The organism is Isoptericola croceus, from assembly GCF_029382255.1.
In the GTDB taxonomy this organism is placed as follows: Bacteria; Actinomycetota; Actinomycetes; order Actinomycetales; family Cellulomonadaceae; genus Isoptericola; species Isoptericola croceus.
Map to the genome: position 1 here is coordinate 341340 of NZ_JARLLG010000003.1, position 56390 is coordinate 397729.

General features: G+C 71.4%; 56 protein-coding genes and 3 pseudogenes (2 of these 59 cut by a window edge). 30 read left to right on the forward strand and 29 right to left on the reverse strand.

Features of this window, described 5'->3' with window-relative positions; all coding sequences use genetic code 11:
* The 10 genes from pglX to PZC42_RS10210 all read left to right on the forward strand — a co-directional run.
* Positions 1-1452: the final stretch of a BREX-2 system adenine-specific DNA-methyltransferase PglX gene (pglX, locus tag PZC42_RS10165; protein ID WP_277210616.1), read on the forward strand. Its footprint begins 2205 nt before the window's first position; the window shows 1452 of its 3657 coding nt (coding positions 2206-3657); its start codon lies off the left edge, out of view; it ends in the stop codon at positions 1450-1452.
* Positions 1453-1456: 4 nt separating this feature from the next.
* Complete coding sequence (locus PZC42_RS10170; RefSeq protein ID WP_277210618.1) at positions 1457-5272, forward strand: DUF6079 family protein; 3816 nt, start codon at positions 1457-1459, stop codon at positions 5270-5272.
* On the forward strand, positions 5263-7941 hold the full coding sequence (gene pglZ / locus PZC42_RS10175; RefSeq protein WP_277210620.1) for a BREX-2 system phosphatase PglZ: 2679 nt from the start codon (positions 5263-5265) through the stop codon (positions 7939-7941). The genes PZC42_RS10170 and pglZ overlap by 10 nt, the downstream gene beginning before the upstream one ends.
* Before the next feature lie 72 nt (positions 7942-8013).
* Positions 8014-8277, forward strand: a complete 264-nt coding sequence (locus tag PZC42_RS10180) for a hypothetical protein (RefSeq protein ID WP_277210623.1) — start codon at positions 8014-8016, stop codon at positions 8275-8277.
* A gap of 2 nt (positions 8278-8279) precedes the next feature.
* Entirely contained in the window at positions 8280-8537 is a 258-nt protein-coding gene (locus tag PZC42_RS10185) for a CopG family transcriptional regulator (RefSeq protein ID WP_277210624.1), read from the forward strand.
* Between the two features lie 77 nt (positions 8538-8614).
* Entirely contained in the window at positions 8615-9103 is a 489-nt protein-coding gene (locus tag PZC42_RS10190) for a hypothetical protein (RefSeq protein ID WP_277210626.1), read from the forward strand.
* Between the two features lie 550 nt (positions 9104-9653).
* Positions 9654-10790: an alcohol dehydrogenase catalytic domain-containing protein gene (locus PZC42_RS10195; protein ID WP_277210628.1), complete on the forward strand. Its 1137-nt coding sequence runs from the start codon at positions 9654-9656 to the stop codon at positions 10788-10790.
* Positions 10787-11548, forward strand: coding sequence for a 3-oxoacyl-ACP reductase FabG (gene fabG / locus PZC42_RS10200; protein WP_277210630.1), 762 nt, complete (start codon positions 10787-10789; stop codon positions 11546-11548). Before PZC42_RS10195 ends, fabG (PZC42_RS10200) begins: the two co-directional genes overlap by 4 nt.
* Positions 11545-12018: a MaoC family dehydratase gene (locus PZC42_RS10205; protein ID WP_277210631.1), complete on the forward strand. Its 474-nt coding sequence runs from the start codon at positions 11545-11547 to the stop codon at positions 12016-12018. The genes fabG (PZC42_RS10200) and PZC42_RS10205 overlap by 4 nt, the downstream gene beginning before the upstream one ends.
* Complete coding sequence (locus tag PZC42_RS10210; protein ID WP_277210633.1) at positions 12015-12539, forward strand: pyridoxamine 5'-phosphate oxidase family protein; 525 nt, start codon at positions 12015-12017, stop codon at positions 12537-12539. The genes PZC42_RS10205 and PZC42_RS10210 overlap by 4 nt, the downstream gene beginning before the upstream one ends.
* Positions 12540-12638: 99 nt before the next feature.
* Here the strand turns inward: PZC42_RS10210 and PZC42_RS10215 are convergent.
* Positions 12639-12845, reverse strand: a pseudogene (locus PZC42_RS10215) (acetyl-CoA C-acyltransferase); the annotation flags it as partial.
* A 183-nt stretch (positions 12846-13028) separates the two neighbouring features.
* Here PZC42_RS10215 and PZC42_RS10220 point away from each other — a divergent pair.
* Positions 13029-13940, forward strand: coding sequence for an alpha/beta fold hydrolase (locus PZC42_RS10220; RefSeq protein WP_277210635.1), 912 nt, complete (start codon positions 13029-13031; stop codon positions 13938-13940).
* A gap of 57 nt (positions 13941-13997) precedes the next feature.
* Here PZC42_RS10220 and PZC42_RS10225 read toward each other — a convergent pair whose 3' ends face one another.
* Both PZC42_RS10225 and PZC42_RS10230 read right to left on the reverse strand, forming a co-directional pair.
* Entirely contained in the window at positions 13998-14582 is a 585-nt protein-coding gene (locus PZC42_RS10225) for a TetR/AcrR family transcriptional regulator (RefSeq protein ID WP_277210637.1), read from the reverse strand.
* Positions 14583-14593: 11 nt separating this feature from the next.
* Positions 14594-15333, reverse strand: a pseudogene (locus tag PZC42_RS10230) (SDR family oxidoreductase).
* Positions 15334-15515: 182 nt separating this feature from the next.
* Between PZC42_RS10230 and PZC42_RS10235 the strand changes: the two are divergent.
* Together PZC42_RS10235 and PZC42_RS10240 are read left to right on the forward strand one after the other, a co-directional pair.
* Positions 15516-16046 carry a YbhB/YbcL family Raf kinase inhibitor-like protein gene (locus tag PZC42_RS10235; protein WP_277210639.1) on the forward strand — a complete coding sequence of 177 codons (531 nt, stop codon included), beginning with the start codon at positions 15516-15518 and terminating at the stop codon, positions 16044-16046.
* Positions 16043-16630: a YbaK/EbsC family protein gene (locus PZC42_RS10240; RefSeq protein ID WP_277210641.1), complete on the forward strand. Its 588-nt coding sequence runs from the start codon at positions 16043-16045 to the stop codon at positions 16628-16630. The genes PZC42_RS10235 and PZC42_RS10240 overlap by 4 nt, the downstream gene beginning before the upstream one ends.
* A gap of 15 nt (positions 16631-16645) precedes the next feature.
* Here PZC42_RS10240 and PZC42_RS10245 read toward each other — a convergent pair whose 3' ends face one another.
* Together PZC42_RS10245 and PZC42_RS10250 are read right to left on the reverse strand one after the other, a co-directional pair.
* Positions 16646-17641, reverse strand: coding sequence for a siderophore-interacting protein (locus PZC42_RS10245; protein WP_438802944.1), 996 nt, complete (start codon positions 17639-17641; stop codon positions 16646-16648).
* An 82-nt stretch (positions 17642-17723) separates the two neighbouring features.
* Positions 17724-18344 (reverse strand): MerR family transcriptional regulator, encoded by a 621-nt coding sequence (locus PZC42_RS10250; RefSeq protein WP_277210643.1) that lies wholly within the window; start codon positions 18342-18344, stop codon positions 17724-17726.
* 75 nt (positions 18345-18419) lie between these two features.
* Between PZC42_RS10250 and PZC42_RS10255 the strand changes: the two genes are divergently transcribed.
* From PZC42_RS10255 to PZC42_RS10265, 3 genes are all read left to right on the forward strand, one after another.
* A complete protein-coding gene (locus PZC42_RS10255; RefSeq protein WP_277210645.1) occupies positions 18420-18905 on the forward strand; it encodes a DUF4188 domain-containing protein in 486 nt (161 codons plus the stop codon).
* Positions 18906-18996: 91 nt separating this feature from the next.
* Complete coding sequence (locus PZC42_RS10260) at positions 18997-19650, forward strand: DsbA family oxidoreductase (protein ID WP_277210647.1); 654 nt, start codon at positions 18997-18999, stop codon at positions 19648-19650.
* Complete coding sequence (locus PZC42_RS10265; RefSeq protein WP_277210649.1) at positions 19647-19820, forward strand: hypothetical protein; 174 nt, start codon at positions 19647-19649, stop codon at positions 19818-19820. Before PZC42_RS10260 ends, PZC42_RS10265 begins: the two co-directional genes overlap by 4 nt.
* Here the strand turns inward: PZC42_RS10265 and PZC42_RS10270 are convergent.
* From PZC42_RS10270 to PZC42_RS10280, 3 genes are read right to left on the reverse strand one after another with little or no spacing between them, the layout of a single operon-like run.
* Complete coding sequence (locus PZC42_RS10270) at positions 19817-20689, reverse strand: TrmH family RNA methyltransferase (RefSeq protein WP_277210651.1); 873 nt, start codon at positions 20687-20689, stop codon at positions 19817-19819. The two genes, PZC42_RS10265 and PZC42_RS10270, sit on opposite strands and share 4 nt — an antisense overlap.
* 12 nt (positions 20690-20701) lie before the next feature.
* Complete coding sequence (locus tag PZC42_RS10275; protein WP_277210653.1) at positions 20702-21973, reverse strand: endo-1,4-beta-xylanase; 1272 nt, start codon at positions 21971-21973, stop codon at positions 20702-20704.
* A 25-nt stretch (positions 21974-21998) separates the two neighbouring features.
* Positions 21999-23231 carry an alpha/beta hydrolase gene (locus PZC42_RS10280; RefSeq protein ID WP_277210655.1) on the reverse strand — a complete coding sequence of 411 codons (1233 nt, stop codon included), beginning with the start codon at positions 23229-23231 and terminating at the stop codon, positions 21999-22001.
* Positions 23232-23297: 66 nt separating this feature from the next.
* Between PZC42_RS10280 and PZC42_RS10285 the strand changes: the two genes are divergently transcribed.
* A complete protein-coding gene (locus tag PZC42_RS10285) occupies positions 23298-23822 on the forward strand; it encodes a GNAT family N-acetyltransferase (protein ID WP_277210657.1) in 525 nt (174 codons plus the stop codon).
* A 131-nt stretch (positions 23823-23953) separates the two neighbouring features.
* On the opposite strand, the gene PZC42_RS10290 is transcribed toward PZC42_RS10285, so the two are convergent.
* From PZC42_RS10290 to PZC42_RS10300, 3 genes are all read right to left on the reverse strand, one after another.
* Complete coding sequence (locus tag PZC42_RS10290; protein ID WP_277210659.1) at positions 23954-25141, reverse strand: SPFH domain-containing protein; 1188 nt, start codon at positions 25139-25141, stop codon at positions 23954-23956.
* Between the two features lie 70 nt (positions 25142-25211).
* Positions 25212-25706 carry an NfeD family protein gene (locus PZC42_RS10295; protein ID WP_277210661.1) on the reverse strand — a complete coding sequence of 165 codons (495 nt, stop codon included), beginning with the start codon at positions 25704-25706 and terminating at the stop codon, positions 25212-25214.
* 105 nt (positions 25707-25811) lie between these two features.
* Positions 25812-26609 carry an ABC transporter ATP-binding protein gene (locus tag PZC42_RS10300; RefSeq protein WP_277210663.1) on the reverse strand — a complete coding sequence of 266 codons (798 nt, stop codon included), beginning with the start codon at positions 26607-26609 and terminating at the stop codon, positions 25812-25814.
* Positions 26610-26729: 120 nt separating this feature from the next.
* On the opposite strand from PZC42_RS10300, the gene PZC42_RS10305 reads away from it, so the two are divergent.
* Complete coding sequence (locus PZC42_RS10305; protein WP_277210665.1) at positions 26730-27497, forward strand: Rv1486c family protein; 768 nt, start codon at positions 26730-26732, stop codon at positions 27495-27497.
* A 4-nt stretch (positions 27498-27501) separates the two neighbouring features.
* On the opposite strand, the gene glgA is transcribed toward PZC42_RS10305, so the two are convergent.
* The gene (glgA, locus tag PZC42_RS10310) at positions 27502-28719 is read right to left on the reverse strand and encodes a glycogen synthase (RefSeq protein WP_277210790.1); all 1218 of its coding nucleotides are present in this window, start codon (positions 28717-28719) and stop codon (positions 27502-27504) included.
* A gap of 80 nt (positions 28720-28799) precedes the next feature.
* Here glgA and glgC point away from each other — a divergent pair, with 80 nt between their 5' ends.
* Complete coding sequence (gene glgC, locus PZC42_RS10315; RefSeq protein ID WP_277210667.1) at positions 28800-30044, forward strand: glucose-1-phosphate adenylyltransferase; 1245 nt, start codon at positions 28800-28802, stop codon at positions 30042-30044.
* Positions 30045-30084: 40 nt separating this feature from the next.
* Positions 30085-30750 carry a phosphoserine phosphatase SerB gene (serB, locus tag PZC42_RS10320; protein WP_277210792.1) on the forward strand — a complete coding sequence of 222 codons (666 nt, stop codon included), beginning with the start codon at positions 30085-30087 and terminating at the stop codon, positions 30748-30750.
* A 50-nt stretch (positions 30751-30800) separates the two neighbouring features.
* Here serB and PZC42_RS10325 read toward each other — a convergent pair whose 3' ends face one another.
* From PZC42_RS10325 to fabG (PZC42_RS10335), 3 genes are read right to left on the reverse strand one after another with little or no spacing between them, the layout of a single operon-like run.
* Positions 30801-31364 carry a SixA phosphatase family protein gene (locus PZC42_RS10325; RefSeq protein ID WP_277210669.1) on the reverse strand — a complete coding sequence of 188 codons (564 nt, stop codon included), beginning with the start codon at positions 31362-31364 and terminating at the stop codon, positions 30801-30803.
* Positions 31365-31374: 10 nt separating this feature from the next.
* Positions 31375-32142, reverse strand: a complete 768-nt coding sequence (gene fabI / locus PZC42_RS10330; RefSeq protein WP_277210671.1) for an enoyl-ACP reductase FabI — start codon at positions 32140-32142, stop codon at positions 31375-31377.
* A gap of 59 nt (positions 32143-32201) precedes the next feature.
* The gene (fabG, locus tag PZC42_RS10335; protein WP_277210673.1) at positions 32202-32924 is read right to left on the reverse strand and encodes a 3-oxoacyl-ACP reductase FabG; all 723 of its coding nucleotides are present in this window, start codon (positions 32922-32924) and stop codon (positions 32202-32204) included.
* Positions 32925-33098: 174 nt separating this feature from the next.
* On the opposite strand from fabG (PZC42_RS10335), the gene PZC42_RS10340 reads away from it, so the two are divergent.
* The 3 genes from PZC42_RS10340 to PZC42_RS10350 are packed head-to-tail and all read left to right on the forward strand — an operon-like array spanning position 33099 to position 34638.
* Positions 33099-33473, forward strand: coding sequence for a DUF3099 domain-containing protein (locus PZC42_RS10340; protein WP_277210675.1), 375 nt, complete (start codon positions 33099-33101; stop codon positions 33471-33473).
* On the forward strand, positions 33473-33712 hold the full coding sequence (locus tag PZC42_RS10345; RefSeq protein ID WP_277210677.1) for a hypothetical protein: 240 nt from the start codon (positions 33473-33475) through the stop codon (positions 33710-33712). The genes PZC42_RS10340 and PZC42_RS10345 overlap by 1 nt, the downstream gene beginning before the upstream one ends.
* The gene (locus PZC42_RS10350; RefSeq protein ID WP_277210679.1) at positions 33709-34638 is read left to right on the forward strand and encodes an SURF1 family cytochrome oxidase biogenesis protein; all 930 of its coding nucleotides are present in this window, start codon (positions 33709-33711) and stop codon (positions 34636-34638) included. The genes PZC42_RS10345 and PZC42_RS10350 overlap by 4 nt, the downstream gene beginning before the upstream one ends.
* Here PZC42_RS10350 and PZC42_RS10355 read toward each other — a convergent pair.
* The gene (locus PZC42_RS10355; RefSeq protein ID WP_277210681.1) at positions 34611-36209 is read right to left on the reverse strand and encodes an ABC-F family ATP-binding cassette domain-containing protein; all 1599 of its coding nucleotides are present in this window, start codon (positions 36207-36209) and stop codon (positions 34611-34613) included. The two genes, PZC42_RS10350 and PZC42_RS10355, sit on opposite strands and share 28 nt — an antisense overlap.
* Before the next feature lie 378 nt (positions 36210-36587).
* On the opposite strand from PZC42_RS10355, the gene PZC42_RS10360 reads away from it, so the two are divergent.
* Both PZC42_RS10360 and PZC42_RS10365 read left to right on the forward strand, forming a co-directional pair.
* Entirely contained in the window at positions 36588-38120 is a 1533-nt protein-coding gene (locus PZC42_RS10360) for an AbfB domain-containing protein (protein WP_277210683.1), read from the forward strand.
* 46 nt (positions 38121-38166) lie between these two features.
* Entirely contained in the window at positions 38167-38709 is a 543-nt protein-coding gene (locus PZC42_RS10365) for a DUF1697 domain-containing protein (RefSeq protein WP_277210685.1), read from the forward strand.
* A gap of 43 nt (positions 38710-38752) precedes the next feature.
* Here PZC42_RS10365 and PZC42_RS10370 read toward each other — a convergent pair whose 3' ends face one another.
* The 3 genes from PZC42_RS10370 to PZC42_RS10380 form a co-directional block, all read right to left on the reverse strand.
* Positions 38753-39391, reverse strand: coding sequence for an AAA family ATPase (locus PZC42_RS10370; protein WP_277210687.1), 639 nt, complete (start codon positions 39389-39391; stop codon positions 38753-38755).
* Between the two features lie 105 nt (positions 39392-39496).
* On the reverse strand, positions 39497-41887 hold the full coding sequence (locus tag PZC42_RS10375; protein ID WP_277210689.1) for a glycoside hydrolase family 65 protein: 2391 nt from the start codon (positions 41885-41887) through the stop codon (positions 39497-39499).
* Positions 41880-42647, reverse strand: coding sequence for an HAD family hydrolase (locus PZC42_RS10380; RefSeq protein WP_277210690.1), 768 nt, complete (start codon positions 42645-42647; stop codon positions 41880-41882). The genes PZC42_RS10375 and PZC42_RS10380 overlap by 8 nt, the downstream gene beginning before the upstream one ends.
* Before the next feature lie 277 nt (positions 42648-42924).
* Here PZC42_RS10380 and PZC42_RS10385 point away from each other — a divergent pair.
* Both PZC42_RS10385 and PZC42_RS10390 read left to right on the forward strand, forming a co-directional pair.
* Positions 42925-43873: pseudogene (locus tag PZC42_RS10385) on the forward strand (ISL3 family transposase); the annotation flags it as partial.
* A gap of 369 nt (positions 43874-44242) precedes the next feature.
* Positions 44243-44737, forward strand: coding sequence for a hypothetical protein (locus PZC42_RS10390; protein ID WP_277210692.1), 495 nt, complete (start codon positions 44243-44245; stop codon positions 44735-44737).
* A gap of 299 nt (positions 44738-45036) precedes the next feature.
* Here the strand turns inward: PZC42_RS10390 and PZC42_RS10395 are convergent, their stop codons facing one another.
* From PZC42_RS10395 to PZC42_RS10440, 10 genes are all read right to left on the reverse strand, one after another.
* Positions 45037-45591 (reverse strand): hypothetical protein, encoded by a 555-nt coding sequence (locus PZC42_RS10395; protein WP_438802945.1) that lies wholly within the window; start codon positions 45589-45591, stop codon positions 45037-45039.
* A gap of 520 nt (positions 45592-46111) precedes the next feature.
* Positions 46112-46462 carry a metal-sulfur cluster assembly factor gene (locus PZC42_RS10400; protein WP_277210694.1) on the reverse strand — a complete coding sequence of 117 codons (351 nt, stop codon included), beginning with the start codon at positions 46460-46462 and terminating at the stop codon, positions 46112-46114.
* Complete coding sequence (gene sufU, locus PZC42_RS10405) at positions 46455-46961, reverse strand: Fe-S cluster assembly sulfur transfer protein SufU (protein ID WP_277210696.1); 507 nt, start codon at positions 46959-46961, stop codon at positions 46455-46457. Before sufU ends, PZC42_RS10400 begins: the two co-directional genes overlap by 8 nt.
* A gap of 13 nt (positions 46962-46974) precedes the next feature.
* The gene (locus PZC42_RS10410) at positions 46975-48285 is read right to left on the reverse strand and encodes a cysteine desulfurase (RefSeq protein WP_277210698.1); all 1311 of its coding nucleotides are present in this window, start codon (positions 48283-48285) and stop codon (positions 46975-46977) included.
* A gap of 20 nt (positions 48286-48305) precedes the next feature.
* Positions 48306-49076, reverse strand: a complete 771-nt coding sequence (sufC, locus tag PZC42_RS10415; RefSeq protein WP_277210700.1) for a Fe-S cluster assembly ATPase SufC — start codon at positions 49074-49076, stop codon at positions 48306-48308.
* 50 nt (positions 49077-49126) lie between these two features.
* Positions 49127-49474, reverse strand: a complete 348-nt coding sequence (locus tag PZC42_RS10420; RefSeq protein ID WP_277210702.1) for a non-heme iron oxygenase ferredoxin subunit — start codon at positions 49472-49474, stop codon at positions 49127-49129.
* Positions 49475-49478: 4 nt separating this feature from the next.
* Positions 49479-50708: a Fe-S cluster assembly protein SufD gene (gene sufD, locus PZC42_RS10425; protein WP_277210703.1), complete on the reverse strand. Its 1230-nt coding sequence runs from the start codon at positions 50706-50708 to the stop codon at positions 49479-49481.
* Position 50709: 1 nt separating this feature from the next.
* Positions 50710-52176 (reverse strand): Fe-S cluster assembly protein SufB, encoded by a 1467-nt coding sequence (gene sufB, locus PZC42_RS10430; protein ID WP_277210705.1) that lies wholly within the window; start codon positions 52174-52176, stop codon positions 50710-50712.
* On the reverse strand, positions 52173-52919 hold the full coding sequence (locus PZC42_RS10435) for a helix-turn-helix transcriptional regulator (RefSeq protein ID WP_277210707.1): 747 nt from the start codon (positions 52917-52919) through the stop codon (positions 52173-52175). The genes sufB and PZC42_RS10435 overlap by 4 nt, the downstream gene beginning before the upstream one ends.
* Positions 52920-53079: 160 nt before the next feature.
* The gene (locus PZC42_RS10440; protein WP_277210709.1) at positions 53080-53700 is read right to left on the reverse strand and encodes an HdeD family acid-resistance protein; all 621 of its coding nucleotides are present in this window, start codon (positions 53698-53700) and stop codon (positions 53080-53082) included.
* 40 nt (positions 53701-53740) lie between these two features.
* Between PZC42_RS10440 and PZC42_RS10445 the strand changes: the two genes are divergently transcribed.
* The 3 genes from PZC42_RS10445 to PZC42_RS10455 all read left to right on the forward strand — a co-directional run.
* Positions 53741-54715, forward strand: coding sequence for an ABC transporter ATP-binding protein (locus tag PZC42_RS10445; protein WP_277210711.1), 975 nt, complete (start codon positions 53741-53743; stop codon positions 54713-54715).
* Positions 54712-55467: an ABC transporter permease gene (locus PZC42_RS10450; RefSeq protein ID WP_277210713.1), complete on the forward strand. Its 756-nt coding sequence runs from the start codon at positions 54712-54714 to the stop codon at positions 55465-55467. Before PZC42_RS10445 ends, PZC42_RS10450 begins: the two co-directional genes overlap by 4 nt.
* 109 nt (positions 55468-55576) lie before the next feature.
* Positions 55577-56390, forward strand: partial view of a COX15/CtaA family protein gene (locus PZC42_RS10455; RefSeq protein WP_277210715.1) — the 5' portion only. Its footprint extends 152 nt past the window's final position; only the first 814 of its 966 coding nucleotides appear in the window; its start codon is at positions 55577-55579; its stop codon lies off the right edge, out of view.

Consider the following 56390-nt stretch of genomic DNA (forward strand, 5'->3'; position numbering starts at 1 on the left):
AAGCTGCCCGAGGGGGCGAGCGAGGACGACCACCTGGAGCTGCTGGGGGTGCTGAACTCGTCGGCGGCGTGCTTCTGGCTCAAGCAGGTCAGCCACGACAAGGGCAACGGCGGAATCGGCGGCGGAATCGCTGACCAGGAGTGGGAACGGTTCTTCGAGTTCACCGGCACCAAGCTGCAGGAGTTCCCCCTCCCGCCGGGGCTGACACCGGACCGCGGCCGGGTGCTGGACTCGCTCGCCCGCGACCTCCAGGCCACCTCCCCGCGCGCCGTCGTCGAACGCTGGGTCGCCGACCCTGGTGGTCGCGCGCTGACCGACGCACTGGCCGAGGCCGAGCAGTCCACCGCACGCCTGCGGGCCCGGATGGTCTACGAGCAAGAAGAGCTCGATTGGCACGTCTACCACCTGTACGGCCTCATCGACGAGCCGCTCACCGACTCTAGGAGCGGAGTCGACTCCCTCGACCTGGGCGAGCGGGCCTTCGAGATCGCGCTCGCCCGCCGCGTCGCCGCCGGCGACGAGGACACCGCGTGGTTCGCCCGGCACGGCTCGGACCCGATCACCGAGATCCCGGCACAGTGGCCCGCCACTTACCGCGACCTGGTCCAGCGGCGCCTGGACCTCATGGCAGATGACCGCAGCATCCGCCTGCTGGAGAGGCCCGAGTTCAAGCGCCGCTGGCTACGCGAGCCCTGGGCCAAGCAGCAGCGCGCCGCCGTACGCGACGCCCTGCTGGACCGCCTGGAGGACCCGGCGCTGTGGCGCGACGCCCAGGGCGTGGTCGTGCGTAGCCTCACCGACCTGGCCCACGCCCTGCGCCACGACCAGGTCGTGGCCGGTCTCGCCGTCGTGCTCTCCGGAACCGGCAACCCCGACCTGGCGGATGTGCTCGCCGTCGCCCTGGACGAGGCCGTGCCGTATCTCGCCGCCCACCGGTACAAGCCCCAGGGGCTGGAGAAGTTCCGCACCTGGCAGCAGACCTGGGACCTGCAGCGGTGCGAGGACGCCGGCGAGGAGGTCACTATCCCCGTCCCCCCGCGGTACGCCACGGCCGACTTCCGCCGCCCCGAGTACTGGCGGGCCCGCGGCAAGCTCGACGTGCCCAAGGAACGGTTCATCGCCTACCCCGACCTGCGCCGCCAGAACGACCCCACGCCCGTGCTCGGATGGGCGGGCTGGGACCACCGCGACCAGGCGCTCGCGCTAGCGCGCGAGCTGCCCGCCCTGCAGGCCGACGGCGACACCGATGCGCTCACTGCCGTGCTCGCCGGGCTGGTCGAGCTCGAACCATGGCTGCACCAGTGGCACCACGAGATCGAGCCGCAGTTCGGCGTCTCGCCCGCACAGATGATCACCCAGGTGCTCGACACCACGCTGTCCGCGCTGGCGACCACGCGCGAGCAGGTCACCGCAGATGTCCAGCCGCCGCCCACCCGCGCCCGGAGGAAGTAGCCCGATGAGCCAGGATGTAGCCATGCTGCTGCGCGACGCGATCCACATCAAGCCCCAGGTGCACGACGACGACTTCGTGCTGCAGATCAGCCGCATCTCCCAGGCGCACGCCCAGATGGTGCGCGACTACGTCGTCACCGAGGAGATCGCCGCCCAGTTCGACGAAGGCCTCGGGCTCGTCGCCGCGGCGATGACCGGCCCAAACCGCTCCAAGGGGGCTTTCGTCCACGGCTCCTTCGGCTCCGGCAAGTCGCACTACATGGCGGTGATGCACCTGCTGCTCACCGGGGACACGCAGGCCCGCTCCCTGACCGGGCTGGGCGGCGTCGTCGCCAAGCACGCCGACGTGCTGGACAAACGCTTCCTCGCCGTGGACTACCACCTCATCGGGGCGACATCCTTCGACGACGCCCTGTTCACCGGCTACCTGCGCACCGTCGCCGCCAAGCACCCCGACGCCCCGCTGCCGGTGCTGCAGCACGCCGACCAGATCCTCGCCGACGCCGACAACCTGCGCGCCCAGATGGGCGACAAGGCATTCTTCGCCCCGCTCGCCGCGCCCGGCAGCACCACCGACCCCGGCGCCGACCTGTCCGGCTGGGGCACCTTCGCCACCTCCGGCGCCATGACAGCCGCCGACTACGACCGCGCCCGGCGACAGCCGCCCGGTGACCCCGAGCGTGACCACCTGGTCTCCCAGCTCACCCAGCATTACTTCGCTGCGTCGAAGGGAGCGGGCACCTGGCTGGACATGACCGCCGGCCTGCAGGCCATGACCCACCACGCCCAGGCGCTCGGCTACGACGGCGTCGCGCTGTTCCTCGACGAGCTGGTGCTGTGGCTCGCCAACCACGTGCGCAACAGCGAGTTCATCGCCACCGAGACCGCCAAGGTCACCAAGCTCGTCGAGACCGGCGCCAGCAACCTGGCCGTGCCGCTGGTCTCCTTCGTCGCGCGGCAGCGCAACCTCAAGGACTTCCTCGGGGACGCCGGCGTCGGCGCGGAGAAGGTCGCCGTCGACGACAACTTCAAGCACTGGGAGTCGCGCTTCACCCCGATCACCCTGCCGTCGACGTCGCTGCCGCGGATCGTGCACCGGCGCCTGCTGCAGCCCACCGGCGAGGCGGGCGAGGCGGCGCTCGCCGAGGCGTTCACCCGCGTGCGGGCCAACCCCGCCACCACCACGCACCTGCTGTCTGGGGAGATGCACGCCGACGGCGTCGCCTTCGAGCAGGTCTACCCGTTCGCCCCCGCGCTCATCGACGTCATGGTGGCCCTGTCCAACGTGATGCAGCGATCGCGCACCGCGCTGAAGATCATGAGCGAGCTGCTGGCCCGCGGCTACGACGACCTGACTGTCGAGGACGTCATCCAGGCCGGGGACATCTTCGACCTCGTCGTCCTGGAGGACGACAAGGGCCCGCTCGACGTCGAGCTGCGGCCGCTGTTCACCACCGCGCGGAACTTCTACACGCTCAAGATGCGCCCCTACCTGCTCGACAAGCACGGCCTCGACGCGGCAGCCGCTGCCTCAGCGCCGCGCGACTCGGCGTTCCGTCGCGAGGACCGGCTGGCCAAGACGCTGCTCATCTCCGCCCTGGTGCCCCAGGCCGCCTCGATGCGCCACCTGACCGCTTCCAAGCTCGCCGCGCTGAACTTCGGGTCCGTGTCCGCGATGATCCCCGGCTTCGAGGCCCAGACTGTCGTCAACCTCGTGCGCGAGTGGGCCGCCGAGTGGGGCGAGATCACCATCGCCCAGGACGTGGCCGACCCGATCATCACCATGACCCTGTCCGGCGTGGACACGGACGCCCTGCTCGAGCAGGTCGCAGGGCACGAGACCACCGGGGACCGCGAGCGCCTCGTGCGCGACCTGCTGGCCGAGGCGCTCGGCGCGCAGAAGGACACCTCGATGTCCGGGGTGGACTACACGCTCGACCACACGTGGCGCGGGCAGCGCCGCACCGTGGACGTCATCTTCCGCAACCCGCGCGACGAGAACCTCGCCACCGAGACGCTGCGGGCCACGGACGGCCGGTGGCGGCTGGTGGTGGCGTTCCCGTTCGCTCCGGGCGACCAGGACCGCGCGGTCGACAACCGGGTCAAGATCCAGCAGCTGCAGGCCGACGGCGTGGAGTCGGACACCATCGTGTGGCTGCCGCAGTTCCTCACCGACGCCCGGGTGCGGGACCTCAGCCGCCTGGTCCAGCTGCGCTACCTGCTCAGCGGCAGCGTCTTCGACAAGCATGCGGTGTCCCTGCCGCTGGCGGACCGGGAACCGGCGCGCCGCGACCTGACCAACCAGCGCGACAACCTCACCGCGCAGATGATCGACGCGCTCAAGCGTGCCTACGGCGTCGAGACGCCCACGGAGGCGCACGTCGCGGGGATCGACGCGGGGTGGGAGACGTTCCACACCCTGGACCCGCGGTTCACACCGGCCAACCCCAGCGCCGCGACGCTGCGCGGCGCCGTCGACGGCGTGCTCGCAGCGGCGCTCGACGCCCGGTACCCGGGGCACCCCCAGATCGAGAACCCGGGCGCCGAGGTGCGCCGCGCGGAGGCCGCCGCTGTGCTGACCCTGGTGCGCGAGGCGATGGCCACAGGTGGGCGGATCGAGACCGTGGAACGCGCGGTGCTCAAGACGGTACGTCGCGTCGTCGTCGGCTACGGTGTCGGGCACCTGAACGAGTCCACCTACCACGTCTCGCAGGCCACGTTCCGCTGGCACGACGACTTCCGCACTGCCGCCGCGAGCGGCAACCCCACGGTGGCCGACCTGCGCCGCGCTCTGGAGAAGTACGGGCTGACCGAGCTGATGCAGGACCTGCTCATCTTGGCCTGGGCAGCCCTGACCGATCGGCAGCTCATGCACGGGCCCACCGCTCTGGGGGAGGTGACGCTCGGCGGACCGGCTCGCCTGACCCGCGACGTCGAGCTGCGCGAGCCCGCCCTGCCTGACGCGACCACGTGGGAGGCGGCCCTCGGGCGCGCCCAGCAGGTGCTCGGGGTGGCGCGCGGCGAGCATGCGCTGCTGTCCAAGGTGGTCGCCCGCGTGGCCCGGCAGGTCAAGCAGCGCGCCACCGAGCTGGCCCCGGCCGCCCGCGGCCTGGCCGACGCACTGGACCAGCACGCCGACATCCTCGGGCTGGATCCCGGCACGGGCCGGATGGCCACGGCCCGCACCGGTGCCGACCTCGTCGAGATGCTCGCGCACGAGCCCGACGACCTGGCTCGCCTGCAGGCGCTGGCAGCGGTCGACCTGCCCGCCGACACCGCCGCGCTGACCGCAAGCCTGAAGGCAGCCGGCACGCTCAGTGCACGCCTGCGTCAGGTCAGCTGGGACCTTGTCACCCAGCTGCCCGGTCTCGGCGCTGAAGGCGCAGCGCCACTGCAGCGCCTGCGCGAGGCCGCTGGGGCCGACGAGCTCGTCGTCTCGCTCGCTCCCGCCCTGACCGAGGCGACGACGGCCGCGACCTCCATCCTCACGGCCAGCCGGCCGACCCCCGCCGACCGCGCCCCGTCCGGCGACACAGCCACAGCCCGGGCCGAGGCCCGTGAACGCGAGGCCGCCGCCCGTCGCGAACGCGACGACGCCCGGCGCCGGGCCGAGGCAGCCGAACGTCAGGCGCGCACCGAGGCCGCCGAACGCCGCCGGGCCGAGGAACGCCTGCGCGAGCTCGAGGAGCGCGCCGCGGGCGAGCGCAGCGCCCAGGCGACCACCGTCGCCCAGATCCAGGACATCGCGCACCAGATGATCACCGAAGCCGCCGACCTGGCCGGGGACAAGACCCTGCACATCACCTGGCGGTGGCAGTGAACGCCGGCAACGTCCCCGAGGCATCTGGTGCCCTCGTGGACCAGATGGCCGACCGGCTCCTCGCCTCGCCGCGCCGCGAACGCGTGCTGCTGCTGTGGGCGCGCCCGCAGTGGGACGGTCCCGATGTGCTGCACCGCGGCGAGCACGAGGTGCACGTGGTGCGCGGGGTGTCCCAACTGGCGATCCTCGAAGCCGTGGCTCATCTGCCGGGCGATGCCCGCGCCGTCGTGCTCACCGACCGCACGCCCGACGACCTCGGTGACGCCATCCTGACCGGCATCTACGCCCAGAACCTGCAGTTCGCCGAGGAATGGGAGCTCGTGCCGAGCCTGTTCGGGGCACGCGACGTCGCCCAGGATCTGCGCTCACACTCCTGGGCCGCGCGTGCGCTGCTCGACCACGTCCCACCGGGCGGGTGGGAGACGTCCGAGGGGTTCACCGTCTCCGCGCGTCACGCCCTCGGCGGGCTGCTGGCCCACCTGATCGGGCTTGAGCGCGGCACCATCCCCGATGCCGACACCCTGCTGGCCGGCCTCGCCGAGCCCGAACAGCGCGCCGCCTGGCAGTCCGTCGACGACGAGCTCGCGGCCCGCCTGGCCCAGTGGGCCCACCGCGACCTCGGGGCCGCCGCCGCCTTCACCCTGCACGTGGCGCGCCAGAAGAACTACCTCACCCCGCTCGCGCTCGCGCTGACCGCCGGGGTGCTGTGGCCCGCCGACGACGAGGCGCCGGTCACCGCCCAGGTCGAGGCGCGCGTACGCCTGGAGAAGTATCTTGGCGGGTTCGAGCCGCGACCTGCCGACCTGCGCGCCGTCGCCCAGCTCGCCGACGCCGCGGTGCTGCGCGTGGACAACGACCCGCGCCCCGACCCGAAGGATGTCCAGGCAGTAACCACCGCGGCCACCCAGGCGTCCACGCTGCTCGACGAGCTCGGCTGGGCCGACGGTGCCCGGCGCTCCACCATCCTGCCCGAAGGCCTCGACGCGCGGATGCAGGCCCTCGCCACCGCCGTGGCGGCGGGCGACGGCTACGAGGAGCGGCTCGACGATCTGCTCGCCCACCGCCAGGCCGACCAGGTGCGCGAGGTCGCTCTGATGGCCGTGCGGCTGGCCCGCTGGCTGGCCACCAACGAGGAGCCCACCGACCACCTGGCTGTCGACCTGGAGCAGCACACCACGGACGGCGCCTGGGTCGACGTGGCCGTCGGAGCCGTGTGGAACGCCTCGGACGACCCGGTCACCTCGGGCGCCTTGGCCACGCTCGTCGAGCGGGTGCGCGCGCGGCGCAGTCGTCGCGACGAACGCGCCGCCCGGCGGCTGTCTGAGGTGACCGCCTGGACCCCGCAGGCCGGCTGGAGCGGGGCCCACGGTGTCGAGGACGTGCTGCGCGGCGTCGTGCAGCCCTGGCGAGCCGTGCGCGGCACCGGCGGGGTGCTCCTCGTGGTGCTGGACGGGATGTCCATGGCCATCGCCCACGACCTCGCCGAGGAGGCCACGAGGCAGGGTCTGGTCGAGTGGGCGCCCGAGACGCTCGGCCGCAGGCTCGCCGTCGTCGCCGCCCTGCCCAGCGAGACCGCCGTGTCCCGCACCAGCCTGCTCACCGGCGAGGTGTGCCACGGCTCGTCGGCCACCGAGAAGCGCGGCCTGGCCGCCGCCTTCGCCGGCACTCCCCTGTTCCACAAGGGTGACCTGCGCTCCGGGGCCGGGGCCGCACTGCCCGACGCCGTCGCGAGCGCGCTGGCCGACGCCGGTGCCGCCGTCGTCGGCGTGGTCATCAACACGATCGACGACGCCACGCACAAGACCGACACCTCGGCGCGCCGCTGGGACCTCGACGCGCTCGCCCCGCTGCGCGCGCTGCTCGCGGCGGCCCGCACTCACCGGCGCACCGTCGTGCTCACCTCTGACCATGGGCACGTTGTCGAGCGGGAGACTCGGCAGCTGCCGTCGGCCGCGCGCGACGGCCGCTGGCGCGCGGCCGGTGGCCCCGTCAGCGACGGTGAGGTCGCCGTCAGCGGGCCACGCGTGCAGGCCGACGGCCGACAGGAAGCAGTGCTGTTGTGGGGCGACGACACCCGATACGGGCACGTCGCGGCCGGGTACCACGGCGGGGCGTCACTGGCCGAGGTCACCGTGCCCGTCGTCGTGCTGCAGCCCGCCACCGCGACCTCGGGAGCAGATGGGTGGGCGCCCGTGCCCGAGCAGCAGCCCGTGTGGTGGAACGAGCCTGTCTCCGCGGCGGCGGTGCATGCGCCCGTCACACTCCCGTCCGGCAGGCGGAAGAAGGCTGCCCCGCCTGCGGGAGGCGAGCTGCTGTTCGACCTGCCCAAGGGTGACGCCGCCGCAGTCGCCGAGCCCAGCGACCTCGTGGCACGTGTGCTGGCATCGGCGGTGTACGCCGAGCAGCGCCACACCGTCCGCAGCGCAAGCGACGTCACCGACGAACAGGTGGCCCACGTGCTCGACGAGCTGGTGTCGCGGCACGGCACCGCGCACCTGCGCACGCTCGCCCGCGCGCTCGGCGTGCCCGCGTCGAAGACGCCGCCGGTGCTCATCGGCGTGCGCAGGCTGCTCAACGTCGACGGAGCGGAGGTCGTCACCGCTCCCGGCAGCGGGATGGTACGGCTGCATGTCGACAACCTGCGCGAGGTGTTCGAGGTCGACGGCTGAGGCTCGGGTAGTGGCTGCAACTCGACTTACGTACTACGATGGTGTCGTACATAAATAGCGAGGGAGGCGACGTTGCCGGTCCGAGTTCACCCGCGCATCCAACAGCGCCACCCTGAGATCGAACCGGCCGACGTCGTCGCCGCCTTCGAAGGAACTCTGCGCAAGGTCAGCCGCACAGACACGGATCCTCTGCAGTGGGTCGGCGTCGGGATGGACGGGCGAGGACGACTGCTTGAGTACGTCGCCATCGAGGTCGGCATCGACGACTGGCTCGTGTTCCACGCGATGGCCGCGAGTACCAAGACTATGACCGAGACGGGACTACGAAGGAAGTGACCATGACCAAGTACACCGCAGCGTCGGGCGCCGACTTCTCCGACGCCGACATCGAGACGTGGGCCAACGAGGCCGAGGCCGGCTTTCCCGGCGCACGCTTCGGCACGTCGTCGCCCGGCCGACCCGTCAGCGTCGGGCAGGACGCCAAGCCCTTCACGCTCCGGCTGGATGCTGCGCGCCGCGCGAAGCTCGAAGCGCGCGCCAAGGCGGAGCACACCAACCCGTCCCAGGTGATGAGAGACCTCATCGACGCCATGTGACGCGATCCGCCGCACGTTCTCCACAGATGCGGCAAAGGGGTATCGGCGCCAGGCCTGTCCCGGCCACGATCGCGGGTATGGGAATCCGCTACTACGCATCGACTTGGCACCCCGACGATGCCGAGACCGTCATCCGTGAACCACGCCTCGCGCTGCCTGACGATCCATTCTTCGCCGCATGGAGCCGACTGAGCGCCCCCGAGGCCAGTCCGAACCTGCTGTACCTCGACAAGGCGTGGCCAGATTTCCAGGACCTCACCGGCCCGCGCCGCGGACGGGCCGCGCGTCCGTCCTACCGCCTCTTCGAGGGGCAGATAGCCCATGTCAAGCGAGGTTGGATCCCCTGGCTGCGCGCCCTCGAACCCACCGAGGTCCGCACGTTGTCCCAGGACCTCGCGGCGATCACCAACCGCGACATCGAGCAGTGCGCCGCTTCCGACGACGGCAAGACCAGCGGGTACCTCCGCTACCGCCACGAGGACCTAACGCACTTCCTGGACCAGGCGCAGGCGTTCATCTCCCAGGCAGCAGACCGTGGCGACGGCATCGCGTACATGATCGGGTGAGTGCCACAGCAAAGCGGTGTCACTCGACGCTCCCACACTTCCGAATCTGCAACATTCAGGCGTCCTTCCGTTCGAGTGCAGTGCCGGGTCCGGGTACTCCGGGGTGCGAGGGCTGAACGCGTTGGTCGCCACGATCAGCACGCCGTCGTTAGCGCCGGTGGTCGCCGAGTGCTCGCTGCGCAAGGGTCAGGTCCGGTCGGGCAAGTCCGTGGCCTGGCACCTGGACCGGGCGCAGAAGACAGCCCGGGTCCTCACCAGTACCGGTCAGCAGGTGTGGGTGCGTGGCGATGCCGCGTTCGCCACCGCAAGAGATGTCGCCGACGTCCGACGTGCGGGGGCGTGGTTCTCCTTGACGATCCCGCAGTGGCCGACCGTCAGGGCCGCGATCGCGCAGATCGCCCAGGAGACGTGGACCCGATCCAGTACCCGAACGACAACCTGGCGGCCCCTCTCACCATGGTCCGGACGTACGTTGCGACACCGTCCGGTTCCCCGCATACCGCGCGGTCGGTATGCTGGGTGCACAGTCTACGACGAGGAGGTCGTTGCCGTGCAGATCACCGGTGCCGTGCTCGAACGCTGCGGCGCGCCCGCGCCCTGGGCCGACTCGCGCCCGCTCACCGTCGGGCCGGTCGAGCTCGACCCACCGGGCCTCGGCGAGATCGCCGTCCGCATCGAGGCGGCCGGGCTGTGCCACTCCGACCTGTCCGTCGTGGACGGCAACCGGGTCCGGCCCACCCCGATGCTGCTCGGCCACGAGGCCGCCGGGATCGTCGAGGCTGTCGGCCCCCGCCCCGGCACCGATCTATCGCCCCCTGCGGGGATCGACGTCGGTACCCGCGTGGTCATGACCTTCCTGCCCCGCTGCGGGCAGTGCGAGGCGTGCGCCACCGACGGCCGACTGCCCTGCTCCGTGGGATCCGCCGCCAACGCGGCCGGCGAGCTCGTCGGCGGCGCCCGTCGCCTGCACCGCGACGGCGCCGACGTGCACCACCACCTGGGCGTGAGCGCCTTCGCTACCCACGCCGTCGTCTCGGCCACCTCGGTGGTCCCCGTGCCCGACGACGTCCCCGCGGACGTCGCGGCGCTGCTCGGTTGCGCCGTGCTCACCGGCGGCGGAGCGGTGCTCAACGCGGGCCGGCCGCCGCCGGGCGAGACCGTCGCCGTCGTCGGGCTCGGCGGTGTCGGCATGGCGGCGCTGCTGGTGGCCGCCGCACTCGGCCACGAGGTGATCAGCGTCGACACCGTCACCGCCAAGCTGGACCTCGCCCGCGAGCTGGGCGCCCGCGCCCTCACCCCGGCCGAGGCCCTCGACGCCGGCCTCCGGGCCCCCGTCGTCGTGGAGGCCGCCGGCAACGCACGCGCCTTCGAGACCGCCTACGCCCTCACCTCCCCCGGCGGCACGACCGTCACCGTCGGGCTGCCCGGACCGGACGCCCGGGCGAGCATCTCCCCGCTGAGCCTGACCGCCGAGGCCCGCACCGTCGTCGGCTCCTACCTCGGCTCGGCCGTCCCGAGCCGCGACATCCCCCAATACGTGGAACTCTGGCGAGCAGGACGACTGCCGCTGGAACGACTCGTCTCCGCCCGCATCGGGCTGGACGAGCTGCCCCGCGCGCTGGACCGCCTCGCCGCCGGCGAGGAGCTGCGCCAGCTGATCACCTTCGACGAGAGGACACCCGCATGACCAGCACCACACCCCGCGTCGCCGTCGTCACCGGCGGCGCCCGCGGCATCGGCGCCGCGACCGCCGCCCGTCTGGCCTCGGACGGGCATGCCGTCGCCGTGCTTGACCTGCTCGAAGACCTTGCCGCGGAGACTGCCGCGAAGCTCGTCGCGGAGGGCCACCGGGCGATCGGGATCGGCGTCGACGTCGCCGACGAGGCCGCTGTCACCGCCGCCGTCGAGCGCGTGGTCGCCGAGCTCGGCGCGCCGACCATCCTGGTCAACAACGCCGGCATCCTGCGCGACAACCTGCTGTTCAAGATGTCCGCCGACGACTGGGACGCCGTGATGAACGTGCACCTGCGCGGGGCGTTCCTCGTCACCAGGGCCGTACAGAAGCACATGGTGGACGCCGGGTTCGGGCGCATCGTCAACCTGTCCAGCACCTCGGCGCTCGGCTACCGCGGCCAGGCGAACTACTCCGCGGCCAAGGCCGGCATGCAGGGCTTCACCAAGACCCTGGCCATCGAGCTCGGCAAGTTCGGCGTCACCGCCAACGCCATCGCCCCGGGCACGATCGCCACCGACATGATCGCCGCCACCGCCGAGCGTCTGGGCATGACGCCGGAGGCCCTCCACGCCGAGGCCGCCAAGAACATTCCGGTCGGACGCGTCGGGCAGCCGGAGGACATCGCGGCCGCGGCGTCGTTCTTCTGCTCCGAGGAGGCCTCCTTCACCAACGGACAGGTGCTCTACGTCGCGGGCGGGCCGAAGGCGTGAGCGAGGTCCGCGACATCATCCGCGTCGAGAGCCCCGCAGCGCTCGCCGACGCCGTCGGCCAGCAGGCCACCGGCAAGTGGTTCACGATCGACCAGCACCGGATCGCCGCGTTCGCCGACGCGACCGAGGACCACCAGTGGATCCACCTGGACGCCGAACGGGCGAAGCACGGGCCGTTCGGCACGACGATCGCGCACGGCTTCCTCACGCTGTCGCTGCTCCCGCGGCTCACCGGGGAGCTGCTCGAGGTCGGGCAGACCGCGATGGCGGTCAACTACGGCCTCGACAAGGTGCGGTTCCTCACCCCGGTGGCCGCGGGCGCCCGCGTGCGCGCGACCACCGAGATCACCGGGGCGGAGACCACCGCGCAGGGCGTCCGGCTCGCCTCCACGGTGACGATCGAGATCGAGGGCGCCGACAAGCCGGCCCTGATCGCCCAGACGCTCTCGCTCTACGCCCCGTCGGCATGACACCGCTCCTGCCCGGCCTCGCGCAGGTCGGGCAGGATGAGGTCATGCCGCACGCTTCGACGCCAGGCCCCCGTCCCCGTGAGCAGCGCATCGCCGACACCTTGGCCATGCTGACGAGCCCGGCGCGTGACGCCTGGGTGGCGTCGTCGTCCGACGACGGCGCGGCACAGCCTTACCTGATCCCCTTGTCGCTGGCCTGGCTGCAGGAGCGAGTGGTGCTCGCCCTGCCGGAGTCTTCCCGCACCGCGCGCAACATCGCCGGCATCTCCAGCACCCGACTCGCACTCGGCCACACCCGGGACGTCGTGCTCGTCGACGCCGTGCTGGAGCAGACCGTGCCGATGGTGGACGCGCCTCCGGCCCTGGCCCAGGGGTACGCCGCCCAGGCCGACTGGGACCCGCGCGAGGATCCGGACGGGTACGTCTACCTGGTCCTGCACCCGCAGCAGATCCAGGCCTGGCGTGAGGTGGACGAGCTGCGCGGGCGCACCCTGATGCGCGACGGCGCTTGGGTCTCGTAGGGACACGGTCCAGCGCTTCTGTTCGGCAGAACGCGGCCGGTTCGGTACGCAGGAGTACCGAACCGGCCGCGTTCTGCCGACCTGATGCACGAGAGAGCGTCAGAGCCGCTCGAGCACCATGGCCATGCCCTGGCCGCCGCCGACGCACATGGTCTCCAGCCCGTACCGGCCGCCGGTCGTCTCGAGGCCGTTGAGCAGCGTGGACGTGATCCGCGCTCCGGTCATGCCGAAGGGGTGCCCGACGGCGATCGCCCCGCCGTGCACGTTGAGCTTGTCCTCGTCGATGCCCAGCTCGCGCGCCGACGGGCAGGTTCACCCACGTGTTCGTCGACGCGACCACGCAGCGCCCGGTGCCCGTGCCCGGGCCGGTCCGGTCCGCGATCGAGCAGCACCTGCTCGGGCCCGGGGAAGACCACCCCGACCGATGAGTCTTGACCGTCCTTCGTGTCAGCACAGACACGACACCGGTACCCGGAGGGAGTGGACGGCATGACGGGACGGACCAGCACCGTACGCGAGCACGGCCGGATCGGGCCGGCCGACGGCGAGGCCCTGGGACCGGAGCTCTTCGCCACCGCTGACAGGGCACGGCTGTGCTACCAGGACGCCGGCGACGGCGCCGCTCCGGCGATCCTGCTGGTCGGCGGGCTCGGGTCGTCGATGGACTGGTGGCCCGCCGATCTCTGCGCAGAGCTGGTCGCCAGCGGGCGACGGGTCCTGCGCTACGACCACCGGGACACGGGCCGGTCCACCCTGTCCGCACCGGGGAAGCCCGACTACACCGACCGCGACCTGGCCCACGACGCACTGCGCGTCCTCGACGCGTCGGGCGTGGAGCATGCCCACCTGGTCGGCCTGTCGATGGGCGGAGCCTTCGTGCAACGGCTGGCGATCGAACGCCCGGACCGCGTCGCCTCGGTGACCCTGGTGGCGACCACACGCGCCGTCGACTCTCCCGGCCGACCGACGATGCCGCCCCCGTCACCCGAGGTCGCAGGCCTGTGGGGCACCCCTGGACCCGACCCGACGGATACCGCGGCGGTCGTGGCCGCCCTGGTTGCCGAGGACCGCGTGCTGACCGGTCGAGGCAGCTTCGACGCAGCGCGGACGAGAGCGGTCGCGACGCGCGCGGTGCACCGGAGCGCCGACCCGACGGCCGGCGCCCGTCATGCCGAGGCCGGACCGGGCGGTGCCGTCCACGGCACCCTGGCCGACATCGCCGCACAGACCCTCGTGGTCCACGGGGCGCAGGACCCGCTCTTCCCTGGCCACGGCGAGCTCCTCGCCGACGAGATCCCCGGGTCGCGGCTCCTCGTGCTCGCCGACATGGGGCATCAGGTGCCGCCGCCCGAGACGTGGGACCAGTTCCTGCCGGAGGTCCTGCGACACACCTCGCCGTAGCGCCGCGGTGCGCTCACATACCGACTGCGCGGTGCGCTCCGGACACCTGGCACCGCGTCATCCGTCCTCCACGGTGATGCTGCTCAGGAAGAGGTCGGTCAGCTGGTTCGCGACCTCCGTCTTGCTCTCCGGGCCCGACGGCGAGTACCAGTAGGACAGGTAGTGCACGTCGGAGAAGAAGTGGGCGATCAGCACCGACCGCGGCACGTCCGTCCGCACGGCGCCCTCGGCCTGCCCCTGGGCGACGAGCGCGGCGAACTGGTCGTGGTACTCGCGCCGCCGCCGGGTGACCTCCTTGCGCCGCGGTTCCGTGAGCATGTGCATGCTCCGGAAGAACACCGTGCCCTCGGGCAGCAGGTCGATCGAGGTCTCGACCACGTCGACGCACACCGCGCGCAGGACGTCGGTCGTGCGCCCCCCGTCCGCGACGATCTCCTCGAGACGACGCTTCTGCAACGACAGCATGCGGTCGTAGATCGCGAAGAGCAGATCGTCCTTGGACTGGAAGTAGTGGTACATGGCGCCCTTGGTGACGCCTGCGGCCTCGACGATCTGCTGGACGCTGGTGGTGGCGTAGCCCTGGGTCGCGAAGAGGTCGAGGGCGGCCTGCAGGACCGAGTCGGCGACGTTGGTGGTCTTCATAGGTCCATCCTTCACCCGACGGGCACGATGGACGCGCCACCGTCGATACGGAGTGTCTGGCCGGTGACCCATGCCGCGTCGTCGGACAGCAGGAACGCGATCGGTCCCGCCACGTCGTCGGGCAGGCCGAGGCGGCCGAGCGGGTACCCGGCGACCACCTCGTCCTCGCGCGACTCGTAGAGTGCGCGCGACAGGTGCGTCTTGACGACGGCCGGAGCGACGGCGTTGACGCGCAGCCGCGGCGCGAGCTCCTGGGCGAGCTGCGCCGTGAGGTTGATCAGCGCGGCCTTCGAGACGCCGTAGAAGGCGATGTTGGGGCTCGTGGACGTCCCGGAGATCGAGGCGGTGTTGACGACCGAGGAGCACAGCCCCGCCGCGACGGCGTCGCGGGTCCACTCCAGGGCGGCCACCACGTTGACGTCGACGATCTTGCGCACGACCGACGGTTCGACCTCCAGCACGGGCCCCCAGGCGGGGTTGATGCCCGCGTTGTTCACCAGGTGGTCCAGGCGCCCGTACCGCTCCGCGACGTGGGCGAAGACCTCCTCGCGGTGGGCGTCGTCGTCGACCTTGCCCGCCACGGCGGAGGCATTCTGGGCACCGAGCTCGGCCACGGCCTCCTCGAGGGCATCGGGCTTGCGCCCGTGAGCACGACCTGGCCTCCCTCGGCCACGAGGCGCCGAGCCACCGCGAGCCCGATACCTCGGCTCGCGCCCGTGATGACCGTGACCTGTCCTGCGAACCTGCGCACTGCGCCACCCCTCGAACGTCGTCGTCCACGGCACCGGTCGCCGTCTCGCAGCGTACCGCCCAGTCGGTTTGTAGCGCCGACGCTACCACGCCCGCCATCCCCCGGACACTCCTTGCTACCTGCTGTGACACCGTCTCGTCCGTGACGTTGCCGCGAGCCGCGGTCCGCACCACAGTGGTGGCATGGACTTCACGCGCCCTGTTCCCCCGGACCCCTACTCCCTGCTTCCCGCCCCTGCGACGTTCGAGCTGACCAGTGCGGACTTCTCGCCCGGCGAGCCGATGCCGTCGGACCACGCGGCCGACGGCGGCAACACCTCGCCGGAGCTGTCCTGGTCGGGCTTCCCCGAGGCCACGCGGTCGTTCGTGGTGAGCTGCTTCGACGTCGACGCCCCCACGCCGTCGGGCTACTGGCACTGGCACGTGCTCGACCTGCCCGCGTCGGTGACCTCGCTCGCCCGCGGCGCGGGCGCTGCCGACGGATCCGGTCTGCCGGACGACGCGTTCCAGCTCACCTCCGACGGCGGGCAGCCCGGTTTCGAGGGTGCGGGCCCGCCGCCCGGCGACCGCGCGCACCGCTACGTGTTCGCCGTGCACGCCCTCGACGTCGACTCGCTGGAGCTGACGACCGACCACACGAACGTGCAGGCCGCGTTCAACGTGTACTTCCACACGCTCGCGCGCGCGACGCTCACGGGGACCTACCAGCGATGAGCGACGCGACGGCACAGCGCCTGCCCACGCTCGGCGACCTCGACTGGATGCCCGCCCTCGGGCACCCCGAGCTCGTGGCGACGCCAGTCGCCGCCGCCCTGCGCGCCTGGTCCGCGGTGGACGACCGCGTCGCCGCCGAGGTCGCGGTCGCCGCCATCGACCCCGACCATGCCGACACGGCGACGCTGAACGAGGTGCACGGCCTGCCGCCGGAGGCCTCCGCCAACTGCGTCGTGGTCGCCGGACGCCGCGGCGACGTCGAGCGCGTCGCGGCCTGCGTCGTCACCGCCACGACCCACGCGGACGTCAACACGCGGGTCCGCAAGCTCCTGGACGCCCGCAAGGCCTCGTTCCTGGCGACGGAGCGGGCCACGGCGGAGTCCGGGATGGAGTACGGCGGCATCACCCCCGTCGGCCTGCCGGAGTCATGGCAGGTGCTGGTCGACGAGCGGTTCGCAGCCCCGGGCGCGCTCGCCCTCATGGGCTCCGGGCTGCGCCGCTCCAAGCTGCTGATGCCCGGCGACCTGCTCTGCGCGGCGCCGTGGGTCGAGGTGGTGCCGGGCCTCGGCGTCGTGCGCGGCTAGCTCAGGACGGCCCGCTCAGCACTCGGCGCGTCCGCGACGCCAGTAGCCCATGAAGGCGACCGACGTGCGGTCGACGCCCTTGGTGCTGACCAGGTAGCGCCGCAGCGTCTTGATCACGCCCGCCTCCCCGGCGAGCCAGGCGTACAGGACCGTGTCCTGCGCCAGCGGCCTGCCCGCGTCGTCGACGGGGACCTCCCAGAGGATCCCGTCGTCGATGTCGACGTCCTCCAGGTCGCTTGACAGCTCGCGGGAGGGCGACGGGGGCTCGTCGTCGGCCGCCGCCCGCACGCCCATCGCGAGCATGCGGTCGGCCGCGTCCTGGACGGCGGGCACGAGGAGCGCACCGTGCTCGTCGTCCTCACGAGCCAGCCAGGTGATCCGCACCCCGGCGGGTGCGGCGAGCGTCCAGCGGTCCTCGCGGTGCGGCACCTCGAGGAAGACCTCGCCGACGGCGTCGCCGGGCAACGCCTCGCAGATCGACGCGATCGCCGGGACCGCCGTCTCGTCCCCGGCGAGCAGCAGCGCGTGGCTCGTCGCCGGCGGGGCGAACTCGCGGCCGCCGTGGCCACCCGGGTGAGCGGCATTCGGCCCGAGAAGGACCAGCGGCGTACCCGGGCGAGCGCCGTTGGCCCAGCGGGACGCCGGGCCGGTGTCGCCGTGCAGGACGATGTCGACGTCGACCTCGCGCAGACCCGGCCGCACCGCACGCACCGTGTAGGTGCGCAGCGGGTTGCGACGCTCCTCGGGAAGGGCCCGCCACGACGTGAACCAGTCCGGGTTCTGCCGGTCGAGGTACTCCCAGCCTCCGCAGGGCGCGGGCAGCAGGAACTTGATCCGCTGGTCGGCCCCGTTGTCCGCGAACTGGTCGAGGTCATCCCCCGTGAAGGTGATGCGGACGAACGAGGGGCACAGCCGCGTGACGCGCTTGACCTCGACGTCGAACATGCGCCACGGCTGCGGCGCGACGATGCCGGTCGGTGCGGTCTCGGTGGCAGCGGCGGTCTCAGTCACGCAGGCCAGCCTAACCTCACCTGGGATGCTCAGGGCAACCTCCGTGATCGGAGTCACACCGCGAGCGCCGTGCGCCGAGGCGTCACGCCCCGAAGACTTCCTGACTGGCCCGCACCTGGGCCATGCGTCGTAGCGTGAGCACAAGGGGGTCCGTGAGCAGGGTCCCCACCACGACCTGCCGCAGCGCGGCCGCCGGTTCGAGCTGCACGGTGGTCAGGTCGGCCGCCGCGACCAGGTCCGCCGCCGCGGCGAGCGACCGGAGGTAGTCGTCCGAGACGACCACCCCTGCGGCGTCGGCGGCCCGGAGCTGCTCGGCCAGCCGGTCCACGAGCAGCGGGTCGTCGCACCAGCCGCGCTCCGCCACGAGCTCACGAGCGCGGCGTCGGGCCGTGTCCTGCTCGTCGCCGCCGGGTCGACCTCTGCCCTCCGCCGCGACCAACGCGTGGTGGGCCGCCCCGAGCAGGTCATGACGCGATGGCGGCGGGTCGTCCAGCGCGGCGAGGACCTCGCGCACGGCGCCGAGGCTCAGCCCTGCGGACTCCGTGAGCGCCCGCACGAGCCGCACCCGCGACACGTGCGCCTCGTCGTAGGTCGCCTGGGTGCGTGACGTCGCGGTCCCCGGCGGCAGGAGCCCCTCGCGCAGGTAGTACTTCAACGTCGCCACCGCGACCCCCGTGGTCGCCGCGAGCCCTGAGATGCGCATCGTTCTCCTTTCGGCCTTGACATTGGAGAGTAGCACTGTCCAATAATGGAGAGTTGGACTATCCAAGGAGATCTCATGGTCGACCTCACGACGCACGACCACGACGGCGACCTCGCCGTCTTCCTCATCGGCGCCCGGATCAACAAGCTCTGGCGGCCCGACGGCTGGTGGCCAGCGCTGGCCGCCATGGGCCCGATGCTCCGCGAGCTGTATCGGGATCCCGACACGGGGTTCCTCGGCGCCACCACCCTGGTCGGGCTGCGTGGACCGACCGTGGTGCAGTACTGGCGCAGCGTCGACGACATCTACGCGTACGCCAACGACGGCGGGCGCGAGCACCGGCCCGCCTGGGTCGAGTTCTACCGCCGCGCCCGGCGCGTGCCCGGCACGGTCGGCGTCTGGCACGAGACGTTCTCCGTCCCTGCCGGTGGCCACGAGTCGCTGTACATGGACGTCGCCAGGCCGATCGGCCTGGCCGCGGCCACCGGCGTCGTCCCCGCCGCCCACCGCGGCCGCACGGCCCGCGAGCGCATGCACCACCAGCCAGAGCGCGGCGAATGACCACGGGAAGAACCGAGCCGCCCCGAGCGTTGGGCAGCCCTGGACGGGCCGACGGCCCGTACCCAGGACAGCACCCGAGGAGACCTCCCCCATGCCCACAGCACCCGTCCGGGTCGACGTCTGGTCCGACATCGCCTGCCCCTTCTGCTACATCGGCAAGCGCAACCTCGAGGCCGCGGTGAGCACCAGCGGCGTCCCCGTCGAGATCACGTACCGCTCGTTCCAGCTCGACCCGGACCTTCCCGAGGACATCACCGGCAGCAACGCCGAACAGCTCGCCGCCAAGATGGGTGTCACGGTCGAGCGGGCACGCGGCATGGAGCGGCAGACCACGACCATGGCGCAGCAGGTAGGCCTCGACTTCGACTACGAGCGCATGCAGCCGGCCAACACCTTCCACGCCCACCGGCTCCTGCACCTCGCACGGGCGCACGGCCGGCAGGCGGAGCTGAAGGACCGCCTCCTGTCCGCCTTCTTCGTCGAGGGACGGCACGTCGGCCACCTCGAGGAGCTGGCCGACCTGGCCGCGGAGGCCGGGCTGGACCGCGACGTCGCGATCGCGGCGCTCGCCGACGGCTCGTTCGCCGCCGAGGTGGCCGACGACGTCGCCCGCGCGAGGGCCTACGGCATCACCGGGGTGCCGTTCTTCGTCCTGGACGAGAAGCTCGCCGTCTCCGGCGCCCAGCCCGCGGAGGTCTTCGTCGAAGCACTCCAGCGCGCCGTCGCCGAGCAGGAGGCCGCGTGACCGCGCCGGAGCCCGTCGCGGCGACCGGCGACAGCCTCGATCCCCACGACCCGACGCCTGTCGCTGCGGCGGCCGCGCGCTTCGTCGTCGTCGACGGCGTGGACGGGATGCTCTGCGACGACGGTACGTGCGCGCCTCCCGTACCGAGGCCGTCGCCAGCGGAACGCTAGGAAGCGCGGGTCGCCCAGGTCGCCACCGCGACCGCCGACGCCACGTTCAGTGAGTCGACGGCGCCCGCCATCGGGATCCGCACGGTGAGGTCGCACGCCGCGACCGTGCGGCGTCCGAGCCCGTCCCCCTCGGTGCCGAAGACGAGCGCGAGCCGCTCCGGCGGATCGGCGGCAAGCTCGTCGAGGCCGACCGAGTCGCCGTCCAGCGCGAGGGCCGCCACCGTGAACCCCAGCTCGTGGAGCGCGTCGATGCCATCCGCAGCGCCGTCCCGCGCGCCGCGGGGCCAGTGCTCGAAACGGGTCCACGGCACCTGGAAGACGGTACCCATCGAGACCCGGACCGACCGGCGGTACAGCGGGTCGGCGCACCGCGGCGAGACCAGCACCGCATCGACCCCCATCCCCGCACAGGCGCGGAAGGCTGCGCCCACGTTGGTGTGGTCGACGAGGTCCTCGAGCACCGCGACGCGGCGAGCACCGGCACCGCCCCGCGCGCCGGCCACGAGCTCGCGCACGCCGGGCAACGCCGGCCGGTGCATGGCGGCGAGCGCCCCGCGGTGCAGGTGGAAGCCGGTGATGCGGCGCAGCACGTCCTCGTCTCCCACGAACACCGGAGCCTCCGGGTGCGCCTCGAGCACCTCCGCCATCGAGTCGAGCCACTTGTCGGCCATGAGGAAGGACCGTGGCCGGTGCCCCGCGGCGAGGGCCCGCCGGATGACGTTCGACGACTCGGCCATGAACAGGCCCTCGGCGGGCTCACGGGCGGTGCGCAGCTTCACGTCGGTCAGGTCGGTGTAGTCGCGCAGACGCGGATCGGTCGGATCGGTGACGCGGACGACGGCGAGACGGGGATCGGCGGGCGAGGTCACTCGGGGATTCTCTCAGCCCGCGAGCCGCACCTGCGCCGTCTGCTCCCCCGCCTGGTCGAGGCTCAGCGCGGCCGCGGGGCCGCCGTCGGGCAGCGAGACCTCGTACTCACCGAGGAACCCGTCGACCTGCACGCGGCCGGCGTCGTCGGTGCGCAGCGTCGTGGGCGCGTACCACCACTCGTCCTTGATCAGCGAGCGCAGCCGTTCGTAGGCGGGCTTGGGCGAGCCGTCCGCGCGCAGCAGCCCGCCCGGCGCCCCGAGCCACATGCCGCGGTCTCCGAGGCCCCAGTAGTTGACGACCTCGACGGCGGGGTGGCTGAGCAGGGTGCGGTAGTGCCGCTCGACCTCGTCCGCCTGCCGCTCCTCCCCCTCCGGCGTGGTCGGCCACCTCTCGACCTGCCAGTCGTTGAGATCGACGACGTGGTCGGGCATGAGGTCGCCGGACAGCAGCGTCGTCTCGGTGAGGTGGATCGGGATGTTGTAGCGCGCGAACCGGTCGAGGACGCGCAGCGTCTTCTCCTCGCCCCAGTACCCCTGGTGCATGTGGGACTGCAGGCCGAGACGGTCGATCCGGATGCCGGCCTCCAGCACCGCCTCGACGAGGCACTCGTAGGCCGTGGACATGTCGAAGTCGTTGAGCAGCAACGTCGCCGACGGATGGGTCGCGCGGGCCTCCTCGAACGCCATGCGGATGGTCTCGACGCGACCCTTCATCCGCGCGAGCGGGGTGATCGCGTTCTCCTCGGCGGTGAACACGGGCATGATCACGACCTCGTTGATCGCGTCCCAGGTGTCGATCACGCCGGCGAAGTCGGCGACGTCGCGACGGATGCGCTCACGCTGCAGGCGTTCGACCTCCTCGAGCGGGTGGCCGAGGAGCCAGCGCGGCTGGACGGTGTGCCAGACGAGGGGGTGGCCCTTGACCGAGACGCCCCGATCGACGAACCAGCGGGCAGCCGTCAGCATCTCGGCCGTGCGGGGCCGGCCCTGCGTGGGCTCGAACGTCCCCCAGTAGAACGGCAGGGTGGCGACGTTGAAGAGGTCGAGCCAGCGGTGCGCGAAATCGTTGTCGTAGGCCGGGTCGGTCGAGGCGCCGTTCGCATGGTCCACCAGCTCGAAGCCGATGCAGCCGAACCCGAAGGCATGCCTGGTCTGTGCCACCACGACGTCGACCCCGGGCACCGGGAGGCCGTCGGGCCCGACGACGGTCACCTCGGCCCGTGCGCGACGGTGCGCCAGGTCGGGGTCGGGGACATGGTCACGAGGAGCGGTGAAGAGGGTCACCTGCTCCATCGTGCCCCACCCGCGGTCAGGAACGCTCGAACAGCCGCAGCGTCAGCTCTCGCCAGGCCTGCGTCCCCACTCCCCCGGGTGCCGCGTCGAACGTGTGGTCGGCGGCGGGCAGGAGCACGAGCTCGTGGGCGACGCCTTCCGCGTCGAGCACCCCGGCCAGCTCCTGCGCCCCGTCCGGAGGCACGAGACGGTCGGCCTCACCGACGACCATGAGGGTCGCCGGGGACGCCGCGGTGACGTGCTCGGCCGGGGTGGTCGCCGTGTATCGCTCCGGGTGATCCGACGGCGTGCCGCCGGTGTACTGCTCGGTGACGTGGCGTGCCGTCACCCCCCTCACGCGGTCGCCGTTGCCGTGAAGGCCGGCCGGGGAAGCCACAGGGTTCAGCGTGCTCACGGCGGCCACGGGAGGCACCGCCCCGTCGCACGCGGGCTCCAGGTCCCCGGAGGCCGTCCGGTAGGCGACCTGGAGGGCCAGGTTTCCTCCCGCAGAGGCACCGGCCAGGAACAGCCTGCTCGGGTCGCCTCCGTGGTCGGCAGCGTGCTCCCCGGCCCACACCAGCGCGCAGGCCACCTGGGGCTCGACCACGTCCCAGAGGTGCCGGTCGTCGCCGGAGAGCGGGTAGTCGATGCTGACGGCCAGGTACCCCTGCTCGGCGAACCATGCCGCGTGCGACGCCGTCGTCCTCTGCAACCGGTCGCCCGACACCCAGCCGCCACCGTGCACCAGGACCACGACCGGGGCCGCCCCGCCTGCGGGCTCCCCCTGAGGGAGCCACAGCGAGAGGTTCTGCGGTACGCCCTCGATCTCTCCGTACTGGGCGTCGTGGTCCGGATCCAGGTCGCCCGGGACGAGACGGAACAGGTCCGCGATCTGCACCCCCACCGCATGCTCCTGCGCCACCCGCAGCTGCTGGGTGACCACGGTGAACGACAGCGCGACGACGGCGAGCCCGCCCGCCACGGAGACCACCCGGGTCACGGACCCGCGACGCAGCAGCGCGACCGTCGCGCACGCCGTCACCACCAGGCCCAGCACCACCAGCCACGGTGCCCAGGCCGCGGCGTAGCCACCCACCTGGCCGACCCAGGGGACCGACGGCAGGAAGGCTCCTGCCGCGACGACGGCGAGCAGCACGGCGACGACGGCGAGAGCCCCGACGGCGACGCTCGGGCGGGGGCGACGTGCCTCGGCATGGTCCCGCGTGTCGTCCGTCGGACCTGCGGCGTGCTGGGGAGGGTGGGCGCTCACGGCCCACACTCTGGCACGTGAACGCTTGACGGCGCACCCCTCGAGACGTCGCCTACGCTCGTCGACATGCCTCGTCGACGCGCCACGATCCGCGACCGCTGCGACGGCGACCTTCGCGCACTCGTCGACGTCCTCGCCGCGCAGCAGTCCACCTCGGGCTACCCGCACCGGTGGCCGCTGCCGTTCCCCACCGAGAACTTCATCGTGCGTCCCACCGAGGAGCACGCCTGGGTCGCCGAGCGTGACGGGCACGTCGTCGGGCACGTCAGCGCCACTACGGTGCCCGACGACGAGCACGGAGCTCTGTGGTCGGCGGGTGCCGACCGCCCCGTGGCCGAGCTCGGGTGCGTCTCGGTCCTCTTCGTGCACCCTGACGCCCAGGGCGGCGGCGTCGGCGGGCGGCTCCTCGACGCCGCCGCCGGGTGGATCCGCGGCACGGGGCGCACACCTGTGCTCGACGTGGACGACCGCGACGGCGTGGCTCACGCCGTCTACCTGCGCAAGGGCTGGCAGGTCGTCGGCGAGGCGCAGTTCGAGTGGCAGCGCGAGGGCTCGCCTCCGGCCCGCCTCATGGTGCTCCCGGAGACATGACCTTCTCGACGACCCGCCCGTGCGCCTTGACCACGACGGGTGCACCGGAAGACGACGAGGCCCTGCCGTCCAGCTGGACGGCAGGGCCTGGTCGGTGTCGTCCGGCAGCCGGACGGCTCGTCAGACGACGGTCACGGCGCCGGAGGCGTGCCCTCGTCGTCCGTGCCGAGCGAGCGCGGCTGCGGCGGGACCGGCGGTGCCGGGGGCTGCTCGCCCGCGGGACGCTGTCCACGCTCCACACCGGACTCGAACGGAGCACCCGACCGCGTGCCGGAGCTCGTCGCGTCGGCCGTGGCGGCCTGAGCCTGGCGTCGTGCCTCGGCGAGCGCCTCGCCCGGGTCCTGCAGGCCGGACTGACCGAGCGCGGACCGCACGGCGGCCCCGACACCGCCGTCGCTGTCGTCCTCCGACGGCTCGGCCGGGATGCCCGGCGTCCCCGGCGTGCCACCGAAGCCCTTGGCGATCGACCCGAGGGCCGCCGTGAACTCCGTCGGCACGACCCACAGCTTCGACGAGGAGCCGTTGGCGATCTCCGGCAGCATCTGCAGGTACTGGTACGCCAGCAGCTTCGGGTCGGGGTTGCCCCGGTGGATGGCCTCGAAGACCTGCAGGATGGCGCGCGACTCACCCTCGGCCGTGAGGATCTGCGCCTGGGCGTCACCTTCCGCCTTGAGGATCTGCGACTGCTTCTCACCCTCGGCCGTGAGGATCGCGGACTGCTTGACACCCTCGGCCGTGAGGATCGCGGCACGGCGGTCGCGCTCGGCGCGCATCTGCTGCTCCATCGCGCCCTGCACGGACGCGGGCGGCTCGATCGACTTCAGCTCGACGCGGTTGACGCGCACGCCCCAGCGACCGGTCGCCTCGTCCAGCACGCCACGGAGCTGGCCGTTGATCTGGTCACGGCTGGTCAGCGTCTGCTCCAGGTCCATCGACCCGACGACGTTACGCAGCGTGGTCACGGTGAGCTGCTCGATACCGCTGATGTAGTTCGCGATCTCGTACACCGCGGACTTCGGCTCGGTCACCTGGAAGTAGATGACCGTGTCGATGCTGACCACGAGGTTGTCCGAGGTGATCACCGGCTGCGGCGGGAAGGACACGACCTGCTCACGCAGGTCGACGCCGGCACGCACCTTGTCGATGAAGGGGAACAGGAAGTTGAGGCCCGGTGCAAAGGTCTTGTTGTACCGGCCGAGCCGTTCCACGATCAGGGCGGTCGCCTGGGGGACCACCCGGACCGCCTTGAAGAGCGTCACGATCACGAAGATCGCGACGACGACTAGCGCGATGTAGCCGATGAATGTGGTGGGTTCCACGAAGGTCTCTTTCTCTCGTCGGGCATGGTTCTCGGGACCGCGCACCTCGGAGGCCGCGGCCACTCGGTGATCAGGGCGTCAGCCCGGTGCCACCAGCGTCGGTGGTGCCGCTCGGAGCGGCGGCGGGGGCGACGACGGCGGTCGCACCGTCGATCATCACCACGCGGACCTCCACACCCACCGGGACGCGGCCGGAGCTGTTCGGCAGACCGTCGTCCACCAACCTGGCGGACCAGACCTCACCGGAGAGCTTGACCCGCCCGCCGGTCTCGGTGACCTCGGCGACGACGACGGCGGTCCGGCCGACCTGGGCGGCGGCGTTCGTCTCGACCAGCGGGGTGCGCTGGCGCAGGTTGTGCACCAGCCAGGGTCGGAGAAGAGCCAGCAGCAGCAGGGAGACGACGCAGGCCACGATGATCTGCAGCCATGGCGGACCACCGGCTGCCGCAGTCGCCGCACCGGCCAGCGCCCCGCCGGCGAGCATGACGAAGACGAGCTCCAGGGCGAACATCTCGATCACCGCGAGGACGAACGCCCCGATCAGCCACCAGAGCCAAGCATCCATCGATTCCTCCGGACCTACTGGTTCCAGGACACCCACGGCCCGGACAGGGCCGCACGCACCGCCTTTTGCTGAGACTTTACCAACTACCCGCGACCCCGGGTACCGCTACCGAGCAGCGGGGCGCACCGCTCGGGCCAGCCAGCGCCCGCCGCCGTGCGCCACGAGCAGATCCATGCCGAAGGCGCGCGAGAGGTTGTCGGAGGTGAGGACCTCCTCGAGGGGCCCGGCCGCCTCGACCTTGCCGTCGCCGAGAAGCAGCAGGTGGGTGAAGCCCGGCGGGATCTCCTCCACGTGGTGGGTGACGACCACGAGCACCGGTGAGGCCGGGTCGCCCGCCAGCTCGGCCAGCGCACCGACGAGCTCCTCGCGCCCCGCGACGTCGAGCCCGGCAGCCGGCTCGTCGAGCAGCAGCACCTCCGGGTCGGTCATGAGCGCGCGGGCGATCTGCACCCGCTTGCGCTCACCCTCGCTCAGCGTGCCGTAGCGCCGGTCCGCGAGGTCCGCGACGTCGAACGCGCCCAGCAGCGCCAGCGCCTGCTCGGTGTCCAGCTCCTCGTACTCCTCGCGCCAGCGACCCGTGACGCCGTAGGCCGCGGTCAGCACGACGTCGCGCACGGCCTCGTGGTGCGGGATCTTGTCCGCGAGCGCCGCCGAGGAGAAGCCGATGCGAGGCCGCAGCTCGAACACGTCGACCTTCCCGAGTCGCTCGCCCAGCAGGTCCGCCGTGCCCGACGTCGGGTGCGAACGTGCCGCGAGGATCTGCAGCAGCGTCGTCTTGCCGGCCCCGTTGGGCCCGAGGACGATCCAGCGCTCCCCCTCGGAGACGGTCCAGTCGACATCGTGGACGATCGTGGAGGTGCCGCGTCGTACGGTGACACCCTGCAGGTCGAGTACCGCGCTCATGGTGCCCGACCCTACCGGAGCATCGGGCGTCCCTGGCCCACCCCACGACGGGATCGCCGACGTGGTCCACGCAGCGTCGTAACAGGCGCCGGAGCACGTCAGGCGTCTATCGTGCGAGACGTGAGCGAGACCACCACCCTGCCCCGCAGCGTCGTGCTGGCGCTGTGGCTGCAGGCTCTCGGCGCCTCCCACGGCGTGGCCGTGCGGTCGGTCACCGACGACGACGAGCCGCACGCCGTCCTCGGCCTGCCCGGCGCCGGCACGGGGCAGGTCACGCTCAAGGAGCTCGTGGCGACCTTCTCCCACGGCCCGCGGGAGGTGTGCGCTGTGCTGCCCTCGCCGGGCGACCCCTCGGGCGTCCCCGCTGCTGCGACCGCTGCGGCCACCGAGGCCGGCGAGTGCCTGCTCGTGAGCACCGCCGACGGCTCGTGGGCCGCCGTACCCCGCATCACCGCGTTCGGCAGCGCGCTGGAGCCGGGCCACCTGGTGACGTGGGAGGTCGTGGAGGTCGCACCGTGGTCGACGCTCGTCGCCGGCACGCTGGGTTCGCTCGCGGACGCGGAGCGTGAGCTGCGGAGCAGTCTCGTGGTCGCGACCGACGCGCTCGACGCCCTCGACGTGGCTCGGTGGCGCGACGACGCCGCGGACGCGATCGAGCGGGTCCGCCACTCGAGCACCTCCGGCTGGCCCGTCCCCGACCTCGACGGCCGCCGGGCACGCGTCATGCAGCTCGCCACGCGTCTGCTGGCCATCGTCGACCTGGCGACCGACGACGACGGCGCCGCGGTCAACCTGTGGCAGGTCGACCAGCGGTCGACGGCGCTGCGCGAGGTCGAGCGCACAGCGCGCCGCGCGCTGAGTGCCGCGACCTACGCCTCCGTGCGCTGAGCCGTCACGAGGCGGCGAGCACAGACCGGTAGACGTCCATCGTGCGCTCCGCGATCGCCGCCCAGGCGAAGTGGTCCTCGGCCCGGCGACGTCCGGCGGCGCCCATCGCGGCCGCGCGCCGCGGGTCGTCGACGACGGCGGTCAGGGCGGCCGCCAGGTCGCTCACGTACCGCTCGGGGTCGAGCGGTGTGCCGGTGCCGTCGTCCGCCTGGTCGATGGGCACGAGCACGCCGGTGACGCCGTCGTCGACCACCTCGGGGATGCCCCCGGTGGCCGTGGCCACGACCGGCAGACCCACGGCCATGGCCTCGAGGTTGACGATGCCGAGCGGCTCGTAGACCGACGGGCAGACGAAGACCGTCGACGCGGCCAGCACCGCACAGAGGTCCGGACGGGGCAGCATCTCCTCGATCCACACCACGCCCGCGGCGGCTCCCCCGCCGCGTGCTGCGCGCAGCTCGTCGACCAGCCCGCGGACCTCGTCCATGATCTCGGGGGTGTCGGGCGCGCCCGCGCAGAGGACCACCTGGACCTCGCGAGGCAACCGGGCCGCCGCCCGCAGGAAGTTGGGCAGCCCCTTCTGCCGGGTGATGCGCCCGACGAAGACCACGGCGGGCCGCGCAGGGTCGATCCCGTGCAGGGCGGCGACCCGGGCGACGTCGTCCTCGGCCGGGCGGACCCAGCCGTCCAGGTCGATGCCGTTGTGGACCACGTGCACCCGGTCCGGGTCCAGCTCGGGATAGCAGCGCAGGATGTCCTCCCGCATCCCGGCCGAGACCGCGACGATGCCGGCCGCGCCGAGATAGGCGGTGCGTTCCGCCCAGCTCGAGACGGCGTAGCCGCCGCCGAGCTGCTCGGCCTTCCAGGGACGCAGCGGCTCGAGCGAATGTGCGGTGACCACGTGCGGGATGTCGTGCAGCAGCCCGCCGAGGTGCCCGGCCATGTTGGCGTACCAGGTGTGCGAGTGCACCACGTCGGCACCGGCGACGTCGTCCGCCATCGCCAGGTCGACGCCGAGCGTGCGCAACGTCGCGTTCGCGCCGGAGAGCGTGGCGGGCTCGTCGTAGCCGACGACGCCGTCAGCGCCGGGACGCGGACCGTCGAAGCAACGTACCCGGACCTCGGCATGCGGACGCAGGACGGCGGACAGCTCCGCGACATGGACCCCGGCACCCCCGTAGACGTGGGGCGGGAACTCACGGGTCAGCAGGTCGACTCTCAGCAGGGCGCTCACGAGAGCCAACGTAGCGTTCCCCGCCGCGTCGTGCGGCATACGCCGCCCCGAGGTCCTAGGGTCAGTGCATGGCGTCGTCACAACCTCGGGTCCTGGCCATCGTCCTCGCCGGCGGAGAGGGCAAGCGACTCATGCCGCTGACAGCCCAGCGCGCCAAACCCGCGGTCCCGTTCGGGGGGATCTACCGGTTGGTCGACTTCGCCCTGTCGAACATCATCAACTCGCGCTACCTCCAGGTGATCGTGCTGACGCAGTACAAGTCGCACTCCCTGGACCGGCACATCTCGAAGACCTGGCGCATGTCCCCGCTGCTCGGCAACTACGTCTCCTCCGTCCCGGCGCAGCAGCGCGTCGGCAAGCACTGGTACCTCGGGTCGGCAGATGCGATCTACCAGTGCCTGAACATCATCGACGACGAGCGGCCCGACATCGTCGTCGTGGTCGGTGCCGACCACGTCTACCGCATGGATTTCTCGCAGATGGTCGACGCGCACGTCGAGTCGGGCGCAAGGGCCACCGTCGCGGCGATCCGTCAACCGATCGCGCTCGCCGACCAGTTCGGCGTCCTCGACGTCGAGCCCGACGACCCCACACGCATCCGGGACTTCCTCGAGAAGCCCGTCTCCCCCGTCGGGCTCCCCGACTCGCCGCGGGAGGTGCTGGCCTCGATGGGCAACTACGTCTTCGACGCCGACGCTCTCGTCGAGGCCGTCACGAAGGACGCGGCGGACCCCGACTCCCGGCACGACATGGGCGGCGACATCATCCCGGCCTTCGTGGAGCAGGGCACGGCCGGGGTCTACGACTTCATCCGCAACGAGGTGCCCGGCTCCACCGACCGCGACCGGGCCTACTGGCGCGACGTCGGGACCATCGACGCGTACTTCGACGCCAACAAGGACCTCATCGCGGTGCAGCCGGTCTTCAACCTGTACAACGAGGGTTGGCCCTTGTACACGGGCTACACGGGCTTGCCGCCGGCGAAGTTCGTGCACGCCGGGCCCGGCCGGCTGGGGCACGCCGCAGACTCGATCGTCTCACCTGGTGTCCTCGTCTCCGGCGCGACCGTCGCAGGGTCCATCCTGTCCCCGGGCGTGCACCTGCACTCCTGGGCGACGGTCACCGACTCCGTGGTGATGGACGGCGTCCAGGTGCACCGGCACGCCCAGGTGCACCGCGCCATCCTCGACAAGTTCGTGGTGGTGGACGAGAGGGCTCGGATCGGCGTCGACCACGAGGAGGACCGAGCCCGAGGCTTCACCGTCACCGACTCGGGGATCACCGTCGTCCCGAAGGGTTCCCACGTTGCCTGAGAGCGCCCCCGCGCCCGGTCCCCTCCCCGAGCCGTCCGGCATGCCACGCCGTCGACGCCTGATCGTCACCGACGTGGACTCGACCTTCCTGACCCAGGAGGTCATCGAGCTCATCGCGGAGCATGCCGGCACGCGCGAGGAGGTCGCTGCCGTGACCGAGCGCGCGATGCGGGGCGAGCTCGACTTCGCCGCCTCCCTGCGAGAGCGGGTGGCCACGCTGGCCGGTGTGCCCGCCTCCGCGCTGGACGCGGTGCGCGAGGCCGTCGTCCTGACGCCCGGGGCGGCCGAGCTCACGGCCGAGGTCCAGCGCCGCGGCTGGGAGCTCGGGCTCGTCTCAGGTGGGTTCGCCGAGATCCTGGCTCCCCTGGCGGCCTCCCTCGGGATCACCCGATGGCGGGCGAACCGCCTCGAGGTGGCCGACGGCGTCCTGACGGGCAGGACCGTCGGACCGGTCGTGGACCGGGCCTACAAGGAGGCCACCCTGCGGGAGTGGGCGTCCGAGCTGGGGCTAAGCATGGCCGACACCGTCGCGGTGGGCGACGGTGCCAACGACCTCGACATGATCGGCGCCGCAGGAATCGGTGTGGCCTTCGCGGCCAAGCCCCTCGTCCGCGCCCAGGCGCCGTACAGCATCGACGGACCGCGGCTGGACGACGTGCTGCGCGTCATCGACGAGGTCGACGCCGCCGAGCGGGCCCGGGCGTAACACAGCCGCCCGGAGCCGGTGGCACGGAGCAGGCAGCCAGGTCAGTACACCTAGCTCGGGCGACCGACCCGCAGCAGCGTGGCCGACCTCTTGCCCCACTCGGCCCACGGCTGCTTGGTGGCGTGCAGTACCGAGTAGGTCGCTGTCGGCACCCCGACCCGGACCTGGGCGAGCGCCGCGTCGTCGGAGGACTCGTCGGCGAGGTAGGCGGCCGTCGCGGCCATCGTCGGCTCGTGGCCGATGACCAGCAGGGTCTTGACGGCAGGATCGACGCCGCGGACCAGCTCGAGCACGTCGGCGATGCTCGCCGCGTACAGCTCGTCGCGCACCTCGACCGCCAGGTGGTTGCGCTCGCCGTGGTTGCCCAGATGAGCGCGGGCCAGCTCCCAGGTCTGCCGGGTGCGCAACGCCGAGGAGACCAGCGTCAGGTCCGGCACCAGTCCCGCAGCTGTCAAGGCCATGCCCACCCGACCGGCCTGCCGACGGCCGTTGAGCGCCAGCGCGCGATCTGTGTCGACGACCGCGCCCTTGCCGGGCTCGGCCTTGGCATGCCGAAGCAGCACCAGTCGACGTCCCTTGTCCGGGACGTCGACGGCGTACTTCGGCTGCTTCACGAGATCCTGCTCACTGACCCATCGCGTGGACACCACCGTCGACGTGGACGATCTCGCCCGTCGTCGCCGGGAACCAGTCGGACAGCAGCGCCACGACCGCACGGGCGGCCGGCTCCGCGGTGGTCTGGTCCCACCCCAGGGGCGCGCGCCGGGGCCAGGCCTCCTCCATCGCCTCGAAGCCCGGGATGGACTTGGCGGCGGTCGTGCGGATCGGTCCGGCGGAGACCAGGTTCGCCCGGATGCCGGCCGGACCCAGGTCGCGGGCGAGGTACCGGTTGGCGGACTCGAGGCCGGCCTTCGCCACGCCCATCCAGTCGTAGACCGGCCAGGCGAAGCCCGCGTCGAAGGTGAGCCCGACGTAGGCTCCGCCGTCGGTCATCAGCGGCTGGGCCGCGGTGATGAGTGACTTGTAGGAGTACGTCGAGACGTGCACCGCGGTGGCGACGTCGTCCCACTCGGCCGACAGGAAGTTGCCGCCCATCACGCTCTGCGGCGCGAAACCGATGGAGTGCACCACGCCGTCGAGACGGTCGGTGTGCTCGCGCACCTGGTCCGCCAGGGAGGTCAGGTCCTCGGGGCTCGTCACGTCGAGCTGGACGACCGGCGCTGTCGCGGGCAACCGCTTCGCGAACGCCTGGGTCAGCTTCATCTGGCGTCCGAACGACGTCAGGACGACCTCGGCGCCCTCCTCCTGCGCGAGGCGCGCGGCGTGGAAAGCGATCGAGCTGTCCGTCAGGACGCCCGTGATGAGCAGCTTCTTGCCATCGAGCAGAGCCATGATGACCTTTCAGTAAAGTTCTGATGGGAGCGTATCGGGCCGTGCGCCCGATGGACAGTTCAGTGACCCATGCCCAGGCCGCCGTCGACCGGCACCACAGCGCCGGAGACGTAACCTGCGGCGTCGGAGGCGAGGAACTCCACGACCCCGGCCACCTCGTCCGGGGTGGCGAACCGGCCCGCGGGGATGGACTCGCGGTACTTCTTCTGGGTGCCTTCCGGCAGCGCCGCAGTCATGTCGGTCTCCACGAATCCGGGCGCGACCACGTTCGCCGTGATCCCCCGGCCGCCCAGCTCGCGCGTGATCGAGCGGGCCATTCCCACCAGGGCGGCCTTCGTCGAGGAGTAGTTGACCTGCCCAGGGCCGCCGTACAGACCGACGACGGAGCCGATCAGCACGATACGGCCGGACCGCGCGCGGATCATGGGCTTGGACGCCCGGCGCACGCAGCGGAACGTCCCGGTGAGGTTCACGTCGACGACCTGCTCGAACTCCTCGTCGCTCATGCGCATGAGGAGCTGGTCCCGCGTCATGCCCGCGTTGGCGACCAGCACGGTCGGAGCACCGAGCTGGGACTCGATCTCGCCGAACGCGGCGTCGACGGCTTCGCTGTCGGTCACGTCCGCCACAAAGCCGTGGACCCCCTCGGGCAGCTCGCCACCTCGGAAGATCGTCGCGACGGTGTCCCCCGCAGCGACGAATCGCTCGGCGATCGACCGACCGATGCCACGCGCGGCGCCGGTCACGACGACCACACGACCGGATGCTGCCTGCTCTGCCACGGGATGCTCCTCTCGACGACGGGCCGTCCGGCCCGGGCACACGGCGGTGCGCCTGTGCGACCGTACCCCGGCACAGCGCCCGTCCCGCGCTCACGGGGAAGCACACGTCACCGAACGGGATTGTCGGTTTCCTCCAAAGACCGGAGCAAGCCGGAGCGGACGTAGACTGACTGGGTGAGCACGTCCCGGCCCCACGAGGTCCCCTCGATCACGGGCGTCCCGGCGAGTCTCGCCGCGGACCAGAACAGACGCCTGCGCCAGTACCTGTTCCAGATGGGTCTGCGCGTGGTGCTCATCCTGGCGGCTGCCCTCCTCGTGGAGGGCTGGCTGATGTGGGTCTGCTTCGTCGGAGCCGTCGTCCTCCCCTACTCGGCCGTCCTCCTCGTCAACGCCGGCCGCGACCGTTCCACGCGCGAATCGTCCGCCGTGCCGCCCGAACAGCCCCCTGAGCTGGAACCGATGATCCCGCCGGTCGAGCGACCGGGCGTTCGTGTGGTCGACCACGTCGACGACCCGCTGACCGACACCACCGACCCGAAGGACCACTGATGGACGTGCTCGGCCTGGGAGCCGACCCCGTCACCGCCGACGCCATCGTGTGCTCGGCGAAGGGCTGCCCCGCCGAGGCCCGCTGGGGCCTGCTGTGGAACAACCCGAAGCTCCACGTCCCCGAGCGTCGCAAGGTGTGGCTCGCGTGCGACGACCACCGCGAGCACCTCGAGCAGTTCCTGGGCGCCCGGTCGTTCTGGAAGCAGACCGTCCCCGTCGAGGACCTGGAGCACGTGTGAGACGGACTCGCCGCCAGTGGGTCACGCTCGGTCTCGCCGCGGTCCTGCTCGCCGCGCTGTGCGTGCTCGCGGCCTACTGGCAGTGGCACCGGTACACCGACCGACAGGCCCAGATCGCTCTCGTCGAGGCCAACTATTCCGCCGAGCCCGCACCCCTCGACGAGTTCCTCGCCGGGCCTGGTGCGGCGCTCGCGGACGACGACGTCTGGCGGTCCGCCGTCGTCGTCGGCAAGTACGCGCCCGACGAGACCGTGCTGCTGCGCAATCGCCCCGTCAACGGGACGCCCGGCTTCCACCTGCTGGTGCCGCTGCACACGGAGCTCGACGGCAAAGCCCTGGTGATCGTCGTCGACCGCGGGTTCGTCCCGCTCGGTGCCGATGCGAGCGAGCCCGCGTCCGTGCCTGCGCCACCGGACGGCGAGGTCACCGTGACGGTCACGCTCCGGGCCGACGAGCCCGCGGCGGACCGTGAGGCGGAGGCCGGGACCGTCTCGCGGATCAACACCGACCAGGTGCTCGCGGCGTCCGGCGGTGCCGTCCGGGCGGACGCCGGCACCGTCGGTGCCTACGGGCAGATGCGCAGCGAGGACCCCGCCGCCGAGGCGCTGGTGCCCGTGCCCCGCCCGGACACCGATCCCGGCAGCCACCTGAGCTACGCGTTCCAGTGGGCGATCTTCGCGCTCGGCGCCGTCGGCGGGTTCGTGTTGCTGTGGCGGCGCGAGACCCGGGTCGCCACCGTCTCGGCCGGCGACCTCATCGCCGCCACCGACCCGGACGGGACGTCACGGCCGCGCCGCGAGCAGCGCGGAGGACGTCGGGTGGACGAGGACCACGAGGACGCGCTCGTGGACGCGGCGCAGTCGGGCGAGCTGACCCGTCGCCCGAGCCTGGCTCGGCGTCAGGCGAGGGACACGAGCTCGGCATAGTCGTCGGACCAGAGGTCCTCGTCGCCGTCCGGGAGCAGCAGCACGCGTTCCGGGTTCAGCGCCTCGACCGCGCCGTCGTCGTGCGTGACCATGATGACGGCGCCCTCGTACGTGTTGAGCGCACCGAGGATCTCCGCACGCGAGGCGGGGTCGAGGTTGTTGGTCGGCTCGTCCAGGAGCAGCACGTTCGCGCTGGAGACCACGAGGGTGGCCAAGGCCAGCCGGGTCTTCTCGCCGCCGGAGAGCACGTGGGCCGGCTTGTCGGCGTCGTCGCCGCTGAAGAGGAACGACCCGAGGGTGGTCCGCACCTGGGTGTCGGTGAGGTCCGGGGCGCTGTGTCGCAGGTTCTCCACGACGGTGGCCTCCATGTCGAGCATGTCGTGCTCCTGGGCGTAGTAGCCCATCTTGAGCCCGTGCCCCGGCAGCACCTCGCCCGTGTCCGGCGTCTCGACACCGGCGAGCAGGCGCAGCATCGTCGTCTTGCCGGCACCGTTGAGCCCGAGGATCACCACGCGTGAACCACGGTCGATGGCCAGGTCGACGCCCGCGAACACCTCGAGGGAGCCGTAGCTCTTGGAGAGCTCACGCGCAGTGAGCGGCGTGCGCCCGCAGGGCGCGGGCTTCGGGAAGCGCAGTGCGGCGACCTTGTCGGTCTGTCGTTCGGCCTCCGTGCCGGCGAGCATGCGCTCGGCACGCTTGATCATGTTCTGCGCTGCTGTGGCCTTCGTGGCCTTCGCGCGCATCTTGTTGGCCTGAGCGAGCAGCGTACCGGCCTTCTTCTCGGCGTTGGCCCGCTCCCGCCGACGCCGGCGCTCGTCCTGCTCGCGCTGGGCGATGTAGGCGTCCCAGCTGAGGCTGTACTGGTCCAGCTCACCGCGATTGGCATCCAGGTGGAAGACCTTGTTGACCGTCGCGCGCAGGAGCTCGACGTCGTGGGAGATCACGATGAAGCCGCCGGAGTACGACTTGAGGTAGTCGCGCAGCCAGACGATGGAGTCGGCGTCAAGGTGGTTGGTGGGCTCGTCGAGCAGCAGCGTGTCGACCCCGGAGAAGAGGATGCGGGCCAGCTCGATGCGGCGGCGCTGACCGCCGGAGAGTGTGTGCAGGGGCTGGGCGAGGATGCGGTCGTCGAGCGCCAGGTTGCTCGTGATGCGCTGCGCCTCGGACTCGGCGGAGTACCCGCCGGCCGCCAGGAAGCGGGTCTCGAGCTTCGGGTAGCGCTCCATCGCCGCGGCCTGGACCTGCGCGTCCTCGCTCGCCATCTCCTTCTCGGCCTGCCGCATCTTGGCCACGATCTTGTCGAGGCCACGGGCGCTGAGCACTCGGTCCATCGCCACCACGTCGAGGTCGCCGGTGCGCGGGTCCTGCGGCAGGTAGCCGATCTCGTTACCACGCGTGATCGTGCCGCCCGTGGGCAGGCTCTCGCCCGCGAGGGTCTTGGTGAGCGTGGTCTTGCCGGCTCCGTTGCGGCCGACGAGGCCGACGCGGTCGCCCGGTGCCACGCGGAAGGTGGCATCGTGCAGCAGGACGCGGGCGCCGAAGCGCAGCTCGACGCCGTGGGCGGTGATCAAAGCAGGGGTTTCCTTCGAGAGGGTGCCGGGGATCAGCGGTCAGTCTACGGGCCGGGGGTCGGGTTCCTCTGCGGTCCAGGTCACGGTCGCCGTCGTCCGCAGCAGTGCTCCGCGCGGATTTCCACGGCCGCACCGCAAGATAACGTCTTCCCCGCACCGCATGTGAGCGCTATCATCGTTGCCGGGCTCAACGAGGAGCCCCACCGACAGAGCGGACTGAACATGACGCGACCCGAGCGCCCGCACCCTGCACGGAGCACCACCACACCACTGTCACGTCGAGCGCTGCTACTCGGAGCGGCCGCCGCACCGGTTCTCGCGTGGGGCGCAGAACCCGCCCTCTCCCCCTGGTTGGGCACGAGCAGCTCGGCTGCCGCCGTGACCGCGCACCCCAGCATGCTGCACACGGCCTCGGACCTGACCCGGGCGGGCAACCGGGTCGCGTCCAGCGCCCAGCCGTGGAAGTCCGGCTGGGACCGCCTGGTCGCCAACGGCCGTTCGCACGCGACCTGGTCGCCGCGCCCCCTGGAGACGGTGGTTCGCGGGGGCGACGGGTCCAACTACGGCCAGCTCTTCACAGACATCCATGCCGCCTATCAGAACGCCCTGCGCTGGCGGGTCTCCGGGGACGCCGCACACGGCGACGCAGCCGTCCGGATCCTCAACGCCTGGTCCGGGACCCTGAAGGGGGTCACCGGCAACGCGGACCGGTTCCTCGCCGCCGGCATCTATGGCTACCAGTTCGCCAACGCCGCCGAGCTCGTGCGCGACCACCCTGGCTTCGACCGCACCCGTTTTCGGAACATGCTCCTGAACATCTTCTACCCGATGAACGAGAGCTTCCTCACCAACCATAACGACTCGGTCATCACGAACTACTGGGCCAACTGGGACCTGTGCAACATGTGCTCGATCCTGGCGATCGGCATCTTCGCGGACCGCGACGACCTGGTGAACCGCGCTATCGACTATTTCCGGACCGGCGCGGGCAACGGGTCGATCGAGAACGCCGTCCCGTTCCTGCATGAGTCCGGGACTCTCGGGCAGTGGCAGGAGAGCGGCAGGGACCAGGCCCACAACATCATGGGCGTCGGCCTCATGGGCGCGTTCTGCGAGATGGCCTGGAACCAGGGCGTGGACTGCTACGGCCACGGCGGCAACAGGTTCCTCAAGGGCGCCGAGTACGTCGCGAAGTACAACCTCGGGTTCGCCGTGCCATTCACGGACTACACGTGGCAGTCGGGCCCCAACACCACGGCGCCGCACGCCGGGTGGAACACGCACACCGAGATCAGCTCAAACAGTCGCGGGCAGGCCCGGCCGGTGTGGGAGTCGATCCTCGGCCACTATGAGGGACGCCGAGGCATCGCGGCCCCCTGGGTCCGGCAGATGGCCGAGAGCCTCCGGCCCGACGGCGGTGGCGGAGACTACGGGTCGAACTCTGGCGGGTACGACCAGCTGGGGTTCGGCACGCTCATGCACGCCCCCGCCGCGACCGGGATCAACCGGCTCCAGTCGTACAACCTCCCGGACCGCTACGTCCGGCACGCCAACTACGTCGGCAGGATCGACGCGAACGTCTCGCCGGCCGCGGACGCCCAGTTCCGCATCCGCCGGGGCTTGGTCTCCGGGAGCACCGGACGTGTCTCGTTCGAGTCCGTGAACTTCCCCGGCTACTACCTGCGCCACTACTCCTACAGGATCCGGCTCGAGCGGCACGACGGCTCCGCGACGTTCGCCGCCGACTCCACGTTCCAGCAGGTCGCCAGCGCCGTCAGCTCGGGGCACGTCATGTTCCGCTCGCACAACTTCCCGGACCGCTTTCTCCGACACGCGAGCAGCCTCTTGCGGATCGACCCGCTCTCGAGCGACCAGGATCGCGCGGACTCGTCGTTCCGCATCGTCGCCTGATCGACCACACAGGACGGGGCAGCGTCCCGCGCCGTACGGTGGTGAGGTGACTGACTCCGCGGCCGGACCGCACTCGACGCTCGTGGCCCTCCTGCGCGCCGTCAACGTCGGCGGGACAGGCAAGCTGGCCATGAGCGACTTGCGCTCGATGTGCTCGGCGCTCGGCTTCTCGGAGGTGCGCACCTACATCGCCAGCGGGAATGTCCTGTTCTCCACCAGCGTCGGGGCCGACGCCGCCAGGGCGGCCCTCGAGGAGGCGCTACGGGAGTATGCGGGCAAGCCCGTCGGTGTGCTGCTGCGGACGCCGACCGAGCTTGAGCGGATATGTGTCGAGAACCCGTTCCTCGACGCCCACCCCAGCCGCGTGGGCGTCACCTTCCTGGACGCTGCGCCCGACCCGGAGACCCCCGCACGCGCGACCGGTGCCGACGACGAGGAGATCGCCCTGGGTGCTCGGGAGGTCTACGTGCACTATCCGAGCGGTATGGGGCGCAGCAGGCTCAACGTGCCGACCGGGAGGCGGCTGGCGACCACCCGCAACATGAACACGGTGACCAGGCTCGCCGCGCTGTCCACCGGACCTGGGTGATCGCCGGTGCCGGGATCACTTGCTCGCGAGCATGCCGCCGCCCTCAGGCGCGGCGCACGTGCTGCAGCGTCGTGACCGCCCGGCGGGCCGTCCGGAGCAGGCGCCCGGTGCCGTCGGCCTCCAGGTCAACACCGCACGACGCCGCGATCTGCTCTGCGGCCTGTGACACCGTCAGGTGGTCGGTCGCGAGGTGCTCGGCGAAGTCCGGGTGACCGAGCCGCTCCAGGTTCGGAACCAGCCGTTCGAGCGCCCATGCCTCCCGGCGCAGGGCGAGGCCCCGGAGCCCGACGGCGTCCGCCAGTCGACCCCCACCCAGACCTCGGTGTGCGAGCCGCCGGATGATCGTCGGCGGGTCCGCCAGCAACGCGACGTGGTGCACGTCGTGCCCGAGCGCGCGGAGCCCGCCGACCGTCTCCTCGAAGTAGCGCAGGTCGGTGACCGTCATGGGGACCAGGACATGGCCGTCGTGCTCGTGCAGGATCAGGTCGAGCACCTCGACGACCCCGGTACGCCAGGACGTGAAGTCCTGGAAGTCGGGCCGGTACTCCGCGGGGACCAGGCGCTGCAGTCCGTACCCGATCTGTTCGGGATCGATCACGAGGCTGCCGGGAAGGCGGCGGTGCAGCTCGGCCACCGTGTGCGTCTTGCCGACGCCGAAGGTCCCGTTCACCCAGATCAGCACGGGTTGAGCCTAGACGAACAGGCCCCGGTCACCCGCGCGGACGCCCTCCCGTTCGTCGGGGCCTGACGTCGACCACCACGACCACATCTCCCTGGCGCTCCCTGCTCACGCGGGTTCGTCGGGCGTGCTCCAGCGGACCGCCCAGGTCTCCCCCGGCGCCAGCACGCGCCGATCGCCGTCGAGGGCGACGATGATCGTCCGCTGCCGCGACCGAGCCATGCCGATGCGGACGCCGGCATGGTCGCATCGCACCGTGATGCCCCGGATCCGGAGCTCCAGGGCTTCGAGCTCGTCGGGCAGCCGGGGATCCAGCCGGAGCACACCACCGGCAAGCTCCAGACCCGTGTAGCAACGCTGGACCAGGTCGACGGTGCCGGCCATCGCACCGAGGTGTATCCCTTCGGCGGTCGTGCCGCCCTGGGTGTCGGCGACGTCGCTGTCGAGCGCCTCGCGAAAGTACCGCCATGAAGCGCTGCGATCCCGGCTGGCGAGCACCCAGGCATGCACGACCGCACTCAGGGTCGACCCGTGGCTGGTACGTGCCAGGTAGTAGTCCACGGTGCGGCCCACCGCGGCATGGTCGAGCTCGTAGCCGAGCGATGCCAGTGTCTTGAGCACACCGCTCTCGCCCAGCAGGTACACGAGCATCAGGACGTCCGCCTGCTTGGAGACCTGGTATCGGTTCACCGAGTCGTCCTCCGCCTCGAGGATCCGGTCAAGCCGGCGGATGGAGCCGTAGCGCGACCGGTAGTCCGACCAGTCCAGCTCCGCGAGCCGGTCGTAGCCCTCAAACTGGCTGATCACACCGTCGCCGTGGAACGCCACGCGCATCCGCCGGCTGACGTGGTCGAACAGCTCCGTCTCATGCTCCTCCAGCCGGAGCCGCCGACGCAGGGTGTCGCGCTCCTGCTCGGGCAGCAGGGCGAGAGCGTCCAGGGCGTACCGCAGGACCCGCGCGACCATGACGTTCGTGTATGCGTTGTTGTCGATCCCGGGACTCGCGGCGTCCGGGTAGCGGTCGTGATACTCGTCGGGCCCGACCACGCCACGGATGTCATACCGGTCCGCGGCGACGTCGTACGTCACCAGGCTGCACCAGAACCGGGCGATCTCCAGGAGCATCTCGGTGCCGTGCTCGTGCATGAAGGCGAGGTCACCGGTGGTCTGGTAGTACTGCCAGACGTTGTGCGCCACGGCGATCCCCACGTGCCGCTGGAGATCCGTGTGGTCCTCGAGCCACCGGCCGGACGCTGGATTCAGATGCATCCGCTGTGTCTCGTCCCGGCCGTCGCTCCCGCTCTGCCAGGGATACATCGCGCCCCGGTAGCCGGCGTCGGACGCCGCGCGGCGCGCCTGCGGCAGCCGCCGCCACCGGTACATCAGCAGCGACCGCGCCACGTGGGGCAGGCGCAGCAGCAGGAACGGAAACACGAACATCTCGTCCCAGAACACGTGCCCCCGATAGGCCTCACCGTGCAGCCCGCGCGCCGGCATACCCACGTCGAGGCGCTCCGTGTGCTCGGACAGGACCTGCAGCAGGTGGAAGACGTGCAGGTCGAGCACCTGCTGCGCCTCGCCGGTGACGACGACGGCGCTCACCTTCCACAGCCGGTCCCACGCGCGGACGTGGTCGGCCAGGAGCTCGTCGAAGGGCGGGATGCGAGCTGCGTGGCGGCGCGCCGCATCCAGGGGGTCGGAGACCGCACGATCCTGCGACGTGTACATCGCTACCCGCTTCTCGACGGTCACCGGCACCCCCTCGACCAGGTCGAGCCCCAGCCGGACGGCGGATTCGCCGGGGGCGCGCTCGAACGTCGCCGGCACCCGGCCGGGCAGTCCGGTGACCACCGTCGTCGCCGCCTGGGCGATCCGGATCTGCGAGGTGGCGGTGCGTACCTGCAACCAGGCGGCCGCCTTCTTCTTGTCGCCTCCCTCCGCGACGGGGACCAGGTGCTTCCCGTCGAGGTCGCGGTATCGAGCCACACCCGTGTTGGTCACCCGACCGTCGAGGCTCGCCCGGACCTCCAGCCGGCCCGCCCAGTTCTCGGCGACGAACGTCGTCTCCAGGGCGGCCACGTGCGGATCGTGCATCGACACGAGCCGCCGCTGGGTGACGGCGAGGATCCGGCCGGCAGGGTCGCGGAACCGGGTGTGCCGGGTGAGGAGTCCCCGGCGCGTGTCCAGGTCCTGCCGGTGCTCGAGGATCTCGCTCCCGGTGAGCGTGAGCCAGTCCTCCCCCGGCATGCGGAAGCCGAGCGGCAGCCAGTTCGGGGCGTTGACCAGGTCCTCGTTCTCCACCGCACGGCCGGCCACCGTGGACGTCAACCGGTCGTAGCAGCCCGCGAAGTACGTGCCCGGGTAGTGCACGCCGTCGGCCCGTGACTCGGGCGCGGCGCCACGCGTCGCGACGTACCCGTTCCCCAGGGTGCACAGGGCTTCCCGCAATCCCTCGGTCGCCGGGTCGAATCCCTCGTAGGACAGGGTGGAGTCATCCACGATGGCTCCCGACCAGCGCGACGTCGACGAGGTCTCCGACCACCACGTGTGCGCCCCGCTCGTACATCTCCGTGCGGAGCCCACCCCGCCGATCCACGCCGATCACCGTTCCGAAGCCACCTCGATGGCCGGCCTCCACCCCGACCAGGGCGTCCTCGACCAGCGCGCACCGGCCGGGTGGCGCTCCGAGGCGCCTCGCAGCCTCCAGAAACAGCGCGGGGTCAGGCTTGGCCGCGAGACCGAGGCGCTCGGCGTCGAGGCCGTCGACCCGCGCGTCGACCAGGCCGTCCACACCGGCGGCACGCAGGACCGCCCCGCAGTGGCGGCTCGCCGAGACCGCCGCGATGCCAGTCCCGCAGCGTCTCAGCTCGTGCAGGAGGCGCACGGTGGACGGGAAAGCCTGCACCCCGTGCTCCCGTACCTCGTCGAGGAAGTACCGGGTCTTGCGGTCGAGCAAGGACTCGAGCGTGTCCCTCTCGTGGCGCCCCCCTGCGGGCAGCACGATCCCCCGTGAGTCGAGGAACGCGCGAGCACCGTCCTCGCGCGCCCTGCCGTCGACGAGACGGAGATAGTCGGTCTCGATGTCGAACGGCGCCAGGTCGGTGCCGGCCCGCTGGCCGCGGTCCCGGAGGAGCTCGTCGAACGCGCGCTTCCAGGCGGTCGCGTGGGTCTGAGCAGTGTTCGTGATGACGCCGTCGGTGTCCAGCACGACGGCGTCGATGAGACCGAGGTCCAGCTCTGCCGGAGGCGTCGTCGTCACGTCGCCTCCTTCTGCGCAGAATCAGGAGTCTCTGCTGGTCCAACGCCGTCGCCTCGCCGCCCTGGGTCTCACCCCATTCTCGGGCACGGTCGAGCTCGCCGCCCATCAGGGGGGAGGTCCTCAGACGTTGAACTGTGCATACCGGTCCTGACCTGGAGGTTTGTTGGCTCAACGCAGTTGAGGGTGTAGCGGTCCGGAGGGGGGTGGCGGTCGCCGGGTAGGGGTCGAGGTCTCCCCGGATGGAAGTTCTCACACTGACCACCCGGAAGACCTCGACGTGCCTGGCGCTACCTTCGATGCTCCTGACCTGACGACCTTCGCGCGCCTGGACGAGTTTGGCCTCGTCGTGGTCGGGCAGCGACTGGAACCCGACCGGGTGGTGCTGGCCTGCCGTGTCGTAGCCCGTGACGACGACGCGTTCTGCCGCGGGTGCGGGGCCGTGGGCACGCCGCGAGGCACGGTGAGCCGTCACCTGGCGCACGAGCCGTTCGGGTGGCGTCCGGTCACCTTGCTGGTGCGGGTGCGTTGCTACCGCTGCGAGGCCTGCCGGCGGGTGTGGCGACAGGACACCACGGCCGCGGCCGAACCGCGGGCGAGGCTGTCGCGGGCGGCAGTGCACTGGGCGCTGGTCGGCCTCGTGGTCCAGCATCTGACGGTCGCGCGGGTGGCCGAGGCGTTGGCGGTGGCATGGCACACCGCCAACGCTGCGGTGCTGGACGAAGGCCGCCGGGTGCTGATCGATGACGAGGCCCGGTTCGACCACGTCGCCGTGATCGGCGTCGACGAGCACGTATGGCGACACACCCGGCGCGGCGAGAAGTACGTGACTGTGGTCATCGATCTGACCCCGATCCGTGACGGGACCGGGCCGGCGAGGCTGCTCGACATGGTCGAGGGCCGCTCGAAGCAGGCGTTCAAGACCTGGCTCGCCGGCCGTCCCAAGTCCTGGCGTGACGGGTGGAGGTCGTGGCGATGGACGGCTTCACCGGGTTCAAGACCGCTACCACCGAGGAACTACCCGACGCGGTCGCGGTGATGGACCCCTGCCACGTCGTGCGCCTCGCCGGCGACGCCCTGGACCGGTGCCGCCGCCGAGTCCAGCTGGATCTGCACGGCCACCGCGGACGAGCAGGCGATCCGTTCTACCGCGCCCGGCGAACCCTGCGGGCGCCGACCTGCTCACCGAGAAACAGGCATCCAGGCTCGAGGCACTGTTCGCCGCCGATGACAGGAGCCTGCCGCCTGTGCCATTCATGGCATCTCTGATGGTGCCCCGCAGCGCATATCAGGCTTTCGCGTGAGCAATTGCGACCCATGTCACGGAGGGGTAACGTCGAGGACGGGATCCTCTCGTGGAGCGGGAAGATGTCGCCGCTCAGCGAAGAGCGAGAAGCAGAAGCCGCCATGCGTCGGTGATCGACGGATAAGTCTGACGCACGCGTCCTGGCGAGCACCGGCCGCTGCGCCGCAGAACACCTCACCAACACCCCAGGAGGCAAGCGAAAATTCACGTCCTGCGCTTTCCGGGCGCAATTCCATCGAGCACGAAGGAGTGAAACCTTATGACCCCTCCCACGCGCACGTTGCGAGCGGTTTTGACCGCCATCACCGCACTGTTCGCCCTGCTGGTCTTCTCCAGCCCAGCGTCGGCGGCGATCTTCCCGGCGAACGCGCCGTCCGGCACGCACCTCCAGACGGGAACGATCGACTGCACCGAGACGGCAACCGGCGTCAGCTGCACCACGTACGAGCTCGCCGGAGTCGGAAACACGGACGCTTCGTTGTCCGTCTCGGTGACCTATGCGGCGACCATCCAGTGCACGAACAAGGGTGGCAAGCTCGTCGAGTCCCACGACGACACGGTGACCGAAGTGACCACCACCGAACTCACGTCCAGCAAGAACGGCCGGCTCACCGTCCCAGCGCTGAACTCGACGGCTCCGACCGAGGCAGAAGTCCTCGAGCAGGCCGACTGCCCGAACCCGAACTGGACGCCCTCCGTCCTGGCGGGCAGCGTCCAGACCGCCAGCTGGAGCTACACGCTGACATTCGCGGGCTTCACGAGCCCGTACGTCTCGTTCAGCGGCTGAGCGTCGATCCGTTGAACCTCGAGAGGTCCGGTACCTGAAGGCACCGGACCTCTCGACGGACGGCGAATGCTCCGCCCTCGGCTTCCGCAACCTGACCCACTACATCGCCCGATCGCTCCTCGAGGCCGGCGGCTTCAGACCTCGGCTACGCCCTCATCTGCGTTGAGCCGACAAACTCCTTTGCGAGGTTCGGGCAGAAAGACGCTGATCCCCGCCTTGAAGACACTGCCGTTCCTATGGTCGTCGAACTTCTTGGCTGTCTCCGGCGGCAGGACGCGGCGGGCACCACCTCGCGGCCCTCAACGGCCCGTCTGGCGACGGCGTTCTCGAACGCGGCCACGGCCAGCTGCGACTTCATGCGGTCGCTGATGGAGTAGCCCCACGATCCGATTCGAGTACACGTCCTTGATCGCGCAGAGGTAGACCTTGCCCTCGCTCGTGGGGTGCTCGGTGATGTCCGTGAGCCACAGCCAGTTCGGTGCCTGCGCAGTGAGGTCGCGCCGCACCAGGTCGTCGTGCGCGGGCGGACCCGGCTTCTTGCCGCCCTTGGTTCCGCGCTTCTTGCCGAAGATGCTCCACCTGCGCCCGTCACGGCACAGCCGCCACATCGTGCGGTCACACGCCAGATGCCCTGCGTCTCGGGCCTCGTCTCCCAGCAGCCAGTACCCGAACTCCCGGTCGTCGCGGTGGGCGTCGAACAGGGCGTTGGAGAGGTAGGCCTGGCCCAGCTCACGCTCGCTAACAGCTTGGGCGAGCCAGCGGTAGTAGGGCTGGCGGGCGATCTTCAGGACCCGGCACGTCACCGCGACGGGGATGCCGTCAGCGGCGAGCTCACGGACGAGCGGGTACATCATTTCCCGGCAGGTGCGCCTGGGAGATTTGCGCGGCCGCGCGGCGCAGCACCTCGACCTCCTGCTCCAGCAGCCGATTAAGGCGTCCACCCACCGCGGTCGATGAGGATCCGCTCGTCGTTGAGCCATGCCTCACCGCCATCTTGCCCCCGAAGGAACGGGTGTGTTGGTCCGTGTCCGGGCCGACGTATCGTGCCCAGACGCTCGTGGCCTTGCCGGTCACTGGGCTCGTGCGCTCCTCCAGAAGACCGAAGGTACGACGGGAAGGTCTGCGTGCCGTTGGTGGTCCTTTCGCCCACCAGGTGCACCCACCGCGCCAGCCAGCCTCGCTGGGACTTCGACACACCCACACACAACCCAAGGATTGCCCGTCACCTGCGGACTCCCCCACGAACCCGTGGGACTTTGAGGTGGCCTCACGAGGCCACTTCTGTCCACTTCCGTCCCACGGACCCGAATGAGAATCAGCAGGTCAGGCGGCATTTCCCCAGTTCAGAGAACTGCCGCCCGACCTCCTCGATTCTCAGACGTTGAAGCCAAGCATCCGCAGCTGCTCGCGGCCGTCGTCGGTGATCTTCTCCGGGCCCCACGGCGGCATCCAGACCCAGTTGATCCGGTGGCCGGTCACGAGTCCTTCGAGGGCCTGTGCCGACTGGTCCTCGAGGACGTCCGTCAGGGGGCAGGCCGCCGACGTGAGCGTCATGTCGATCGTGGCGTGGTTGTTCTGGTCCACCTCGACGCCGTAGACGAGGCCGAGGTCGACGACGTTGATTCCGAGCTCGGGGTCGATGACGTCGCGCATCGCCTCCTCGACGTCGGCCGCCGTGGTGGCACCGGGCGTCGGGGTGGCCGTCTCGGTCGTGTTGTCAGTCATCGCTTCCTCCGGTCGAGTCTGCCAGCGCGCCGCTGCGCGCCAACGAATCCTTGAGCGCCGCCCAGCCGAGCAGCGCGCACTTGATGCGGGCGGGGTACTGCGAGACGCCGGTGAAGGCCTCACCGTCGCCGAGCGCGTCGAGCGCCGCCTCGTCGTCCAGCCCCTTGCCGCGGGATGCCATGAGTGCGTGGAACGTGGCGTCGAGCTGCCGGACCTCGGCCAGGTCGCGGCCGGTCACGAGCTCGGTCATGACCGACACGGACGCCTGCGAGATCGAGCAACCCTGGCCGTCCCAGGAGACGCCTCGGACGACGGTGCCCGCCGCACCGTCCCTCTCGACGTCCACACGGAGCGTCACCTCGTCGCCGCACGTCGGGTTCACCTGGTGGGACTCGCCCGCGAGGTGCCCGGCGGCGGGCTCGACCAGGCCGCGGCCGTGCGGGAACTTCGCATGGTCGAGGATGACCTGCTGGTACATCTGCTCCAACGAGCTGCTCATGCGTCCTCCCCCTTCACTCTGCACCGAAGAACGCACGCACACCCGCCAAGGCTTCCCGGAACGCCGCGATCTCCTCGACGGTCGTGTAGACCGACGCCGAGGCCCGCGTCGTCGCGGCGACGCCGAACCGGCGGTGCAGCGGCTGGGCGCAGTGGTGACCGGTCCGCACGGCGACTCCCTGGTCGTCGAGCACCTGCGACACATCGTGCGCGTGCACGCCGTCGACGACGAACGAGACGACCGCGAGGCGGTCCACCGTGTCCGTCGGACCGATCAACCGGACGCCGGGGATCTCCGTGATGCGCAGCAGCTCCGCGGCCAGCTCGCGCTCGTGCTGGGCCACCCGGGACATCCCGAGCTCTTCGAGCCACTGGGCGGCCACACCCATGCCCACGGCCTGCGCGACCATCTGGGTGCCGGCCTCGAACCGCTGCGGCGGCGGCGCGTAGGTGGTGGCGTCCATCGTGACGACCTCGACCATGGACCCCCCGGTGGTGACCGGAGGCATGGCCTCGAGGAGCTCACGGCGGGCGTACAGCGCCCCGACACCTGTGGGCCCGAGCATCTTGTGCGCGCTGAAGGCCGCGAAGTCCACACCGAGTGCGTGGAGGTCCACCGGCAGGTGGGGCACCGACTGGCAGGCGTCGAGCACGGTGTACGCCCCGACCCGACCCGCCGCAGCGACCAGCTCGGTCACCGGCCCGACGGCGCCGGTCACGTTGGACACGTGCCCGAAGGCCACGATCCGCGTGCGGTCCGTGATGACCTCGTCGACGTGCGACAGGTCGATGCGCCCGTCGTCACCGACACCGAACCACCGCAGCACGGCACCGGTCCGGGCGCACAGCTCCTGCCACGGCACGAGGTTCGCGTGGTGCTCGGCCTCGGTCACCACGATCTCGTCACCGGGCGCCAGCCGGAAGCGCTCGGCGGCCTCTCCCCCACGACCCGCCGTGGCGTTGGAGAACGCGTAGGCGACCAGGTTGAGCGCCGCCGTGGCGCCCGGCGCCCAGACGATCTCACCGTCGTCGGCCCCGACGAACGCCGCGACGGCGGAACGCGCGGACTCGAACGCCTCGGTGGCCTCCTCGGCGAGCTGGTGCGCGCCGCGGTGCACGGCGGCGTTGCGCTGCTCGTAGAACTCGACCTCGGCCTCGAGCACCACGTTCGGCTTCTGCGACGTTGCCGCCGAGTCCAGGTACACCAGAGGACGACCACCACGCACCGTGCGCTCGAGCAGCGGGAAGTCGGCCCGGACCGCAGCGAGCTCGCTCGCGGTCAGGACGTCGGCCGATGCCGGGCGCACGGTGTCAGCGGTGGTCATGAGGCTCCTCAGGTGGACGTTCAGGCCGACATCGTCGCGCCGGTGCCGACGTACCGGTCGTAGCCCTCGTCCTCGAGCCGCTCGGCGAGCTCGGGGCCGCCCTCCTCGGCGATCTTGCCGTCGACGAAGACGTGCACGAAGTCGGGCTTGATGTAGCGCAGGATGCGCGTGTAGTGCGTGATGAGCAGGACGCCCACGTCGGTGGTCTCCTTGGCGCGGTTCACGCCCTCGGACACGACGCGCAGCGCGTCCACGTCGAGGCCGGAGTCGGTCTCGTCGAGGATCGCGAAGTGGGGCTTGAAGAGCTCCATCTGGAGGATCTCGTGCCGCTTCTTCTCACCGCCGGAGAAGCCCTCGTTGACCGAGCGCTCGGCGAAGGAGGAGTCGATACGCAGGTTCGCCATCGCGCCCTTGACCTCCTTGCCCCACGTGCGCAGGGCGGGCGCCTCGCCCGAGATGGCGGTCTTGGCGGTGCGCAGGAAGTTCGCCACGGACACACCAGGGACCTCGACGGGGTACTGCATCGCGAGGAAGAGGCCGGCACGGGCGCGCTCGTCGACGCTCATGGCGAGGACGTCCTCACCGTCGAGCGTGACGGTGCCCGCGGTGACGTCGTACTTCGGGTGGCCGGCGATGGCCGAGGCGAGGGTCGACTTGCCCGAGCCGTTGGGGCCCATGATGGCGTGCGTCTCACCGGACTTGATGGTCAGGTCGACGCCGCGCAGGATCGGCTTCGGCCCTTCCTTGGTCTCGACACTGACGTGCAGGTCGCGGATCTCCAGGGTGGACATCAGGTGGTTCTCCAGGTCTTGTTCGAAAGTCGTGGTGCGAAAGAGTGCGGTCAGGACGCGGCGGCGACCGGTGCGTCGATGTCGACGAACACCTTGTCGCCCTCCACGGTCACTGGGTAGACGGGTACCGGCCGGATGGCAGGCAGCTGCAGCGGCCGACCGGTCCGCAGGTCGAACTGCGAGCCGTGCAGCCAGCACTCGACCCGGCAGCCCTCGACCTCGCCGTCGGACAGCGACACCGCACCGTGGGAGCAGATGTCACTGATCGCGTGGAAGTCACCGTCGGCGTCCCGCACGAGCGCGACGGGGACGGTGGCACCGTCCGCGGTGTCGAGCTCGACGAGCTTCGCCTCCTCGGGCGCCAGGTCGGCCGTCGTGGCGACGATCTGCTTGGTCACGCCGTCACTCCGCAGCGGCGGGGACGCCGGTGATGACGCTCATGGACTTCTCGAGCTCGGCCTCGATCGAGGCGAGCAGGCGCTCCTCGACGGACGGCACCCCGATCTCGTCGATGAGCTCCGCGAAGAACCCACGCACCACGAGGCGACGCGCGTCGACCTCCGGGATGCCACGGGCCATGAGGTAAAAGAGCTGCTCGTCGTCGAACCGGCCGGTCGCCGAGGCGTGGCCAGCACCGGCGATCTCGCCGGTCTCGATCTCGAGGTTCGGCACCGAGTCCGCCCGTGCCCCGTCCGTCAGCACGAGGTTGCGGTTGAGCTCGTAGGTGTCGGTGTCCTCGGCCTCGGCCTGGATCAGGACGTCGCCCACCCACACCGTGTGCGCCCCCGAACCCTGCAGCGCCCCCTTGTACGTCACACGCGACCTGCAGCTCGGCACGGCGTGGTCGACGAAGAGACGGTGCTCCTGGTGCTGGTCCGCGTCCGCGAAGTACAGCCCGACCATCTCGACCTCGCCGCCGGTGGCGGTGAAGGTCGTGTCCGGCGTGATCCGTACGACGTCGCCGCCGAACGTCACCACGACGTGCTTGAGCCGGGCGTCGCGACCGATCGAGGAGCGGTGCGCGGCCGCGTGCACGGCCCCGTCGGCCCAGTCCTGCACGGACACGACGGTCAGCTGCGCGCCGTCCTCGACGAGGATCTCGACCGTCTGGTTCAGCAGCGCGTCGCCGCGGTGGTCGATGACCACCACGGCCTCGGAGTGGCGCTCGGCGTGGACCAGCAGGTGTTGCGCCGTCGCGACCGACGACACGCCGTCGACGCGCACCGAGGTGACGTCGGAGGCGACCGCCTCGGCCGGGATCGTCACGACGGTGGCCTCGGCCACGGCGTTCCAGGCGGTCACCGCGGTACGGTCGCCGGGCTTGCCGGCCTTCCCGAGGCGCACGTCGTCACGGGCGACCGTCTCGACCTTGACCTCGGCGGCGGCCTCGACGCTCACCGCGACGCCGTCGGAGGCAAGAGTGTCCGCGAAGAGCGGCTGCAGCCGGGCGACCGGCGAGAAGCGCCACTCCTCCTCGCGGCCCGAGGGCACGGGGATGTCCGCGAGGTCGAAGGAGGTGACGCGCTCGGCGCGCGAGCCCGCGGGCACGACGCCCTGGCCCGGTCCGTGCGTGTGGGCGCCGTCGGCCACGGCGCGTGAGTGATCGGTGGTGCGATCGGTGGTGGCAGTCATATCAGCCGACGGACCCTTCCATCTGCAGCTCGATGAGGCGGTTGAGCTCGAGGGCGTACTCCATGGGCAGCTCGCGCGCGATGGGCTCGACGAACCCGCGCACGATCATGGCCATGGCCTCGGTCTCGTCCATGCCTCGGGACATGAGGTAGAACAGCTGGTCCGCGCTCACCTTGGACACCGTCGCCTCGTGCCCCATGGACACGTCGTCCTCGCGGACGTCGACGTACGGGTAGGTGTCGGAGCGGGAGATCTGGTCGACGAGCAGCGCGTCGCACAGCACGTTGGAGGCCGAGCCCTCGGCACCCTCGAGCACCTGCACCAGGCCGCGGTAGGACGTGCGCCCACCGCCGCGCGCGACGGACTTGGACACGATCGACGACGACGTCCGGGGTGCGGCGTGCACCATCTTGGCGCCGGCGTCCTGGTGCTGGCCCTCGCCGGCGAAGGCGATGGACAGCGTCTCGCCGCGGGCGTGCTCGCCCAGGAGGTAGATCGCCGGGTACTTCATGGTGACCTTGGAGCCGATGTTGCCGTCGACCCACTCCATCTGGGCGCCCTCTGCGGCCGTGGCGCGCTTGGTCACCAGGTTGTACACGTTGTTCGACCAGTTCTGGATGGTCGTGTAGCGCACGCGGGCGTTCTTCTTGACGACGATCTCCACGACCGCGCTGTGCAGCGAGTCGGACGAGTAGATCGGCGCGGTGCAGCCTTCGACGTAGTGCACGTACGAGCCCTCGTCGGCGATGATCAGCGTCCGCTCGAACTGGCCCATGTTCTCGGTGTTGATCCGGAAGTAGGCCTGCAGCGGGATCTCCACGTGCACGCCCGGGGGGACGTAGACGAACGACCCGCCCGACCACACGGCCGAGTTCAGCGCGGAGAACTTGTTGTCACCGGCCGGGATGACCGTGCCGAAGTACTCCGCGAAGAGCTCGGGATAGTCGCGCAGACCGGTGTCGGTGTCGACGAAGATGACGCCCTGCTCCTCCAGGTCCTCGCGGATCTGGTGGTAGACGACCTCGGACTCGTACTGTGCGGCGACGCCGGCGACGAGGCGCTGCTTCTCCGCCTCGGGGATGCCGAGCTTGTCGTACGTCGCCTTGATGTCCTCCGGCAGGTCCTCCCAGCTGGTGGCCTGCTTCTCGGTGGACCGCACGAAGTACTTGATCCGGTCGAAGTGGATCCCCGTGAGATCGGCGCCCCAGCTCGGCATCGGCTTCTTGTCGAACAGGCGCAGCGCCTTGAGGCGCGCCTTGAGCATCCACTCGGGCTCGTTCTTGAGGGCCGAGATGTTGCGCACGACAGCCTCGCTGAGACCACGCTCGGCGATCGCGCCCGCCTCGTCGGTGTCGTGCCAGCCGTACTCGTACGCGCCGATCGAGTCGATGATCTCCTCGTCGGAGGGCTTGTCGGCGTTCGGTGCCACTGCCGCCTGGGCGGCGGCGTCCTGGGTAGGAGCGCTCATCGTGATCCTTCCTGCGTGCCGCCGGTGCGGCCGGCGGGGGTGGGGGGAGTCAGCGGGATGTTCGTGACGCAGGCGTGCGCGCCGCCCGCGAGGGTGGCCAGTCGTTGGACGTGGGTGCCGAGCAGCTCCGAGAACGCGCGGGCCTCGGCCTCGCACAGCTCGGGGAAGTCCTCGGCCGCGTGCTGCACCGGGCAGTGGCCCTGGCACAGCTGGACGGTGGGCACGAGCGGGCCGACGACCGGACGCACCGAGGAGGCATAGCCGTCGGCAGCGAGCAGGTCGGCGAGCTGGGCCGCACGCTCCTGCGGGTCCGTCGCGGTCAGCCGCGGCTCGTAACGGCGCACGACGGCGTCGTTGCGCTCCGTGGCGAACGCCTCGACGGCCTCGTCGCCACTTGTGCGACGCAGGTAGCGCATCACCTGGATGGCGAGCTCGGTGTCCTGCTCGCCGAGCTCGGCCTGCCCGGCGGTGCTGACGACGTAGTGCCGTGCCGGACGGCCGCGACGGGCCCGCCCTGCACCCGTGCCGCCGTCGTGCACCGCGATGGTGCCGTCGTGCTCGAGGCCCGCCAGGTGACGGCGCACCGCGGCCTGCGTGAGGCCGAGCACGTCGGCGAGGCGACCGGCCGTGACCGGCCCCTCCGTCGCGACGAGCTCGAGCACGCGACGGCGGGTGCCGTCGCCCTCGTGGTGGGAGGTGTGCGCAGCGGCGTGCGCGCTCCAGGGCGTCTGGGTCGTCGTCACGTGCTCACCTCCGTCGTCGATATACAGAACATCCTTGTTGCGTAATCGAGGATGTCAAGCAAGGCATGCCTCACCGAACACACGAAACCGCAGGTCAACCGACGGCGTGCGACGCGCGTCACACAGATTTCACATGCCGTACACCCACCGGTCGCGGGCGTCAGCCCTCGATGACCTCGCCGTCGACGACGTCGCCGCCGCCGGAGGAACCCTGCGTGCCCAGCGCGCGCAGCCTCACCCCGAGCGCGATCAGCGCGACACCGATGACGACGGCGAAGGCGCCGACGACGAACGCCATGGCGGTGATCGCCGCACCAGGGTTGGCGAAGCAGACGATCGCGAGCGCCACGAACAGACCGCCGGAGAGCAGGGTGACCAGCCACGAGCCGCCGCCCTTGCCCCGCACGGCGAACGCCGCGAAGAGCTGCAGGAGCCCGAATGCCATCGCCCAGATCCCGATCAGGACGACCGCGACCGCCAGGAAGGCCTCAGGGAGGAGCAGGAGGACGGCGCCGAAGACCACGGCGACGACCCCGACGCCGAGGTTGATCGACCCCGCGGGGGTACCACGGCGACGCAGCCCGTCGACGAGCGAGACGATGCCGTCGATCAGCACGAAGGCTCCGAACACCTGGACGAGCAGTCCGGGAACATCACGCGGCAGGAACATCGCCAGCAGCCCGAAGACCACGGCGAGCACCCCACGGACCATCGGCCAGTACCAGATCCGCCTCGCGAGCCGGGCCAGGTCGGCGGGCTGGGCAAAGGTGTAGAAGGTCATCGTCACTCCTGGTGTCTCGACGCGTCCGTAGAATCCTCTGGTGCCCATCACCGAAACGCCACCCCGTGGCGCCGTCGACGTGCGCGGCCTGCGCAAGACCTACGGCGGCCGAGACGTCGTCGACGGCCTCGATCTGCAGGCTACCGCCGGAGCCGTCACAGCGGTGCTCGGGCCCAACGGCGCCGGCAAGACGACCACGGTCGAGTGCTGCGAGGGCCTGCGCTCCCCCGACGGCGGGAGGGTCCGCGTCCTCGGTCTCGATCCCGTCACCGACGCGGCCGCGCTGCGCCCCCGGGTGGGCGTCATGCTGCAGGACGGCGGTCTGCCCACGGGCGTGCGCGCCCTGGAGATGCTGCGGCACGTCGCCCGGATGTACGCCGCTCCCCGCGACGTGGACGAGCTCGCCGAGCGCCTCGGTCTGCACGCGTTCGGCCGCACCACCGTACGGCGGCTCTCCGGCGGGCAGCGTCAACGGCTGGCGCTCGCCGCCGCCGTCGTCGGCCGCCCCGACGTCGTCTTCCTCGACGAACCGAGCGCCGGCATGGACCCGCAGTCCCGGCACGCGGTCTGGGACCTCGTCCGCGAGCTGCGCGCCGACGGCGTCGCCGTGGTCCTGACGACCCACATGATGGACGAGGCCGAGGACCTCGCCGACGTCGTCCACGTCGTCGACCACGGCCGTGTCATCGCGTCCGGCGACGTCCAGGAGCTCCTGTCGGACGGGGCGTCCGGCAGTGCTCCACGCATCCGGTTCGCGACACGCCCCGGCCTGCCCGTCGGCGACCTGACCGCGCACCTGGACGTGCACCTGACTCGGACCGTGCCCGACGGCGGGTGGTCCGCCACCGAGGCGGAGCCCGGCGAGTACGTGGTCGCCGGCCCCGTGGCGCCGGCGGCTCTCGCTGCGCTGGCCGGCTGGCTCGCCGAGCACGACGCGCTGGCCACCCGCGTCACCGTCGGGCGTCGGACCCTCGAAGACGTCTTCCTCGACCTCACCGGACGGCACCTGCGATGACGAGCTCCTCCCCCGCCCCGGCCCGGCGACGCGTCGCCGCACAGGCGATGTTCGAGACCCGCGCGATCCTGCGCAACGGCGAGCAGCTGCTCGTGACGATCGTGGTGCCTGTGCTGCTGCTGGTGGGGCTCGTGCGCACGTCCGTGGTCGACCTCGACACGGGCGGCGTCGACCGCGTCGACTTCGTCACGCCCGGGATCCTCGCCCTGGCCTGCGTGACGACCGCCTTCACCTCGCAGTCGATCGCCACAGCCTTCGACCGCCGTAACGGCGTGCTGCGGCTGCTGGCCACGACACCCCTCGGACGGGGCGGTCTGCTCGCCGGGAAGATCCTCGGGGTGCTGGCGGTCGAGGCCGTCCAGGTCGTGGTGATCGGCGCCGTCGCACTCGCCCTCGGCTGGCAGCCCACGCTCGCCGGCATCCTGCCCGCGGTCGTTCTCGGGCTGCTGGGGACGGCAGCGTTCACCGCGCTGGCCCTGCTGCTCGCCGGCACGCTGCGCGCCGAGGGCGTGCTCGCCGTGGCGAACCTCGTGCTCGTGCTGCTGGTCGTGGGCGGCGGGCTGATCGTGCCACCCACCGCGCTGCCCGGGCCGCTCGCCCACCTCGCGGCGTTCCTCCCGTCCGGGGCGCTCGGCGAGGGGCTGCGTGGCGCCCTCCTCGGCACCGGTGTGCCTCCGCTCAGCGTGGTCGTGCTCCTGGCCTGGACGGCTGCGCTCGGCGCCGGGGCGAGCAAGCTCTTCCGCTGGCACTGACCGTCGGCCCTCCGGCAGGCAGGGCAGGGCAGGGCAGGGACGATCAATGTCACAGCGGTGGGCCGCTCCCACGGGTCGACGCCGCCCCGGCGGGTACTACCGTGGTGCCGTGAGCACGCCCGCGCCCGCCGAGACGCCCGACGCCACCCCCGACACGGCACGCCCGGCCGTCGGGCACCCGGACCGTCTCGCCCGGTTCCGAGGATGGACCCGGGGCATCCTGATCGCGAACGTCGTCGCCCAGATCGCCATCATCGTCACCGGTGGTGCCGTCCGGCTGACCGCCTCCGGGCTGGGATGCTCGACGTGGCCGATGTGCGAGCCCGGTCAGTTCACCCCCGTGTTCCACGACGCGGCGACGTTCCACCCCTACGTCGAGTTCGGCAACCGGTTGATGACCGGGGTGCTGTCCGCCATCGCCGTCGCCGTGCTGCTGCTCGTGTGGACCGACCGACGCCGCTCCGAGACCTACCGTGCGCTGGGGATCGTGCCGTTGGCCGGTGTCGCGCTGCAGGCCGTCATCGGAGGCGTCGTCGTGCTCCTCGAGCTGCACCCGGGGTTGGTGTCGCTGCACTTCGTCCTCTCGGCCGCCCTCGTGTGGGTGTCCGCCTACCTCCTGCACCGCCACGGTGAGGGGGACGGCGATCCCGTGCCGGTCGGCCCGCGGCCCGTGATACTGGCGGGCACGATCCTCGGCGTGCTGACCATCCCCATCGTGGTGCTCGGCGTGATAGTCACCGGTTCCGGCCCTCACTCCGGGGACGCCGACGTCGGCTACCGGCTCGCCGTCGACCCGTTGGCCTTCACCCGTGCGCACGCCTGGACCGTGTGGGTGTTCTGCGGTGTCCTCGGTGTCCTCACGGTGCTGCTGCACCGGCTGCCTGCCGACGACGGCGTGAGCCGCGCACGACGCGGCGTCTGGC

Coding starts and splice junctions, on each gene's coding strand:
- PZC42_RS10170 (WP_277210618.1), top strand. CDS start 1,457: ATGAGCCAGGATGTAGCCATGCTGCTGCGCGACGCGATCCACATCAAG.
- PZC42_RS10185 (WP_277210624.1), top strand. CDS start 8,280: ATGACCAAGTACACCGCAGCGTCGGGCGCCGACTTCTCCGACGCCGAC.
- PZC42_RS10190 (WP_277210626.1), top strand. CDS start 8,615: ATGGGAATCCGCTACTACGCATCGACTTGGCACCCCGACGATGCCGAG.
- fabG (WP_277210630.1), top strand. CDS start 10,787: ATGACCAGCACCACACCCCGCGTCGCCGTCGTCACCGGCGGCGCCCGC.
- PZC42_RS10210 (WP_277210633.1), top strand. CDS start 12,015: ATGACACCGCTCCTGCCCGGCCTCGCGCAGGTCGGGCAGGATGAGGTC.
- PZC42_RS10220 (WP_277210635.1), top strand. CDS start 13,029: ATGACGGGACGGACCAGCACCGTACGCGAGCACGGCCGGATCGGGCCG.
- PZC42_RS10225 (WP_277210637.1), bottom strand. CDS start 14,582: ATGAAGACCACCAACGTCGCCGACTCGGTCCTGCAGGCCGCCCTCGAC.
- PZC42_RS10235 (WP_277210639.1), top strand. CDS start 15,516: ATGGACTTCACGCGCCCTGTTCCCCCGGACCCCTACTCCCTGCTTCCC.
- PZC42_RS10240 (WP_277210641.1), top strand. CDS start 16,043: ATGAGCGACGCGACGGCACAGCGCCTGCCCACGCTCGGCGACCTCGAC.
- PZC42_RS10250 (WP_277210643.1), bottom strand. CDS start 18,344: ATGCGCATCTCAGGGCTCGCGGCGACCACGGGGGTCGCGGTGGCGACG.
- PZC42_RS10255 (WP_277210645.1), top strand. CDS start 18,420: ATGGTCGACCTCACGACGCACGACCACGACGGCGACCTCGCCGTCTTC.
- PZC42_RS10260 (WP_277210647.1), top strand. CDS start 18,997: ATGCCCACAGCACCCGTCCGGGTCGACGTCTGGTCCGACATCGCCTGC.
- PZC42_RS10285 (WP_277210657.1), top strand. CDS start 23,298: ATGCCTCGTCGACGCGCCACGATCCGCGACCGCTGCGACGGCGACCTT.
- PZC42_RS10295 (WP_277210661.1), bottom strand. CDS start 25,706: ATGGATGCTTGGCTCTGGTGGCTGATCGGGGCGTTCGTCCTCGCGGTG.
- PZC42_RS10300 (WP_277210663.1), bottom strand. CDS start 26,609: ATGAGCGCGGTACTCGACCTGCAGGGTGTCACCGTACGACGCGGCACC.
- glgC (WP_277210667.1), top strand. CDS start 28,800: ATGGCGTCGTCACAACCTCGGGTCCTGGCCATCGTCCTCGCCGGCGGA.
- serB (WP_277210792.1), top strand. CDS start 30,085: ATGCCACGCCGTCGACGCCTGATCGTCACCGACGTGGACTCGACCTTC.
- fabI (WP_277210671.1), bottom strand. CDS start 32,142: ATGGCTCTGCTCGATGGCAAGAAGCTGCTCATCACGGGCGTCCTGACG.
- PZC42_RS10345 (WP_277210677.1), top strand. CDS start 33,473: ATGGACGTGCTCGGCCTGGGAGCCGACCCCGTCACCGCCGACGCCATC.
- PZC42_RS10395 (WP_438802945.1), bottom strand. CDS start 45,591: ATGATGTACCCGCTCGTCCGTGAGCTCGCCGCTGACGGCATCCCCGTC.
- PZC42_RS10400 (WP_277210694.1), bottom strand. CDS start 46,462: ATGACTGACAACACGACCGAGACGGCCACCCCGACGCCCGGTGCCACC.
- sufU (WP_277210696.1), bottom strand. CDS start 46,961: ATGAGCAGCTCGTTGGAGCAGATGTACCAGCAGGTCATCCTCGACCAT.
- PZC42_RS10410 (WP_277210698.1), bottom strand. CDS start 48,285: ATGACCACCGCTGACACCGTGCGCCCGGCATCGGCCGACGTCCTGACC.
- sufC (WP_277210700.1), bottom strand. CDS start 49,076: ATGTCCACCCTGGAGATCCGCGACCTGCACGTCAGTGTCGAGACCAAG.
- sufD (WP_277210703.1), bottom strand. CDS start 50,708: ATGACTGCCACCACCGATCGCACCACCGATCACTCACGCGCCGTGGCC.
- sufB (WP_277210705.1), bottom strand. CDS start 52,176: ATGAGCGCTCCTACCCAGGACGCCGCCGCCCAGGCGGCAGTGGCACCG.
- PZC42_RS10440 (WP_277210709.1), bottom strand. CDS start 53,700: ATGACCTTCTACACCTTTGCCCAGCCCGCCGACCTGGCCCGGCTCGCG.
- PZC42_RS10450 (WP_277210713.1), top strand. CDS start 54,712: ATGACGAGCTCCTCCCCCGCCCCGGCCCGGCGACGCGTCGCCGCACAG.